The organism is Enterococcus sp. BSD2780061688st2 D3, assembly GCF_005844145.1.
Taxonomy (GTDB): domain Bacteria; phylum Bacillota; class Bacilli; order Lactobacillales; family Enterococcaceae; genus Enterococcus_B; species Enterococcus_B durans.
In genome coordinates this window covers 1-57,671 of sequence record NZ_SPHN01000002.1, presented here as the reverse complement: position 1 = coordinate 57,671, position 57,671 = coordinate 1, and the positions used below count along the sequence as shown (strand labels likewise).

Here is a 57,671-nt window from a genome sequence, read left to right as displayed (position 1 = left end):
TTGCAATCGCCTTTATCTTTCAACTTTTTTATTAGGAAAGGAACATGATGATGTGGAATCTATTTATTCAATTCTTATTTAGCTTTTTAGCTACTGCAGCTTTTGCAATCATCACCAATGTTCCTAGACGAGCATTGATCTACTGTGGTCTATCCGGTGCATTCGGTTGGATGATCTATTGGACTTGTGTTGATTTTGGCGGTAGCCCCGCTTTTGGTTCATTACTGGGTTCCCTTGGCGTGGCTTTCATCAGTAACATTTTCTCTAAACGCTTAAAAATGCCTGTAACTATCTTTAATATCCCCGGCATGGTTCCATTAGTTCCGGGTGGATTAGCCTATCAGGCAGTCAGAAATCTCGTGACAAGTTCCTACCAAGAGGCAGCGAACTATGCTGTCCAAGCCATTATGATTGCTGGTGCGATCGCATTAGGACTAGTTCTATCAGAAGTCTTCAACCATAACATCCGCAATTTCAAAGTCAAGAGAGAATCAATACTGTTAAAAAGAAAAAAACGAATCAAATAATCAACAATATGGGAAATGAAATACGCTCTTTCTTCAATATAAAAAGAGGTCGAGACAAATCTAAAATCAGTTTTGCTACAGACTCTCGAATAAACGACTTTTGTCTCGACCTCATTTCCACTCTATCGCCTATTCTATAGTTTTTCCCAAAAATTCTTTTGGTAGTATCGAATAAGCCAAAGCACACCAGGGATGAGTATAGCAAAAGCAATCCCATTAACGATCCAGAAAGGAAACATGAGTGTAGTAATTCCATAGATAACTAGGATGATCACACTACCAATCATCGTCCCCATCAACATCGCTACCAATCCTAAGTTCCCTGCTCCACGGGTAAAGAGTTGATTGATGTTCGTCCAATTTAATAGAAGCAATCGATAGTCTCGGGCAAAGTAACGCAGTGATAAGATGTAAGTGCCAATTAAGGTACCTAGTAAGAAACTAAGTAAAAAAAGAAGCGGTAAGCGGAAAATCAAGCCAGCTATTATCGCAATTCCTCCTGATAGGCAACTCTGTAATAACCAACCAAAACGAAATTTTTCTTTTAAATAGCGCTTCATGGAGAGTGGCAATGAACGGATGAACAAATAATTTTCTTGGTCTAAAGAAATCAGATTACTGACAAAGGATGTTTGATTGACCGTCAAGGAAGCTAAGACGATTCCAGTGAAAAAAACTACCCCGATCAAACGAATATCAAGTGTACTTAAATTTATCCCATCCCCCACAGCAAAGGCAATAATAAAAATAATCGGCGTTATTAACGAGGATGAAATAACCTGTAAGATCAGGCTAGGCTCTTCGACTAACTGCATATTGTAGTTAAACAATAATTGTCGTAAGGTCTGATTTTTTTTGTGTTTACGCTTCGCTTTTACCTCAGTTGTTGACGCAGTTAGCTGATCAGTTAGTTTTGGTACGATCAATGAGCGAATGGCAAATAACAACACGAGAACTGTTACCAAAATGATACCAAGATTGAGTAGCCCATTTGTAGAAAACGGCTGATTCATCACATGATAAAAAGGTAAAAGAAATACAAGCGGTTGTCGATCAGCCAAGCCTACACTAATATCAACCGTCTGATGATTCATCCACATGATTCCGACTACTGCAATGACCATCGATCCACCAAGTAAAAGACTAGTCACTGCTTTTTTATGTTTTTTGAACAATGATGTTTGCGCAAGTCCAAAGACGAGTAAACTAGCGATACAAAAAAGCAAGATAAGAAATAGCGCAAATAATAAGAATGCGAAGAAAATCGTCACTAGGAAAAAGTGTTGTGCCCGCCAACCAGTTAATAGGAATAACACAAGTAACGGGAAAACAAAGGGAGCGATAGTCATCGCTACTACTAGGATCTTCGATAGGAATAGTTGACTCTGTCTAAACGGCAAAGGTAGAAATGCTTGAAGATCGGTTCCTTCAAAAAAAATGTTATAGATAACAGAAATACTTTGTGATAATCCCAATAAGCTAAACAGCGCCACATAGTAAGTAAAAAAACCTGGCATGCGATTAAAATCAACGGCAAACATGGTAACACTATAAATCAATAAAAATGCTAAGCCAGAAAGCACAAACTGTAACATCAAATAGCGTGAAAGACTTTTTCCTTTCTTTCCTTTTTCTCGAGCCTTATTAGTCATTTGCGGATTTACGTATAAAAGATTGACACGGATCAGTTCGATCAGTTGTTTATTCATATGTCTCACCTGCGGATTGTCTCCCCGCCATTTTCAAATAGATCGTCTCTAATGTATCCGCTGGCGATTCATTCAATAAATCTTGTACTTTTCCATGATAGATCAGCTCTCCTTTTTTCAAGATAGCAATCTTATCACACAATTGTTGCGCAGTATCTAGTACATGAGTTGAAAAAATCACGGTCTTTCCTTTTGCCGCATGCGCTTTCATCATTTCTTTCAGATCATAAGCCGCCTGGGGATCAAGTCCTTGCAGTGGTTCATCCAACACCCAGATATCTGGATCAGGCAATAAGGTTCCAATCAGGATCGTTTTTTGCCTCATTCCATGAGAAAAACTTGCGATCGTCTCTTCCTGATTTCTCCCCAGATCAAAAAGTGTAGTCAACTCAGCTAAACGTTTTTCTTTTTGTGCCGGTTCTATTTCATAAGCTGCAGCAATCAGATCCCAATACTCTCCAGCCGTCAATTGCAAAAATATGTCTGGCGAATCCGGTACATAGCCAATCTTCTTTTTTATTTCTAAACGATTTGTCGACAAATCTTTGCCATCGACCACTATTGAACCAGAAGAAGGTTCGATAATACTTACTAGACTTTTGATCGTAGTTGATTTTCCTGCACCATTATGACCTAGAAATCCAAATATTTCCCCTTGCTCAATCGTTAACGTTAACTCTTTCAAAGCTACTTTTTCCCCATAGTTCTTTGTCAAATTCCAAAATTCAATCATCTTACACCTCTTTTTTCATTTGTGATTTTTTTCTATTGTACGCTTTCATTTTGAATACGTAAATATGTAAAATGCAGAGAAGAATGAAATACAACAAAAAAACATGCTGATTTTATCCCACTTATCGAAAGTGAAATCATGATCAACATGTCGCGCATATAACGATCAGATAGTTCTAGTGAACAGGCGCTCATCATCTGTATTCGGTCGGTTACTGATATTGCCTCCAGTGACTGCTTTGATCAGTTCCCCCAATATGGGTTATGAAATCCGAACATATAATAAAGGAAAAGATACATATAAAAACAACTGCCTATGACTAAAAAAATACGGGCAAGTAGCTTGTTTAGTTTAGGAAGGCAAGTACCTAACCAAAAGAAATACAATCCTAAAATATAAGTATAACTAATATTTTCTAGTGTCTCTTCGGTCGATCGATTGACATAGTAACTTAGAAAGATCAAGAAAAGCGTAAAGAGTAAGAGAAATGAAAAAGCTTTCGAAAATTTGATTTTCTTCATGGATAATTTCCTCTTTCATTATTTTTCAGACATACGTTGATGCTCTATCGGAAGACGAAAAAAATCAAATCACAAACAGTTGTTTAAAGTGACCTTTTCTAGCGCTTCTTTTCCCCAATGATAGAAAAATTTTTTATTGATTTTGTCTATACGGTACGATACTAACATATATGTAATCGATATCAATCAGTAAAAAGTGCAACTCTCACTTTTACTTAGATCAGCGAAAAAATGATCCATACAAAAAAACTTGTGATGAAAAGAATGTAGGACAAATCTAAAAATCAGGTTTGCTACAGATACTCGAAATAAACGGCATCCAAAAGTCAGGTTTTTCGGAAATGTCAAAAAAAAACGAGCAATACCAAAAGCGTATTGTTCGTTTTTCTCTCCAATTCCTCAAACCAAAACGACTTTTGTCTCGACCTCTTTTCGTCACAAAGTCTTCTTTACACTTTCATTAAAATGATCGGTAGACATATTGATTTTTTGGGGCAGCGACTTTGGTTGCTTTGCTTACTTCAACCGAAGGGATTTCTCGCTTGAAAGGTTCATAATAATCGGATTGGATCGTTCCTTCGACTTTGTACCACTCATCGTTTTTGATCGATGTCCCATCGGGCATGTGTGTGAGCAGTCCAAAAACTCCTGAATCGGCGACACAGTGAATGATGCCGAAACGAAATAAAAAGCTGTCTTCCTGTTCCCCGTTTGGCGTTTGATACACAAAGCCTTCATAGGATATTTTTTTACCGATGAATTCGCTTGGATAATTATAAATCAATTCCATGATTTCTAAGTAATTCTCATCAGTGATGGTGATTTTTTCTTTGTTACCATATTTTGCTTTCAACTGATTCATCTGATCCAAGTAATCTGATTTATTGAAATAAATGCTGGTATCTGGTTTCAAATATTGTGTCTGCATTTCTGGATCGCCAACTGATTCTTTGCTTACTGGAAAATTGAACCCTTTTGCTTCAACAATCGTCGTATCCAAACTAACTGTTGGAAAAAGCGTGCCGACAATGATAGGCAAAGCCAGTAAAACATAAGCAATCCCACGTTGCCAAGGAGTCGATAGACCATGGTCATGTTCTTCATGATGATGCTCGTCATGGTGATGCTCGCTATGATCCCTTTTGGCTGAATCACTTTTGACCCAAACGTATAATTGGACAAGCGCAAGTAATGCTGACAAAATCATCGAAAGGATCGCTAAGTAACGATAATGGACATTGATGTACTGATCTAACTTACCTGATACTTGCAGGTACATCATCAATTCAAAATAACCGGATAGTATCAAAAATCGTAACATGTTTTCCCTCCTAGATGAATAATGTAAAGCCAATCACACTGATGGCGATCAAAGCAATCAGTGAGACAATGAAACGCCCATTGAAGTAACGCTTCATCATCAACAGGTTTTTGATGTCAACCATTGGACCAAATACTAAAAATGCCACAACTGGTGCGGTCCCAAATAGACTTAGTAAGGATGAACCAATGAAGGCATCCGCTTCTGAACAGAGGGACATTGTAAAAGCAAGTATCAGCATAATGACGATCGCCAAGATTTTTGTCGATCCAAGGGTCAACATCACTCTCGTTGGTAAATAGGTTTGCATACCAGCAGCAATCAGCCCACCGATAATCAAATACCGGCCTGTGTCAAAAAACTCATCAATGCTATGAGTCAAAACGTGTCCTGCTTGCTGTCCGAATCGTTTCACTTTATTTGTCTTTATTCCAGCGATTCCATGATGATGGTGCGTGGATGTTTCAATTTTTTGGCTTATCTTCTCTTTTAATACAGATTCCTTTTGGAAATAGGCTAACCAAATACCTATGATGAGTGCCACAACAAAACTACCAAGCATCCGCCAACCTGCCATTACCCATGAGTTACCGAAAGCGATAAAAGTAGAAAAAATCACGATCGGATTGATGATCGGCGCAGTAAGCATAAATGCGAAAGCAGTATGTACAGGAACGCCTTTTTTTACAAATTGATGAACGATGGGAACGATACCACACTCACAGGAAGGAAAGAAAAATCCTAAGATCGAGCCAGTTAAAATCGATAAAAAACGATTTTTAGGTAGCCAGCGCTTCACTCTTTCTGGTGTTAAAAAAACTTGGAGGGCCCCAGAGATGAGACAACCCAATAATACAAATGGTAGTGCTTCGATCACGATCGATAAAAAGATCGTACTCATCTGCAAAACCGAATTTGGTAAAAAAGAAAACATGATTTCTCCCCTTACTTTAAGCTACATTTGCCAAAATAATATACGCTTTCCACTAAAAAAAAACAAGAGAAGTTGTTATAATTTACACAACTCTTATTTTTTTGTTTTTATCTAAAAAGCAATTCAATTGACATATTCCGTAATTCTGTTTAAATAAGAACAGTATTTTCTTCGTAGCTTTCTTGTTACTGGTTAATTTAATAACTTGCTGATTGCTACCAGAAAGGAATGATCCTATGAAAAAAACAACTGATCTATCTGAAGTCCAAGCCGCACTCACTCAAGCAGAAACTGTCGCTGTTTACTTATCGATGCCAAATTGCAGTGTTTGTCATGCTGTAAAGCCTCGCTTTGAAGAATTATTGTCCCACTACGCATTTCCAAGTTTTCACTTGGATGCTGTAGAAACACCAGAAGTGGCTAGTACGTTCCAAGTATTGACTGCTCCAGTTATTTTGGTTTTTCATGAGCAAAAGGAGATCGAACGTCAAGCACGCTTCATAGATTTTCATCGTTTGACACGCCTGTTTGAACAATTGGATACGGCGAGTCAACTGAGTTATGAGGACCTATTTAAGTAACTATCAGAATAAGAGCGTTCCAGAGTTAGCTGCAACTCTTGGAACGCTCTTTTTAGGCTATATACTTTTTGAGGCTGGGACAGAAGTGTTTAACTCCGAGAAATAAGAAGAAATTCACGAAAATTGCTTTTCAAATTTTTGTGAATTTCGGCTTATTTCCGAAGGAGTTGCTTCTGCTCCCACCGTTTATTCGTTTTTAAAGTATGAGACAAAAGTGTTTCTTACTTTTGTCCCACGCTCATCTGGCAATCAGCCATCATTTATTGAAGAGATCATTACGATTTCCAGTTTATTCCTCGTCTAATTCATGGAATTGGCGATAGACTTCTTGCTTTTTTAATCCATTTTGTACGGCTACGGCTTTGATTGCTTCATTGTTTTTTTTGCCTTCTGCAATCAATTGTTCCACTTGCTCTTTCAATGAACCGACAATCTCAATTGTTTCTTCCTGAATCCCTGTACTTCCTTCTACGAGAAGACAACATTCCCCTTTGATTGGTTGGTCCTCGATATAGGAAAGCAATTCTTCGATAGTTCCCCGCAAATATTCTTCATGGATTTTCGTCAATTCGCGACATAATACGACCTGACGATTTCCTAAAACAGTTAACATGTTTTTTAAAGTCCCACTGATTCGATAAGGAGATTCATAAAAAATCAGTGTTGCCGTATGATTCTTTAACTTTTCCAATGTATTTTCTTGCTCTTTCTTCTTTCTTCCTAAAAATCCATAAAATAGGAATGGTTGTGGCAGTAGACCAGAAGCAATCAGCGCTGTCATGCCGGCCGTTGCGCCTGGTAAGGAAACAACAGGAATACCTTCTTCGATACAAGCAACTACCAATTCGTGCCCTGGATCGCTGATCGAAGGCATGCCAGCATCACTGACTTGAGCAATCGACTGACCGTTTTTCAATACTTCCAGAAATTGAGGAATACGCTCTTTATAGTTGTGTTCATGCAAACTTTTTTGAGGCGTGTGGATTTCAAAATGATTCAATAATTTTTGCGTATTTCGTGTATCTTCACTTGCAATCAATGCAACTTCTTGCAACATCCGAACACTTCGATAAGTCATATCTTCCAAATTTCCTATTGGCGTAGGTACTAAGTAAAGTGTTCCTGTTGTGTGATTTCCTTTAAAACTTTTTTGGTTGAACATTTTTTTATCTCCTATAAAAAAACTGGAGCAGGATTTTCTACTCCAGTCTATTATTTACTTTGATCAGCGTCCGCTCTCACGGTAGATGACTTCTAAACAAAAGGCACAAGGTTCATCATTTTCTCTTCTTGAACCATAAAGATCATAACAGACATGGAAGCCTTCTTCATAAATCTTTTCTAAATTCATACGTGATTTTGAAAGTTCTTGTTTCACATTTTCTGCTGGTGCTTGTGCTGCTTGGTTCAATTCGCGCAAATGTTCTCTTAGACGCTGATTTTCCATCTCTAGCGTTGTATTTTTTTCAACGATTTCATGTAAGGCTTGTTTCATCTCGACCAATTCAGTCAAAGTATTTCTAAGCTCTGATTCTAATTGATTCAAACCGTCATATAATGATCGTTTATCCATTCATCTCACCTACTTTGATGAAACTTTTTAATTCGTCCCATTCATATTCAACAGGATTTTCCCTTCCAACTAATCGTATGCTTACAAGACGATTAAGAAGGTTCAATCCAACGACTTTCCCTTTACCATCAGGCGTATCTACTACGTTTCCAAAGTCAGGGAGTTCTTTTTTTGTTCGTTCATATTCTTCGCTCTCATACTGCAGACAACACATCAAACGTCCGCATAATCCAGAGATTTTTGTTGGGTTCAATGACAACCCCTGATCTTTTGCCATCTTGATCGAAACAGGAACAAAATCTCCTAAAAATGAGGCACAGCACAACGGACGACCACAGGGACCAATCCCACCGATCAATTTCGATTCATCTCGCACACCGATTTGCTGAAGTTCGATTCGCGTGCGAAATACCCCAGCTAGATCTTTGACTAACTCACGAAAATCAATACGTCCGTCTGCTGTAAATGAAAAAATCAGTTTGCTGCGATCCAATGTATATTCTACACGTACGATCTTCATCGCAAGTTGATGTTTTTCTATTTTATCTTTGGCGATTTTGAACGCACGTTTCGCATCTTCTCTATTTTTGTTATCTTTCTTCAGCTCGTTTTCTGTTGCTTTATGCAAAATGGGACTAACTTTATCTGGCAAGTCCTCTGGATCCATTTCTATTTTGGGAATGGCAACAGTTGCGATATGTAAGGTTTTCTGAGATTCAACCAAAACCTTTTCTTGATAATAATACGTTGAATCACCAGGTGAAAAATAATAGATATGACCTGCATCTCTATAACGGACACCTACTACTTCGACCATTTCCTTCCCCCTTGATCCTTCTTTTGCTACTTTTTAGTTGATCGTTCGTAGCACCAATTGTTCTGCTACTGCTTGAAAGCTGACATTGCTTCTCAGTTTTTGTTCTGCAAATAATATACGCTCGATCGTCTGATTGATTTTTTTTACTTGCATGATTTTGTCTTTCTCTAAGGCTTGCTTTAATGCCTCTTGATAATAAAATAGTAAGATCGATAAAGCCGTAAACTGCTGTGATTTTTCTTTAAATAACTTTATCAGCTTTTTTTGCACATAGATGAATGCTTGTGTATCATTGCTTTGCATGTACACAAACCACTGCTGAATCGAATCCTTAGCATCATTAAACCATTCATTCTGCGATATTTCAACTGCTTTTGTGAAACTGTTGGTTAAGAATGCCAAAAGTTTTGCTTTTTCCACAGGTATCCCTGCTTCTTGCAGTTTGTGGATCAATACCTCTTTAGACAATTCTTGAAAATGGAGGATTTGGCACCTTGATTGGATAGTTGGTAAGATTCTCCCGACTGAATCTGTTTCGAGGATCGCCAAAAATTCTCCTGGTGGTTCTTCTAGAAATTTCAATAAACTATTGGCCGCACTACTATTCATCTTTTCAGCTTCTTTGACAAGAAAAACTTTCTTGCGTGACTCATAACCACTTCGACTAAATTCTGTTTGCAACCGTCTGATTTGATCCACTTTGATGGTTTGACCTTCTGGTTCGATCGTTAACACATCAGGATGTTCCTGATTTTGGATTCGCTGGCAGTTATTACATGTGCCACAAGGAAGTCCGTTTTTCATCTCTGTACAAAAAAGATGTTGTGCTAACCAAATCCCCATCTCGTGTTTTCCCGTACCTTTTTCTCCTTCAAAAAGATAAGCATGAGCGAGTCGCCCATGCCCAAAGCTACGTTGAAGCTGTTGATACACGATAGGTTGCATTTGATCTAGAGTAAATTCTTGATCCATAGCTCCTCCTAAAATTGGTGAAATCCTTCAACTGGTAATACAAAGACAGTTGCTCCGCCTACTTCAACTTCTACTGGATAAGGAACGCCACCATCCATAGAAATGTCTAAAGTGACTGGGGTCGACACAAACTGTTTTCTGGATTCGCAAGTTTTTTTGATGATCTCTAACGCATCTTCCACACGGTCATCTTCGATCCCTACGATGAATGTACTATTTCCGGCTTTCAAAAAACCACCTGTTGAAGATAGTTTTGTTGCACGAATATTGGCATCGATCAGTTCATTTGATAAACGGTTGCTGTCTTTGTCTTGAATAATAGCTAAAATGATTTTCATATACAGTCACCTTCCTAATTTTCAAAAAATTGTGGATATTGTTCAATAATCGCTCTATAACTAGTCTGTAAAACATCTTCAAAACTCTTTCTTGCATCGATCTTATGGATGCGTTCAGGATTTTCCTCTGCCAACTTCAAATATGCATGACGCACACGTTGATGAAATTCAAGCCCTTCAGAATCTAAGCGATCGATCTGATTGTGACGATGTTCTTCAATGCGACGCAACCCAGTGTCTGAATCAACATCAAGATAAAGGGTAAAATCTGGTGTCGTACCTTCTGTAGCAAACTCATTCAGTCGAGCAATCTCAGAAATACCGATCCGTCTACCAGCCCCTTGATAGGCTAGTGAGCTGTCCACAAAGCGATCGCATAAGACGATATACCCTTTAGATAGCGCTGGTAGGACTTTTTCGACTAGATGTTGTCTTCTAGCTGCTGCGTAAAGCAATGCTTCTGTCCGCTCATCCATTCGATCGTTTTTTGGATCGAGAATCACTGAGCGGATCTCTTCCGCAATCGGGATACCTCCTGGCTCTCTTGTTTGAATGATCGTTGTTTTTGCTACTTTTTTCAAAAGAGGGAATAGTTCATTTAAAACACTTGTTTTACCTGCACCATCTGGCCCCTCGATCGTGATAAATAGTCCGTTCACATTTTTGCCCCCATCTCGTGTTCCTTCTCTATTGTAGCTGAAAAATTTAGTTTATAACAATTTATAACTCGCGTCTGCCCTCGACAGCTTTCAAAAGCGTTACTTCATCGGCATATTCAATATCTGAACCAACGGACAAGCCATGTGCTAGACGTGTCACTTTGATGCCCGCTGGTTTGATCAATCGGGAAAGATACATCGCCGTTGCCTCACCTTCTGTCGTAGCATTTGTCGCAATGATCACTTCTTGGACCTGTGCATCATGTAGTCGTTCAAGAAGCGAAGAAATATTGATATCTTCTGGTCCAGTTCCTTCCATTGGGGAAAGCACGCCATGTAGCACGTGGTAAAGACCATGATATTCACGCATTTTTTCTAGAGCCATGACATCCTTAGGCTCTTCTACCACCAAAATAACTCCTCGATCTCGTGAAGGGTCTTTACAGATCTCACATGGATCTTCTTCGGTGATGTTTCCACAAATACTACAAAAATGAAGATCACGTTTTACACTTAGCAAAGATTTGGCAAATTCGTTGACCACTTCATCCTTCATATCGATCGTATAAAAAGCTAATCTCGTTGCTGTTTTTTGGCCGATACCTGGAAGTCTCATATAACTGTCGATCAACTTTGCGATTGGTTCTGGATATTGCATCGTTCATTACCCCTTTAGGAAAAATTAGAAGGGTAGGCCCTTTGTGTATTTTCCCATTGTTTTTTCAGTTTCTACGTCGATTTTTGCAAGTGCATCATTCACTGCCATGATCACTAAATCTTGTAACATTTCTGTATCTTCCGGATCAACGACACCTTCGTTGATTTGTAGATCTTTCATGCGGCGGTTACCAGTAAAAACGACTTTGACTAAATCATTCGTAGCTGCTCCAGTAAATTCTGTTTCATTCAATTTGTCCTGTGCCTGTACCATTTCTTTTTGCATTTTTTGTACTTGTTTCATCATACCTTGCATGTTGCCCATTCCGCGCATCATAATATCATTCTCCTTTAGTTCATTTACTTGTTATTCATTCTATAATCACTTGTTAATCATCAACGATAGTCACAATGTCAGGTCCGAATATCTCTTCTGCTTTTGTAACGATCGTTTCTTCTTGCGGTTCATTTTGAGGAATCAATTCGATTTCTTGTGCTTCATCTTCTGGCGCAAATGAATCTTCTGTGCCACTGTCTTTCGCTTGGATCAAATAATCTTTACGGATCAGAGGCCAGCTTTCTCGGGTGATATAAACTGGCTCTGGTGCATAATCTTGGATCATCCGACTAAGGTTGTTATGGATCGAAAGCTTTAGTTCTTCATCATTCGCTGCTCGTTGACAGACGATCTCATAGTCAAAAGCAATCACTAAGCCATTGGGACTAGCAGCAACAGGTTCACTTGCTTTTAGCATCGCTCGTTGAGTCACAGATAGGCTCATTAGCAGATCGTCCCAGACTTCTTTGACATTATTCAAATGTTTTCTTGTTGCTTCTTTTAATACTTTATAAACACGTTCAGTTGGTACGCGATACGTACTTGCTTGCTTTTTCTGAACAGGTGCGTGCGTTTGCTTGGCAGGTGCTTGATTGGCACCTCCATTGGTCTTGATAGCACTGATTTCTTTTTTTAGTTCACTGATTTCTTTTTGCAACTGCTTCACAAGCTGATCATCTACTCCGCTTTCTTGGCTTGTACCATTGCTAGGAGCCTGTGCTAATTTGACTGTCGCTACTTCTAAATAGATCGTTGCACTGTTCGTAAAACGAATCTCATTTTGTGTGTCACTCAATATGCGGATCATTTGGAATAAGCGATCAGCTGTGACTTCTTTAGATAGTGCCACAAAAGGCTCTCTGATAGATGTCGTTTGTTCTGCTAAAAGGTTCGGTGCTTGTTGGAACATCAATAGATCCCGACAGTATTGTAAAAGATCCTCTAAGAAACGGCGAGATTCCTTCCCGGCTGCCAAAATATTGGTCAGCGCCTCTAATGCCTTAGGAACATCTTTATTCACACACGCGCTTAGATACTCATCCATCATCTCATTTGTCAGACTTCCGGTCACCTGCATCGCATCATCCAAAGTAACGGTCCCATCACTGAATGAGATTGCTTGATCCATGATACTCAAAGCATCACGCATCCCGCCTTCTGCAGCTCTTGCAATCACGCCCAGTGCTGGTTCTTCATACATGATATTTGATTGGTCTAAAATAAATTTCAGATGTTCAATGATATCTGCTGCGGTGATCCGCTTGAAATCAAATCGTTGTGTTCTTGAAATGATTGTTGCAGGAATCTTGTGCGGTTCAGTGGTTGCTAAAATAAAAATAACATTTTCTTTTGGCTCTTCTAATGTTTTAAGTAAGGCATTGAATGCTCCGGTAGAAAGCATATGGACTTCGTCTATGATATAGATTTTGTACGCTGCTTTAGTAGGTGCATAATTGGCTCGATCTCGGATAAAGCGGATTTCTTCTACCCCATTGTTGCTTGCTGCATCGATTTCAATGACATCTTCTTGCGTTCCTGCAGTGATCGATTGACACATTTCACATTGGTTGCAGGGTTCACCATCTTTACTATTTGGGCAGTTGATTGCTTTTGCAAAAATTTTAGCTGCACTCGTTTTACCAGTTCCCCGTGGTCCTGTAAACAGATAAGCATGAGAAGTTTTGTGGGAAACGATAGCATTCTTCAAGGTCTGGGTAACTGCTTTTTGTCCAACGATATCGTCAAAACGTTGGGAACGCCAGACGCGATAAAGTGCTTGATATGCCATGAGGATCCCCCTTTTTTTAAAAATTCACTATCTTTTATTATACGTGATTTTAGAAAAAAAAACTACTATAGTTCTCGTATAGTTTCTGCTTTTTTTATCGTTGCTCGTTCATTAACTACTTCCACATAAGAGTGCTTTTTCCCTATAAATTCTTTCGTTCGAAGTCTCATTCTACATCTTTCGACCGAGCGCTTTTCATTTCCCCTATGGTATAATGAAATCATCAATCTATTACAAAAACACTTTCATTAGGGAGGAATTTTTTATGGGTCTTATCAAAGCAGCAACAAGCATGATCGGCGGCGGATTAGCAGATCAGTGGGTCGAGGTCATTGAACCTGATGATATGAGCGACACCACCGTCATGACAAAGGGCGTAAAAGTACGAAAAGATGACAAACGTGGGTCAAACCGAAAAGGCACAGAAGATGTTCTGACAGATGGTTCAGTGGTCCATGTCTATCCAAATATGATGATGCTTCTCGTAGATGGTGGAAAAATCATCGATTATACTGCTGAAGAAGGCTACTATACGATCAAAAATGATTCTGCTCCCTCAATGTTCAATGGTTCATTGAAAAGCGCGATTGCAGAAACTTTCGACCGTTTCAAATTTGGCGGTGTCACACCTCAGAAACAACAGGTTTTCTATATCAATCTGCAAGAAATAAAAGGAATCAAGTTTGGGACAAGTTCACCACTCAATTACTTTGATAATTTTTATAACGCTGAATTGTTTTTACGTGCGCATGGTACGTATTCGATCCATATCACTGATCCGATCTTATTCTATACCAATGCTATCCCTAAAAACAAAACACAAGTGGATATCTCGGATATCAACGAACAGTATTTAGCAGAATTTTTAACCGCTTTACAATCTGCAATCAACCAAATGTCTGCAGATGGTCAACGTATCTCTTACGTTCCTTCTAAAAGTCTAGAATTAAGTAAATATATGGGAAATGTCTTAGATGACTCATGGAACGAACTACGTGGAATGGAAATCGTTTCTGTTGCGGTCGCAAGCATTTCTTATACAGATGACTCTGTCAAATTGATCAATATGAGAAACGAAGGCGCTATGTTAGGCGATCCTAGCGTCCGAGAAGGTTACGTCCAAGGATCAATCGCTCGTGGAATGGAAGCTGCTGGTAAAAATGATGCTGGTGCTATGACTGGTTTTATGGGCATGGGTATGGGCATGAATGCAAATGGCACGTACCTTTCACAAGCTGCACAAAATAATCAAGAACAGATCAACCAACAACAAGCAGAAAAACAAAATCAACAAGCAGCTCAAGGCAACGAAAACACTTGGACTTGTCCTGTCTGCAGCACAGAAAATACAGGTAAATTCTGCTCGAACTGTGGTACAGCAAAACCTGTCGCAAACGTCCAACCGAAATTACAAATGAAATGTAGTGAATGTCATGAAATCGTGGATCTTTCAAATGGTATCCCTAAGTTTTGTCCAAATTGCGGAAAACCATTCAAAGGTATCCCACTTGATTAAGTATTAGAAAGGTGTGGCGCGGATGGATGTTCTTACGCATAAATGTCCCAACTGTGGTGGTCCCTTAACATTTGACCCCAATGATCAAAAATTCCATTGTGATTACTGTCTAAATATCTATACGGAAGAAGAAGTTAGTCAATACGAACAAGAACAAAAAGAAGCTCGCGGTGCCCAAACGCAGCAAACTTCTGCTGAGGAAAACGGAGCCGATCAATTTACCTTTACTGCCGAAGAACAACTAGATCAGATGGACGATGCAGAGAAAAAAGCATTCGCAGAAGCTGGTGGACTATCTGATTCTGCAGATGATGCAACACCAAATGGAACGATGGAAAATGAGGATAATGAGGCAACAATGGAATTGTTTCTTTGTCCAAGCTGTGGTGCAGAAATCGTGACAGATGCAACAACTGCAGCAACTTATTGCTATTATTGTCATAATCCGGTCGTTTTGTCCGGACGACTGAGTGGTAAATTTTTACCGAATAAAGTTCTACCCTTTGCTGTAGAAAAAGAAGAAGCCATCACTAAATTCTTAGCGTGGACAAAGAAAAAATGGTTTGTTCCCAAAGCGTTTTTTAACAAAGACCAAATAGATAAATTAACAGGAGTCTACTTTCCTTATTGGGCAACTGATGCTACCGTAGATGGTTCTCTGCAAGCAAATGGAACTGTTATCCGTATCTGGCGTGTCGGTGATATCGAATATACGGAAACCAAACAGTTTGCTGTACACAGAGAAGGTTCTCTCTCTTTTAAAGAGTTGGTAAAAAATGCCTTATCAAAAAATACCCAACAAAAAATGGTAGAAACTGTTCAACCATTTCCTTTAGAGAAAGCCATCGACTTTAAAAGTCAGTATTTGGCTGGCTTCCAAGCTGAAAAACGTGATATTGACTATCAAGCAATCAAATCGCAAGTCCAATCTGAGCTTCAAGACTATTCAGAAAAACTGCTACGAGATACTGCAAGTGGCTATACGACACTAACGAACGTCCATGCCTCTGCGGATATCACAAGCGAGAAAAATGAGTATGTTCTTCTCCCCGTATGGCTAGTTACCTACCGTAGCAGCGATAGCAATAAAAAAGTCTACTACTATGCGATGAATGGACAAACAGGTAAAGTCAGTGGTGTTTTACCCATCAGTCACAAAAAACTTGGTCTGACAGCCTTTGGAATCTTTGCCGTCTTAGCAATCCTCTTTATGATTGGAGGGTACCTAATATGAGCAAAAAAATCCTCCTATTTTTCTTGACGGCTATCGGCTTGTTCTGGACCTCTTCTGTTCAAGCTGCCACACCGCCGATCAACGATGAAGCTGGCCTGTTCACTCAAGAACAGATCCAATCCTTGGAAAAACAGGTTCAGCCTCTAAATGAAAAAATCAAGGGGCAAGTCTTAATTGTGACGACAACTTCGAATTCCGAAGAGCCACGTGATTTTGCTGATGATTATCTAAGAAATGCAGTTGGCAACGACAATAACGGCTCCGTCTTATTACTAGATATGGGTCAACGTGAAATCTATATCTCTACTTCAGGGAATATGATCGACTATCTAGATGATAATCGAATTGATGCGATTCTTGACGACGTCTACGATCAAATGTCAAACGACGCATATTACGAAGCGGCGCAAGCTTATCTGACAAAGGCAAGTGAATATGTCGCAGATGGCGTACCAGGCGGTCATTATCGCGTGGATGAAGAAACAGGTAAAATCACTCGCTATAAAGTCCTAACACCTGTTGAAATAGTAATTTCGATTGTCCTTGCTTTGGTTTTAAGCTTAGTCTTCTACTTTGTGACAGTTTCAAGGTATCAGTTGAAATCTGGTACGTATAAATACCCGTTCCGTGAAAAATCAACAATAAAATTAACGGACAAAACGGATCGCTTAACGAACTCATTCGTCACTACCCGCCGTATCCCAAAAAGTCCCCCACCTGGCAGTGGCGGAGGCGGAAGCACCACCCATTCAAGTGGTGGCGGCACCTTTGGCGGAGGCGGTCGAAGCTTCTAACAGTGATCATCTTTTCAACGAAACTATTCTATCGTAGAATCATCACCACCCATTCGCACGGGTGGTTTTTTCTACGACTGAATACCTCTTTTACCGGTCTAATCCTGAAAGGTTGACTGAATCGGTCCTCTTTGGTGCTATATTTACTCACTGTTTCTCAAAGAATCTCTAAGCGCTTTTGCCGTTTTTTTTCCTGTGAATAGATCAAACTCTTCAAATGCTGTAAGCTGATCTACTACCTAATCTTTTCTTAATTGATTACGAATCATACAAAAAATCTGAGTCAGAATTTTGTTCATTCTGTCCCAGATTTCATTTTATACAAGTCTTCAACCCTTATTGACAAAGAGCCCAAAAAAGACAGCATAATCAGCAACGGATAGGTGATTACGCTGTTGTTTCTATTTTATTTACTTACTTTTTGAAATACTGTTCTAACTTTCATCAATAACTCCTCAACCAAACTATCATGTGCTTTTTCCAAAAAAATACACTCTCTGGCTTCATAATCAATTGTCGTTAGTTGATCTAATAATACTTTTCCTGTCGTCTTCATTTCATATTGTGAATTAATATTTACATATAACGGATAGTTTCTAGTTGTACTAGAAATTGGAGCAACTGTAACAACGTTACTATAATCTGCAATAATATCATGACTTAAAACAATATAAGGTCTTTTTCCTGTTTGTTCATGTCCAGATCGAGGTGCTGTATTCAATAATAGAATATCGCCTTGTCTAGGGTTTCTCACCATTTTTCATTACCTACTGCTTCACCTAAATTTTGAATCGTCACATGGTTTCTTTCGTCAGTGTAATTTTCAAATAACTGTTCAATTGTTAATTCATTTTCTAAATTAGCCGCTTCGATGATTAGCCGCTTTTGACCGTTTACTTCTTCTTGTGTTATCTTCACTTTGTCTTCTGTATGAATTCCAAGATATTCCATAATATACTTTGGCAATCTAAGACCATTACTATTTCCCCATTTTTTTATAGGTAACATTTCCATATTAGACACCTCTTCCTGTATATACATAGTATAACACATACGAGAAAGAACGTATATACATAATTATCCTTTTCTATTAAATTTGGTTAACATTTTATGAATTCTTGAACCAATAGAAACCTTACTTTCAATTGATTCAAGTGAAATAACAAAAAAATCTGAGACAGAAGGTTAAGTACTTCTATCCCAGATTTGATTTTACAAAACTCATCAGTCCTTATTGACAAAGAGCTACAAAAATCACTTTTCAAATTTTTGTGAATCCCGGCTTATTTTTCAGAGGAGTTGCTTTCTCTTACTTCACGAAGCGTAAGACGTCCATCAAAAACTTATTCTGTTCTTTCTAAAAAATAATATTGTCTTCTAATAAGTCCATGTTTGTAATGATGATTCGGTGGTCTTTTACTTTGATAATCCCGCTTTTTTTCAGCTGCTTTAAAATACGGCTAACGCTGCTTGCTGTTGAGATTCCGCAAAACTTTGCGATTTCCTCATTTGTAATGATAAAATCAATCACCAAGCCCTCCTCAGTTCGAACGCCAAATAGGTCATACAATTCATATAATTGTGTACAAACCGCCCCTAACTTTCCATTCAATAACATTTGTTGCATTTTTTTCATTGAATAGAGTAAGCGATAACGATAATACTCTTTGACGTAATGTTGCATCTTAGGATCATCGTTGATCTGCTCCCAAAACTTTACACGATTGATTCGATAAAATTCTGCATATTCTGATTCTACTCGAATATTATAAGGAGAATCAATAAACTGAGAATATTCATCTTTGATCAGTGAGACGATTTCAAGATCTTTTATGTATCTCAGATTGAATTCTCTTCCGTCATTTGAAATGACACTCGCCTTCACCGTTCCTTCTTTCAATATATAAGTGTAGCAATCTTCCACACCTTCAAACGTCAGATACTTATGATATCTTTTTCGTACAATTGGAAAATTATTTCTTTCCAAATATTCCTTCAGCACTCTACTGTCCAATGATGCTCCCCCATCCAAACTTTCATATAAAAAAGATAATACAAGATTTCTGTACTTTTTAAAGTTCAAAAGTATTTTACTAATGATATTAACATTTGTTAAGTACTATTTTATACTACGAACGCGATTTTTTTCTTTTTTTTGTTTCGGTATACTGCGAATGTAAAACTTTTTAAGAATAGAGGGAAAAAAATGAACTATTGGATGAAAACAATCATTAATCGACTTGAGACAGCTTATCAGACAAGGTTTGATATGAAAGCATCATTAGTCTTCTTAAATGATGCGTATCAAAACTCTATTGAGTTGGTCAAAGCCGTGGATGAACAACCATCAAACGAGTTAGAAGAATTTCTTGATTTATTTATGACAACTCGTGATTTATTTATTCGTCAATTGGTAGATCGTTATCCATCAAACTATCATGACGTCGAAGTACAAATTGAAAAATTAAAAGCATATTCAGATTAAGGGGACCTTACAGAGCACATGGAAAAGAAATTATTCAATAAATATTTTATCGGAATCACACTTATCAACTTCATTGTCTATTTGATCTACTATTTACTTATGGTCATCATCGCAGTCATTGCGCAAGATGATCTACATGCTACCATGAGCCAGGCAGGTTTTGCATCTGGGATCTATATCATTGGTACACTGTTGGCCCGCTTATTTATGGGAAAACAATTGGAACTTTTCGGTCGTAAGTTCACATTACGTGGTGGTGCGATCTTTTATTTCCTTTCAACTTTAGCTTATCTTTACACACCTTCAATCGGTGTCTTGTATCTTGTTCGTTTTTTAAATGGTTTTGGTTATGGAACAGTTTCAACTGCAACAAATGCGATCGTAACTGCCTATATTCCTGAAGCTAAAAAAGGTGAAGGAATCAACTATTACGGTTTAAGTACAAGTTTAGCCGCTGCGATTGGACCATTTTTAGGAATGATCTTACTTAACCTAACAGATTTCCACTTTATCATTTGGTTCTCTATTGTACTTGTTTTCCTTGTAACGATTGCATGTATGTTTTTCCCAGTGAAAAATATCGTATTATCTGATGAACAAAGAACTTCACTACGTTCTTGGAACATCAACGGCTTTATCGAAAAGAAAGCTTTATTCATTACGGGTATCGCATTCTTGATGGGTCTTTCTTATTCAAGTGTTTTATCTTTCTTGTCTTCTTATACTAAAGTCATTCATTTGGTTTCCGCTGGTTCATTTTTCTTCGTAGTATATGCTTTAGTCATTACCTTTACTCGTCCTTTAACTGGACGAATCTTTGATGCAAAAGGCGAACAATACGTTATGTATCCTAGCTACCTATTTTTAACAGCTGGCTTGTTCTTATTAAGTGTAACAACGAATAGCGTTACTTTACTACTTTCTGGTGCACTAGTTGGTCTAGGCTATGGAACATTCATGTCAAACGGTCAGGCAGTTTGCTTGAAGATCGTGAAGGAACACCGAATCAGTATTGCTCTTTCAACCTACTTTATCGGATTAGATCTAGGTCTTGGTGTTGGCCCTTATTTGATGGGTGTATTGAAATCACTCACTTCATTTAGAGGATTATATGTTGTTTCAGGTATTATCCCATTGATTTGTACTGTTCTTTATTTAGGATATAATCATAAAAAGAATCATCAAGTAAAACTTGAAATGAATTAAATTCAGTATTTGATAAAAAATGATCGTTGCATCACGCAACGATTTCACAAATAAGCCAGATGTCCCACAAAAATATCTTTCATATTTTTGCGATCATCTGGCTATTTTTCTTATAAACTGGAGGTTATCATTCTTCTTATCCTCAATTTACCGCTCGAAAATTAAATACTTCCAATCATCCATGCCAGAAATCAAGTTCCACCCTTGTTTACCATATTCGTTCAGTTTAACAATATATCTATCTAACTTGACATGAACATCAAATGATGGATCTACACTTAAATTTACAGTCATATATTCCTATCCTTACATTCCCAATCTCCTTTCAATTTCAAATTTACCAACGCTTCATATTCTTTTCAAACTTATTAACATATGCAGACTTTAATTCATCAGATGAGATATCATAACATAATAAAATATCATTGTAATACATCAATATATCTGCTAATTCTTCAATCAAATCTTTTCTCAAATCCTCATCTTGACTAGCTTCTAATCCGCTATGTTTTTTTACAATATCAATTACTTCGCCAATTTCTCCAACCATCCAAAGCAATTTATTTTGCCCTACTTCAGCAGAAATACCTTCCCATTTGTCTTTGTATTTTTCTTGTAGTATTTTTTGCATCTCTTTCATTTCATTAATCGTAAATTCACTCATATAAATATCTCCCTACAAATTTCGATTTGTCCTTACCTATACTATATCATGCTGTTATAAGCATTGTCTTTTCTTTTCTGCTTTTGAAACGCTACTTATCAGCCTATATATTTTGTAAATGGTGCTATTCAGCATTGCTTACGCAACAAGCCCTTGATAAACCATAGACTAATAGGGTGTAACATAATCAAGCAGAAAAAACAGTCTACTATTTCATAGCATTGAAAGAGATACTCTTTTTCAAGTGTCATTCTTTTATAACTTTGTATAACTTCCTGATAACTATTATACAAAAATCATGCGATTCTTTTGACTCTATACAGATTGTTACCTTTTCTTTATTTCGTTAAACCATATGCTTCAAACTCATAGAGGCGAACTGCCGAGTCGGCTCCTTGCGTTGGTTGATTAACTGTTAATCGAATGAATCGCGCAGAAGCTGCTGCAAATGTATTGATTGTATTGCTAGCGCTGTTGCTTGCCGTACGAGAAACTTCATGGAAATTTGTTCCGTCTTCACTCAGCTCAAGGGTATACGCTCTCGTGTTCATACTTGGACTTTCTCCACCAGCTGCGGCATGTGCCATCCGTATTTCACTTACTGTTTTTAATGATCCTAGATCAACTGTCAGCACATGAGGCGCACTACCTGTTGCACACCATTTTGTTCCTAGATCTCCATCTACAGCGAACTTTGGTGCTTCCGCTTCATTTACATAAGAAGAAGCTTCTGCTTTAGCATCTTTAGAGAGTAAGGCCAAACCATTTTGTGCTTCATTGGTAACAGTTACGATCCCTTTCATTCTATTAGTGGTTTCACCTGCCTCATTGATTGCAGTCAACTGAACATCATAAACTCCTTCTTTAGAATAAGTTACCACAGGATTTTGGTCTTGACTTGATTCGATCGATGCCCCTTCAAATGACCATTGGACACTTTGAGTATTTGCCGAAGAAGTATTTGTAAACTCGATCTCTTCACCTGGTGCTACTATCGTTTTAGATACAGAAAAAGAAGCCTTAGGTGGTTGCATCTGTGGCCATTCAAATGTGACGATCTGTGATGGCTGTCCTTGTTTGCCATAAAGGTCGACAGGTACGATTTCGATTCCCGTTATTGATTCGCCTTGACGTTCAAGACCATCAATAAAATGCGTTTGTGCAGATGTTGCTCCGATAAATGAACGCTCGCCATTTTCCAGCACACGGTAGATTTCATAGCGTGCATTTTGTTCTGGATGCGTACTTTCCCACATCAAGCGGATGCCTGCATGTATCCGTTCTTCATCAAATTTGATATCTTCGATTACTGGATTTTCAATGTTCGATGAGGATACTTTCCCTTGTGGTGCCGCAACGATTTGTCCAAAATTCAATGCATATTCGTCATTGTCAGCGAAAGAGGATAGCTCATAAGAGATAGAAGTCACTACTTTATCGGTTGCTTTATTCAAGTGATAAGCAACCGTTGTCCAATCATTTGTCACTTTTTTATTTCCTTTAAATGTTTCACTTGTCCCATCCTCAAACTCAAGTACAAGATCCAAGTTTGTACGGTCCGTTGCTTTTGCAATAGTCGTAAATGTCATATTTTTTTCGATTTTAGCCTTTGTTTGATACAACTTGATCTTATTTGATTCTTTTGCAGCTATCTTTCCAACTAATGCAATTGAACTTCCACCATTGTAAGCGGCCGTATAATCAATACTTCCTGACAGCTCACTACCACCTCCCTGCTCAATGATCCAGCGATACGTTGGCATGATATCTTGCAGACTGCGGTTATTCCATTCTGTTGTTGAAATTGGGGTCCCATTCAAATAATAGCTATAGCCATTTCCAACATTGAAATTCGTTACAAAAGGCCATTGTGTGATTGCTGTTTGCTCGACTGCAAAAGTAGAGATTCCTGGCCACTCAGTCCCTTTTGGTAAGACACTCTTAGTCGGATCATGTTGGTTATTTACCCAGAAATTTTCTTCTTTTTGTTGGTATTCATTTGGATCACTAGCAGAAGAATAGGTCCAGCTTGGAACATATAAGCCTAGCGAGGTATAGGGTGTTCCTTGATTGTCAGCAAAAAGATTCCATCTTACCGGTGTATCATATCCTCTTTCTTGAACATCGATGCCGGCAAACAAATCATATGGATCAATCCCTAATGTTTCAGCTTTTTCTTTTGATTTACGTAATAAATCTTGACTGGCTAGTCGGTCGGTATTCCACCAGAAATTAAGAAACATGCTGTCTGCTACAGGATTCAAATCGGCATCTACTAGATAATCTTGATTTTTCTCTGTTAGTGCATTCTGCCAATCCATCTTCCCCTCATTTGTCATCGAGTCATACCACATGACATCCAATTCATTACTCGTTTTTTCTTTAAATTCAACGATCAGTTCTTTCATCAGATCTGCATGGGTTTTCGTTAAGCCTATCTCCGTTTCTTGGTTGATGAACCATCCATCAAACCCATACTTTTGAGCAACTTCGATCATTTTATCAACAATTGGAAAATGGCCTGTCGCATCCTTTTTTAAAAATGTATCGAGCCATTCGATTTTTCCGCCATGTGCTCCTTGAGGGAAGAAGATCGTTCCAAGTACGGGCACACCATTTTTGTGCGCTGCATCTGTCACATCTGGACTTGGTGGAACGATTATTCCTTCACCAGCCGAACCGCCCCAGTAAACTAACTGATCAATATATTGCCAATTTGAAAAAACATTCGCATCAAATGTGTTCGAACCTCGTGGCGCATTACCGCTTGTACTACTATTCATGATAGATAAAGCAACCACTTTCATCTGTTCATTTTGCGTTTTGTTTGCTTTAATCAATTGAGATTTTTCTACTCTTTTTGCTAACGGTTCCGTACTGACGTTATATTTAGCATCTGCATCTTTGGCAAATGACCACTCTAACAATTCATCTGGGAACCAGTAAGATGATTCTGGCTGATTCTCCATTGAAGTGGCCACTGCACCTTGTGTTTCAGGTTGTTCTTCAGCAATGACAGGCATAGTTCCAAAAAATAATCCTATGATTCCAAATCCAACTAGTGTTCCTACTTTAAAAGTCTTCGCTAGCTTTTTCATTCAGTCCTCCTATGATATGATGCAACCTTTATTTTAAATAAAAATATCCCCGCTCGATCCTCCTTCCTATACAATAATTGTTACAACTAAAATGATAGCGCTTACCAAAAGGCGTGTACATGAACATATTATAGATTTATCAGCACAAATCATAGATTATGATACGGAGTTCTAGGCATCAATAAAAACAACGAATATGATGCTCTTCCATTTTCGCAAATTGATCATTCGTTAGTTCTTTACTTGTCACTAAATAATCAATCTCATGGCACGCAATCGCTTGATGCATGAATCGTTGCCCTACTTTCTCTTGTGTTGCCAATACCATCAAATGGTTTGCCTGCTTTCGGAACGCTTTTTTTAATAGGGCTTCTCCTTCATGTGTTTCGGTCACTCCTTGAGTAAAATCGAAGCCACGGCAACTAATAATAGCTAAATCTGCAGAATATGTCAGTACGTCGTTGTAAGCTTTTGAGCCATTGATCGTCGCTCGTTTTTGAACGATCGTTCCACCTACGATTGATACTTTCGCTGATGTAAATTCGCTTAGCATCGCTGCTGTGATCACGCCGTTTGTAATGATCTGCAATCCTTCATATCTCCCTAGATTTCGAATCAGGTGCAAACTAGTCGTACTAGAATCTAAAAACAAGACCATATCATCTTTGATCAAGGATGAGGCAATGTCTGCGATCTTTCTTTTTTCTGTTTCTTCATCTAATTGATTGATTTTCATCAAATATGGCACATCGATTTTTTGATTATCTACTAACATTGCACCACCACGAACTCGGCGAATCAAGCCACTTTTTTCTAAGGATACAAGATCACGCTTGATTGTCGCCTCACTGTAATTAACTAAATCGATCAGATCAGTGATTCTTACAAACTGATTGCTTTTTAAATGATTCACGATTTTTTGTTGACGATCTTCTACTTCACTTAGCATTTTCGTCTCCTCCTATTCTTTGCATCTACTTTAACACCAAAAAGAGTGTGGGACAAAAGTAAGAAACACTTTTGTCTCATTCTTTAAAAACGAATAAACGGTGGGAGCAGAAGCAACTCCTTCGGAAATAAGCCGAAATTCATAAAAATTTGAAAAGCAATTTTTGTTAATTTCTTCTTATTTCTCGGAGTTAAACACTTCTGTCCCAACCTCTTTTGGATCATGACTTTTTAATATAGTTCTGCTTTACCAATCGTATTCAGTACACCCATTTTATGCTTCACTACCTCTTGAACCTTTTTATTTGCGTAAGGATAGACAGCATTTGGTTCATACATTTCTGGATTGTCGCTCAATATTTCTCGTAGTGCATCAAAGAACACACTCTTGAGATCTGAACTGAGATTAACTTTTGCCACTCCATATTTGACTGATTCACTGACTTCCGCATCTGGATTACCTGAACCACCATGCAAGACAAATGGTTTATCGATTTGCTGATTCAACTCTTTCAATAATTCGATGTTCAATTTTGGCGTTTTGTCTTTAGGATATAATCCATGCGCTGTGCCGATAGCAATGGCTAATGAATCGATATTCGTTTCTTCGACAAAATGTTTTGCTTGTTCAGGATCTGTATAGATGATGTTCGCCGCACCACCTTCTGCAGAGCCGTTATTACCAATCGTTCCAATTTCTGCTTCTACTGACACGCCCACTGCATGAGCTAATGCAACGACTTCTTTGGTAATCGCTAAATTGTCTTCAAAAGATTGTAAAGATGCATCGATCATCACCGAAGTATAACCATTTCGTATCGCCCGCAAAACATCTTTCACTGTACCACCATGATCCAAATGAATCACTACAGGAACCTTACTATTATGGGCATACGCTCTAACGGAAGCAACGAATTCATCATTGAGATAAGCAATTTCATCAGGATGGATCTCTAAAATAACTGGAGCATTTAGTCTTTCAGATTCTTCTATGATTGCTTTCAACATATCATAACTACAGATATTGAAAGCCGGAACGGCAAATTGATTTTCCTTTGCAACTTTTAGTAACTCTTTCATTGTATATAACATTATGCTTCCACCTCATTTGTTAGTTTTTCTTCTTTTACTTTTTCTGTAACTGTCTTTTCTTCCACCGATTTTTTTAGCAATCCTAATGAAAGTGCTGTAACCACTGTTCCAGAGGCAATCGCGACTAGATACATTGGTAAATCATTCAATACATTAGGGATCAGCATGACCCAAATACCGCCATGAGGGGCCATCGAAGTTACTCCAGCTGCCATCGAAATCCCTGCAGCAGTAGCAGACCCGATGATCAAACTAGGAATAACGCGAATGGGGTCAGATACCGCAAAAGGAATCGCTCCTTCTGTAATATAGGAAGCTCCTAGTATCCAGCATGATTGTCCAGAAGTTTGTTCTTCCTTCGTAAATTTTTTCTTGAACAAAATCGTCGCTAACGCGATACCTAAAGGCGGCGTCATCCCTGCAGCCATACAAGCTGCAATCGGTGCATTCACACCTGCCGACATCAAACCGATGGAAAATGTAGAGATCGACTTATTGATAGGTCCACCCATGTCAGCCGCCATCATGACCCCAATAATCAGACCAAACATCAACCCTGATGTATTTCCTAAACTATTCAACCAGTTCGTCAATGTATCCAATAACCAAGAAATCGGCTGTTCGACAATGAAAACCATGGCTAGGCCAACAATAAGAATCGATACAAGCGGTACTACGATCAATTGATAGATCGAAAGAAGTTCTTTTTTGATCGTTACTTTATTTGCTAGAAAATCAGTCAGATACCCCGCTAATAATCCACCGATCATTCCGCCAAGAAATCCAGAACCTCCAGTTGAAGCAAGTAGGCCAGCAACAATTCCTGGAGCAAATCCAGCTTTTCCAGCAATCGAAGTGGCGATACCTGCTCCTAAAGCCGGCACCATCATGGCAAACGCTGTATCGCCACCAATACGTGACAGCGCACCTGCTAATGCATTATAATTTTCTGATTGCGGATCTGAAGCTGTAATACCGAAAGCAAAGCTCAACGCAATGATAATGCCTCCAGCAATTACAAATGGCAGCATATAATTCACGCCACTCATAAAATGATTATAGAGAGTTGGCTTTTGATTTTTTGTTGCTTTTTGTTTCGTTGCTCCTGAAACTTCACTTACTCCAATTCCTTCTAATGCCTCTTTGATCACCAGTTCCGGTTCTTTGATCGCCCGACTCGTGGATACTCGTTTTACTTTTTTACCTGTAAACCGTTCCATATCGATCTCTTTATCAATCGCTAAAATAATTGCTTGTGCCTCTGCAATGTCACTTTCCGTCAATGTATTTTCAGTTTTGATTCCTTGTGTTTCAAACTTTGCTTCAAGATTCATTTTCTTAGCAGTAATCTCTAGTTTTTCCGCTGACATATACGTGTGGGCAATTCCAGTAGGACAAGCTGTCACACCAATTATTTTCATCGTTTTTCTCCCCCATCTGCTTTTTTACTAGCATACTTCTGATACCTGATAACAATAGTTCGTCTTTTGGATAGTCGCTTTACTCAGTTAAACACGTGAGGATTTCTGCCGCAGTAACCGCCTCTTTTAATTGTTGTCTAAATACTGGATCGATCAATTTTCGTGACAAGGAACTCAAAATTTCTAAATGCTCATCTGCTGACTTTTTAGGTACGGCGATTGCAAACACACATTCAATCGGCTGTTCATCCATTCCAACATAGTCGGTGATCCTTCCGCTATGGATAAAGCAGAGTGTCGGCTCCAGCACATACTTACTTTTTGCATGAGGGATACCAAATCCATCCTCTATCCCCGTTGAGGTCTCATTTTCTCTTTTTAGAAAATCCTTGATGATCTTTTTAGAGTTCTTGACTCTGCCACTTGCTTCCAACCTTCTACCTAAGCAATCAAACAATGAACTTTTTGAACGAATCGTCTCATCGAAAATAATCAATTCTTCTGTAATCAATTGTTCAATATTCATTTTCATCACCTCTCTATTCGCTTTGTTATCGCTTTCTTTTTTTACTGTGGCAAGTATAGCATCGCTAGCTGAACCGTTCAATACTTTGACCGAATAACGAAAACAATGCAAATTTACTAAAAATAAATCATAAAAATGAACGATTTAGCTCACTTTTTTCACTAATTCATGACACAAGCTAGAGGAATTATGTTCAACTTTGTCCTTTTCTATTTACGCCATGATGTAAAAGTGATTATTCACATCCCATCTTTTCCTGCAACCTTATCAAACTAATTAACATTGACATAAAGTAAAAAGGTAAACCCATAAATCATAAGATACGAATTGAAACCCGTAAAAAAATCCAATAGATGGCTTATTTGGACACAAAAAACGAGCATGGGACAAAAGTAGGAAACACTTTTATCCCATGCTTTAAAAACGAATAAACGGTGGGAGCAGAAGCAACTCCTTCTTAAAATAAGCCGAAATTCACAAAAATTTGAAAAACAATTTTCGTGAATTTCTTCTTATTTCTCGGAGTTAAACACTTCTGTCCCAACCTCGAAAAAGTATGAATTTTTGAGGTTGTTTCTGTTTTGACAGCTTTTATTTAGTACTCAGCTAAATTTTTTCCCATACCCCCCATTGTTGGACCGTTTCTGGGTTGACGTTTTGATTCCACCATTTTGCACGGTATGTTTGACCGTTAAGTGTGACGATCTGTCCAGCAAGATAGATAGCGGAAGTATTCCACTCTCCATTTTTTTCAGATGCTTCTGGGGTAACCAATGACCATGGTCCCCATTGTCCTGATTCACTTGGTCGATCATTTAACGTCCAATGATTGGCTACATATTCTTTGCCTTCAAACATCACTTTTTCTCCACCTAAGTAAATCTTATTAGGGTCCCATTGTGGAATCGTTTCTGTGCTTTCTTCTTTCGTTACAAACGACTTACTTACTGCATCTGATTCGTTACCTGAAGTGTCTACCGCTCTTACAGTAACTTTGTATTCTTCTCCAGCTTGTAAACCAGTAATCGAATAATTTAGGCTAGTTACTGTTTTTTCAGTCGTCAAACCTTTTCCAGTAACATTTACGATGTAGTGAGAAACAGCTACATTATCCGTTGAAGCTTTCCAAGAAACAGTTGCGCTTTTTTCTGTAATGTTTAGAATCGATAGATTACTTGCCGCTGTAGGTTTTTGATTATCAACAGGCATTTTTTCTGTTTGTACCGTTAATTCATTGCTTAACGCAGAAGTATTTCCTGCAGCATCAATTGCTTGCACACGATACGCGTATTCTTTTTCTGCTTCTACAGTCGTGTCCGTGAAGCTAGTTGTTTTTGTCGTACCGATTTTGTTTCCATCACGGAAAATCAAGTATTCTTTCACAGCTACATTGTCTGTTGCTGCCTCCCAATTCAGTGCTACTGAGTGATGCGTTACTTTACTTGCAGTTAGATTTTTTGGCGTTGTTGGTGCTTCTGTATCTGGCTCAATATCACTTTCACCAAATGTTTGCGCAACTTTCGTAAATTCGAATCGATTCTTGACTTGGCCAACACCGTTATCGATTTTTGCATCTCGATTGATCGACCAGAATGAAACCATTCCGATGTTCTTCTCAACCGCGTGATCGACAACTTGTTTCATCATTTCTGTCGTAAAGTATGGATGTCCGGTATTTTCAAAACCAACAGATGGTGTTGTTCCTAATTTTGCATAGGCTTGTTCTGTGGTTAAATCAATCCCTGCATATTTTTTGAAGTAATCTTTCACTTGCTTCATTGTATTATCCACAGCATCAATTGATCCTTTTGCATAATCTGGTACACTAGCACCATAACACATCGTCATGATATTTATATTTTCTAGATCAACACCTTCTTCAAGGTATGCTTTCAATACATCAAGCCCCGTTTGGATCAAACCTGTTGGCATTACCGGTAATGTAAGTGTCACCTTCACACCAGTAAGTTCTTGGACTTTCTTTATCGCTTTTGCATTTGCTTTGTTGTGCTGATAATCCATTGCTCCTGCTTCTACATCTAGATCAATTCGAGTCAATCCGTAACCTTCTATCAATTCCTGATACGCATTCGTCAGGATCGTGACATCTTGTGTCAACTCCCAGAAAGCGCCAGAATTTAGTCCACCAAATGAAAGAGCTACATCTCCACCCTCTTCACGTAGTTCACGAATTGCTTTTTTGATTCCTTCATATTGCCACTGGTCATTGGTTAGTTCGTTAAGGCCGTTGAATCCACCCCACGACCAATTTAGTCGACCATTCACTACACCGGTTGCTTGCATAAAGCCAAGATTGAAGAATTTAGTTTCCGATTGCTTTGCAATTTCAGCTAAATTAGGTGCACCGTTATTGCTGAATTCCCTATCAGAAACATAAGCTGTCATGTCGACGAATGGTGCCATAACTTGTGCTGGCCATTGGATTCCTTGTCCAACACCAAAATCAACTGTAGCCTTTTGTTTGACGGTTATCGTTCTTTCTTGACGAGTCGTATTGCTGTCACTATCTGTCACAGAATAAGCTAAGGTGTATACTCCTGCTTTCGTTGTATCAACACTACCAGTTACCTTGATCTGTTTTGTCAGATCGCCATCTTCTTTATCTGTCGCAGTTACTCCTGCTAGTGGGTCAAAGTTTTCGCCTACTGTGATCGTTTGATTGTTCACTCCGAAGAATTGTGGTTTTTCATTACTGATTTCTTTCTTTTCAACCGTGATCACACGTTTCGCAATCGTCTCTTTTCCATCAGAATCGGTCACTGAATAGGTAAGTGGATAATTCCCTTCTTTAGCTGTGTCCACCTTACCTGTTACCTTGATCTGACTTGTCAAATCACCATCTTCTTTATCCGTCGCAGTCACTCCTGCTAATGGATCAAAGCTTTCGCCTACTGTGATGGTTTGATTGTTTACTCCGAAGAATTGTGGTTTTTCATTACTGATTTCTTTCTTTTCAACCGTGATCACACGTTTCGCAATCGTCTCTTTTCCATCAGAATCGGTCACTGAATAGGTAAGTGGATAATTCCCTTCTTTAGCTGTGTCCACCTTACCTGTTACCTTGATCTGACTTGTCAGATCGCCATCTTCTTTATCTGTCGCAGTCACTCCTGCTAACGGATCAAAGCTTTCGCCTACTGTGATGGTTTGATTTCCCACACCAGAAATCACTGGCGCTTGATTACTTTCTGCTTCCCCGATGATTGTTTGAGAGGATAGTTGTGTTTTATCATCATAATATTGCTCTAAGACAACCGACTCGATCTGGTCTGGCGAGACCTCTTGACTGTCATTACGCACCAGTTTGAATGTGTATGTATTTCCGGGAGTCAAAAAACGGCCATCGTAAACAGCAGATAAGTCGACGATCGACTTGTCTCCGTCAACAGTTACAGCACCTGCCTTGTAATCTCCACGTGCTAAAGTTGCACCATCTTTCAGAGTGAAAATCAGCTTAGGACGTTTTACTGTACTATAAAATTTATCCGCTGGTTGTAACGCGTTTCCAGCATAATTTTCTAAAACTTCATTGTTTTTAAGTGTGAGTTCAAAGCCTTTTTTCCCAGAATCTGTTGATCCTAATCGAATAGCCATATCCACGTCTAACCGTAAATCATAGTCCTGTTTTTGTACTGGTAATGCTTCTTTTCCAAATAGACCTTCTTTAATGGCTTTAGTTAATTCATCACGGACTGCACTATTATTTGTCGCTTTATCTTGTGATGCCATCCATGAGATCATTCCGCCTAATTGATGTTTTTTAACGTATTCTGCTTTCGCAGTTACTGAGCGGACGTTATCGAATGTATAAAAATCTTTTGTAGATTCACTATACATGAATGGTGCTTGTGCCTCTTCATCCCAATACTCTTTTAAGTCAGGCATCTGTGCTTTTAGCTTGTCGATACTGCGATAAGACCACACACCACTCATTCTCCCACCATCACCAATAGCCGCTGGCGCTTCATTGTTTGCTCCTTTTGAAGCTGTTCCGTCCGCATCTTTATTTGTCGCACTAGCAGGTTGAAAAAGTCCTGGTCGTGAAGCATCTCCGCCTTTTTCGACAGTATCCCACCCTCTAGTATAAAATGCTGCACCAATGACGATTTTTTTGGGATCAATATTTTTACCAAGTAAATAATCAACGACAGCATCAATAGAATAGCTTGTTGGATCATTTGGATTTGTATACAATGCTGTTTGGTGTCCTGCTTTTTCGTCCCAAGCACCATGTAGATCATAGGTCATCACGTTTCCGAAATCAATGATATCGAATAAGCGTTTAACATCCATGTGTTCTTCTAGTTTTTCTTTCGCTCCATGAATGGCTGTTGACAATTCATAGGTCTTACCAATCTCAGCTCCTTGTTTGTCCAGAGCGTTACGGAGATCCTGCATCAGTGTTAGATAATTTTCACGGTCTTGGGGTCCTGCGTTAGGTGTTCCCTCATCGTTTTTATTATCGACTAAATCTGGTTGACGAACACTATTCGGGTATTCCCAATCCACATCGATAAAATCCATATCTGTATATTTTAGAAATTGCATCACATTTTTTACATATTTTGCTCGTTTAATTGGGTCTGCTGCTACTTTTGAAAAGTCGCCAGATTTCGACCACCCGCCTAAACTAATACCCGTTTTGATATTCGGATTTTTTTCACGGAGAGCTGCTAACGCTGGAATGATTCCACCAAGTTGGCTTCCCCATTCATGGCCAGAGCCAACACCTGAAGCAAATGCAGCATCTTGATCCGGTAAAAGCAAATCACCATTGCTGTCCATGTCAACAAAAGCAAAATTGATGTGGGTATACTGATCAGCTGGCATATCTTTTGGAAAATAATTCCCTTGTCCACCATAAATCGACCAGTCACCATAGTACATGACATTTCGATAGGTTGGTTGAGTTTTTTCTTGTGAGTTTGTTTGAATATTTGTTTCCGTTGTTTCATTCGCGTAGGCATCTGCTACTGACGCTACTAGCGACATTGGAATAGCAGACATAACAGTTAGTGCTGCAGAAGATAACGACATTGCCTGTTTGATTTTTTTCTTCATTGCTTTTCCTCCTTTGTATATCTGTGATGAGAATACTGTTATACCTTTGATCAAGGTATAACTTTACTATAGCAATAAATAACTGATACGAAGTTTCACTTTTTTCCATTACCAAGAAGTTCTTGCTTTTTCATTTGAGGTATTCAATATTCGCTCCAATAAACGAAAAAAGGAGGGACAAAAAATCTTGTCTCCTTCCTTCTTTATAGATATCTATTGACTTAGGACTTTGCATTTCTCATCATTTTTTCTTTTTAGTAATTCATGGGACTTGCAACGCTCTATCCTTTTATCTTCCATGCTGCTGAATGAGCAGGATCTTCCCCTTTATTCCACCACTTTGCTTGATAAGTGACATCATTGTAGGTGACCGTATCACCTGCTACATAAACAGTCGCTTTATTCCAATTCTTTTCGACAGTATTTGTTCCTCCAATAGGTTCCCAGGCTTGTGAAGTATCTGGTGTTTCCCCTTTTACCCACCATTTTGCGCGATAAGTTACCCCGTTATATATGACAATATCGCCTTGTACATATGCTTTTTCTTTACTCCATTGCTGATTAGATCCGGGATCATTTATTGCTTCCCATACGTCAGAAACACCAGGGACCGCTCCTTTATTCCACCATTTTGCTCGATAGGTGATCCCTTTATACGTTACGATATCTCCTGCCACATAAACTGACTCCTTAGCCCAAGTGTCAGAAGAACTATTTTCTTCTTTGGTGACTACTGTTAAACTCTGGCTTTTGTCTGACTCATTGTTTTTTGCATCATACGCACTGATTTGATAAGTATAAGTAGTGTTGCTATTTAAATGAAGATCTGAAAAATTGGTTTGTCCTGTTTTTGCAATCCATTGACCATTTCGATAAATGTTATACCCTATTACACCAACATTATCTGAAGCAGGATTCCATCTCAACTGAACAGAATCAGAAGTAACTGTTGCTACTATATTCGTTGGAATCGTAGGAGCTTGGGTATCTTCTTCGATATTGCCAATTTCTCCAGTCATCTCATCGCGATACTCCCAAATTTTCTTCGTTAGTTTTGGTAATGCCGCTAATTCTTTTTTACTCTCATTCGTTACTTCAATACCCCATTGCTCAAAAAATGGAGTTAGATTTTTTCCACTGATCTTTGAAGCAGAAACTACAAAATACTGGCGTTTTGCTTGTTCAGACGAAAGAGACTTTTGTTCTTCTCTATAGCGTTTATGTAAACTAGGATAGAAGTCTTCTCCAAAAGCAAGTTCTAATTGCCAAAACATTCCTAATCGCATCCAAACATCTTGCTGATCAAACTCTTTTTTCGTTTGATTCAGATAGTTAAACATTTCTCTGTAAGTATTGCCCTCTTCTAGTCGACTACGTTGCCCAAACGCTTTTTGTGCCCGTAAAGAATAGATGTTGACCGTCACTTCGACCATATCATGCCAATCCATACGTTCCATTTGATAGGTATGACCAATTTCATGCCACATGCCCCATTGATTTAATTTTTCAGGTTCTAATAAGGCGTCCATTGTTTCCGTATGATAAGCGGTGTGTTGATAAAAAGCATACATAAATGCATCCGCTTCTTTTGTTTCCCGCATATGTTGAACCAAACCAGTTGGCCTACGATGTAGCGAAGAACTTCCGTCCAACCCTGCAGTTTGGTCATGAAGCCTCACCACTTTTTCCTGTGTTTCTAAAATTTTCGTTGGATCTTTAACTAGATGAATAGATTCATTTGAACCAGTAATCAATACTGTGTCACCCACTAGCTCGTACCCTGGTGCATCGGGATAATTACTTACTAATTCTTGCCACTCCTGATTTGTTGTTTCGCCTAGAATAAATCGCGGAACAGTAATCCCACCCCTGATTTCTACATGAATACTTCCTTGTGCTGTTTGTTCGGTTTCATTTTGAATATGAATGATTCCTTCCATACTCCCAGCAATGATATTCTTGCCCTTTTTTAGTGTCTTACCAGAGTTTGCACCTTCGTTATAATCATTCAAAGCAATACCTGAGATCGTATAAGAAGGCATTTTTCGCTGATCCGTCTGCTCATCCACATAAATTTCAATGACTTCGTGTGCTCGTTTGTAGATACCCGTTGATTGATTCGTACTTGGACCAAACCAATTATCTAAAATTCTTGCACGATAATTTTCGACATGTTCACTTTGCTTGATTTCCAAATACTTGGCAATATTTTGATTTGATTTTGTTGTACTTGATACGAACTCTCTTTCATTTCCTTTGACTTCCACACTTAACCTGTTTGAAAAAAGAATGATCCCTAACATTGAACAGCAAAAAAGAAGCTTTTTTTTATTTTTCATAGTTTCTCCCCATTATTTTTATTTGTGTACAAAATAACGGTATCATAAATAAAAAAAAGATTTATCCATCTTTTTCTTTGAATAGAAATTAATAAAAAAATACAAGAAAATTAGCTTTTTTCTTTTCAGTTCAACATTTCACTGGATAAAAAACAAAATCACTTTCTTTTTAAAATAACTGAAATACAAATGACGTTTTTCAATCTGTTAGATAAAATGCTATTCTTTTGTGTTCAGTAACTTGTTTCAAGAGATTTTACTTATAAAATAATCCAAATAGGAAAGAACTCAATCAATTTTTAACCACCAAAAAATCAGCATTTTTGGTGGTATTTTTGCACTAATAGTTTTAACCATAAAAAGAAAACCAGTCTAGATTATCCAAACAGATGTATATCTCTATAATTGTTCAAGGGCCGTAGCTAGATCGTCTAATTTGGCGGCAAATGCATGTTTTGCAACTGGTTTTAATAGTTTTATCGGCAAACTACTATTTGCTTTTTCTGGAAAAAGCAATGTTTCTGCTATTTCTAAATGACCATTCTCTTCTATCAATTCAAATACAACCTGATAATTTAGATGATTTCCTTTACTATAATAGATAACTTGGTCACCATTCCTTTCAACTGTCATCACTTCATTATCGTTTAATGACTGATGTGACCGACTAATCTTCAATCCATTTTGCTGTTCTGCAATCCAAGCAATATCTGAGTCCCATTTTAAAATATTGTTGGGATTTTCTAGGAATGCCAATGCCTTTTCTTTGTTTTGTAAAATCATTACGATATTTTTAAATAGTGGTTTATTCATATAAACTACCTCCTCTATTTGATAGATATAGAATATATGAACATGGCTATTAATAATAATTAGTATCCTAATAATCAAGATATATCTTTAAAAACTTTTTCGCTGAACAGTTGTTCAAATAGTTTGCTATGCTGAATACTGTCCCGTTGCTTATTCTCTTCCCCTGTTTTCTCTGCTATCTTAGCTGCTAGAAAAAATAAATTTCCGAGCATAAAATGAGAATCATGAGTCGTAATAAATGCAATTCCCTTCTCAATTGCATTATAGGAATTTACCAACATATTTAAATTTAAGTAAGCATAGGCCTGAAGATAGAACAAAATATTCAGATTTTTTTCGTATTCTACAGTATCGATATTTCTCATTGCTGCCCGTATGTTGTTTATTGTACTTTCTTTTTTGCCCAATTGTGAATACACAACAGCCTCTCCCATCAAAGACAGCAGACTTATCGTGTTATCTTGCGATTCTGCCAAGGCTAGTTTGAAACTTCTAAGGCTTTCTTGTTTATCCCCTTCAATATGGAATTGGCTACAAGCTAAGTAATAGTAGTAAGCTTGCATTTGTTGGACTGTATCAATTGATTGAAGTACTGTCTCTTGGTTCAAAAATTTATTGAGCGCGATATAGTTATGATTGTTACATAGTTCCTCGCACTTTTCACTAAATTTTTCGATAGGGCTTATTGCATAATGATCATGAAGGATTAATCGATCGATATTTAAATCAAGTCGCTCACATAGTTTTACTATTATTTGGGCATTTGGAACATATTTACCAGATTCAATAAACGAAAGCATGGACTGAGAGCAGATTCCTACTGCAAGATCATATTGAGAAAAATTTTTTTCTTTACGTCTTCTTTTTATTTCTTTACCAAATACTTGTCTTTCCATTTTTAATGCTCTCCTTCCAAATACATCATGCCATCTGATATATATTTATAAATGTCCTGTTCTCTCATACTGCCAAAATAAAAAAACACCGATCCACCATAAAAATAGCCACCTGCTTAATTATTGCTATTGGTGACAAAGTATATGATTATAGAAGGATATAATATTTTTTAATTTTTCAAAGCAACTTCCTAACCCCATAAAGAAAAAATATAAACCATCTTTGATTTCTATGGTCTGCCGTACCTTATTGAATCGTAATAAAACTAGCTTATTTTCTTTTTTATTATACCACCACATAAAATTTCGCAGATATTTTTTTTCAGCGTACTTTGTTTCATCTAAGCAAACAGATAATAAAAGAAAACTACTATGCCAATTAAAAACAACGATAACTACCGATAGAGAAGAGCAAACAGCCCATATTAGAATTATTTCTGTTATCTTTAAAAAATTTATCGTCAGCCACAAACAGTTAGAAACTGAAAATTTGGGAGCTCCAGTGTTATGTATAACCCGTCATGCGTATCTTCTCGCTAAAGCACTTCTTCAAGCAAAAAGAAAATTCTTTACTACTTTTTCTTTTATGTTTAAAGATATATCTTGGAGTGTGGGACAAAAGTAAAAAACACTTTTCGTTGATTTCTTCTTATTTCTCGGAGTTAAACACTTCTGTCCCAGCCTCAACAAAAATTTAGAAACATTTGAGAATTGATAACTAATTATTTGAAAGATACTCTTTATACTTAAATTATCAAAGGGAGATACCTTTTAGAAAATTTCAGGAGGGAAAAAAATGGAAACAATTCTAACATTAGAACAAGTTTCTAAAACCTATGGGCATCAAAAAGCATTAGATCACGTTTCTTTGAAAATACCCAAAGGATCAGTTTATGGGTTGATTGGGCGAAACGGTGCCGGGAAAACCACTTTACTAAAAACCATTACTCGATTGATTCCACCTACGAGTGGTACTGTGTCGCTATTTGGCTCTAATACAAATCAAGAATGGACCAAGGCGCTCCATCGCTGTGGCTCCGTGATTGAAACGCCAGTAGCCTATGATCAATTGACGGCTAAAGAAAACTTGTCTTATTATTGCAAACTACGGGGGATTCTCAATAGTCAGCAGGTCATCAAAGATACATTAGAACTAGTTGATTTAACTGATACAGGAAAAAAGAAATTCAAAGATTTTTCCTTAGGTATGAAACAAAAACTAGGTATTGCCATCGCAATCTTATCTAAGCCAGATTTTTTGATTTTAGATGAACCAATCAACGGTCTTGATCCCATTGCTATCGCTTCTTTTCGCCATTTGATCAAGCGACTGAACGAAGAATACGGCATGACTATCATTATCTCTAGTCATATTTTAACTGAACTCTACCAAGTAGCCACTTGCTTTGGGTTCATTAATAATGGTGTTTTCATCAAGGAAATAGCGAAGGTGGACTTTGACCAACTTAGTGAAGATTATATTGTCTTAAAAACACCTGACTCCTCACAGGCCAGCACTCTTCTAAGGGATCAGTTTGCATTTAAAATCAAAGTAGTCAGTCAAAATGAACTTCACATCTTTGAACAATCACACCAGATAAATGAAATCACTCGTTTATTGGTGGCAAAAGAAATCATGATTGAGGGAATTTATTACCAAAAACAAGACTTAGAAAATTATTTCACCCATTTGATTGGTGACAAGGAGGAACATCCTCATGATTAATGCGATTCGAGCTGATTTCTATCGGTTGCTTCACACAAAAGGTTTTTTCATTACTCAAATTGCTTTGATTTTAATCATCATCGTCTCCGTTTTCACTCAAGCACTAGGCTCTTCCGGAGTCATGACTGAACAATTGAAACATTTACAAAGCGGTGCTCTCGATCTAAAGTGGGACAGCTACCAAACAGTCATTGCTATGAGCACAATGGCCGCTTATCTCATCTACTTTTCTTTACCGCTGTTTGTGATGATTTTAGGCTATGATCTAACTAAAAAGACTTATAAGAATCAATTAGCAATCGGGATTTCTCGTTGGTATTTCTTTATATCCAAGTATCTGATTTTCTTATTAATTTCCGCTTGCCAATTTATATTTTATTACGGCTTTACCTTCCTAGCAGCAGGCATTCGTTACGGATTTGGTACTCCACCAGAAAATTTCTGGGGCTATCTTCTCCGCATGATGGGGATTCAATTTATTACTTTTCAAGCTATTTTTGCGATTGCCTTATTACTCTTGACCCTGACATTTTCGAACGTATCAGCGGTCATCGGTGTAATCGTCACTTCCATGGTTCTTGGTATCATTTCAGCTGTTCTGCCTAAAGTTGAATGGCTAAAATACTTTGACTTCCAGACAAATATCAATATCGCCTGGTTAAAAGATATGCCTGAGCATTATTGGCTAAAAGCAATCATAGCCGCATTAGCCTTTACGATTATCCTTGGTTGTCTAGCCTATCAAGGCATACGAAAACGTGATCTATAAATAAAGAGATCGAGACAAAAGTCGTTTAGGTGTGAGAAATTGGAGCGAAAAAAGAATGGGACAAAAGTGTTTCTTACTTTTGTCCCACGCTTTTTTTAATTTCCGAAAAACCTGACTGTTGGACGCCGTTTATTTGAGAGAGGCTGGGACAGAAGTGTTTAACTCCGAGAAATAAGAAGAAATGAACGAAAATTGCTTTTCAAATTTTTGTGAATTTCGGCTTATTTCCGAAGGAGTTGCTTCTGCTCCCGCCGTTTATTCGGGAGTCTGTGGCAAACCTGATTTTTAGTTTTGCACCACATTCTTTTTCGTATTTTCCACCTGTACTAAAGGCCAGGATAACATCACTTGAAAATCCTCTTTTTCTGCTGATAGTTCCAGATACCCTTGACTTAAAGTCACCAATTCTTGAACAATAAATAGACCTAATCCAGAAGAATCCTCGCTATCTGCTAAATTCTCAGAATAAAATCGAGTAGTCAAGCGAGCTAAGTTTATGATTGGCTGTTGCGTTTTGTTTCGCAAAATCAGCTGCATAAATTTCCCTTCACGATGCAAACGGATCGTCAGATCATCTTGCCCATGTTTCAATGTATTACTAAAAAGATTTTGCAAGATACGTTCTAATAATTCCAGATCATTTTCGATCCACAAATCTTCTTCAATCTCCAAAGTTACCTTGAATTGATACTGTGTGAGTGAATCATAATATGTGAGCAGTTGCTCCTTGAAAAATTGACTGAAATTAAGCGCTACCAAGTCTGGTTTTACATTATTTTCCAATAGATCTTGATATTCCAACAATACTTCCAAGCGATTGGCCACAGTTTTTAAGTTCTTTTCGATCTTATCTAGCGTTTGAGTAGCATCTGCTGCCAAGTTTGTGTGTTTTAATTGATAAAGATAGCCATTCGCTATAGTCAGAGGTGTACGAATGTCGTGGGTGATGTTATGGATGGCTAAATCTAATGTAGCTTTTTCCTGTTGACTTGTTATTTGCAGCATCTGCAATTCAGAAAAAAGATCATTGATTTCCTGAATCATCTGATTCAAAGCACGACTATACGTTTTTGTTGTTAATACAACATTGGAATGATTCTTCCGTTTTTCTTGTATTTCTTGTGCACTCTTTTTGATTCCCAGTACTTGTCGCACATATAAACTACCAACTAGCAGACATAAAAAAGTGATAAAAACTGTATAATAGATCATTCTGAAGCTCCTTTTAGTCGAACCCCTAGTCCCCAAATCGTTTCGATATACTCTTGACTCTCGTCTAGTTGCGCAATCTTTTTTCGTAAATTACTTAAATGTGTGTTCAACGTATTGTCACCGGTCAAATAAATTTCGTGCCAAACATTTTCATATAACTGTTCCTTCGTAAAAATTTGCTCAGGATGTTCCATCAACGTCTTTAAAATTGCAAATTCTTTTTTTCCTAGACGAATTTCTTGATGTCCCTTTTTCAAAGTAAAATCTCGACTATCTAAAATCAGCTCACGAAATTTCCAACTGGTGATCTCTTGTTGGTTTTGTCCTGATCCATTACGCAACTGCACTGTAACACGAGCGAGTACTTCATCTAAATCAAAAGGCTTCGTGATATAATCATTCGCTCCATCTAGTAATACTTGACTAACCTTTTTCTTATCACCTAAAGCAGTTAGCATAATAACAGGTACATCACTACTCTTTCTTATTTCTCGTAACACTTCTTCGCCATTTTTTCCTGGTAACATAATATCCAGTAGTACTAAATCAAAGGATTCTTTTTGAAAGTAAAGTACTGCTTCTGTACCAGAAAAAGCTGGCTGCACTTCATAATATGCTTGTAAATGCTGACACAGTATTTCATTGATTTCATCCGTGTCTTCTACAACTAAAATCTTTTCCACACTTTTCACCTCATCTTTCAAAAATAGTCCCCTTACTTTCAAAAACAATCGTCACATCTAGCTGGTTGTTTCCCCAGTCAAATTTCAAATGACGCTTCCTGAACTGCGCTCATCCTAACGTGTCCAGCTCACTCTTGACACTATTAAAACAAAGCCAGCCTACTGATTTCTCAGTAAAATGGGCTCGCTACTTAATCGTTATTGGCACGAAATCGTTGCATCGAACATGGGGATTGATTGGTTTTAACTTCTGAGCGATTCCTTACTTCCGTAATGGAAAATAGACGCTATCTTTTTTAGTTCGTCTATCAGCTTGTAATAAATTCAGAGACCCCAGTGCTCTCTTGTCTTTTTCATCATACCACTCACATAAAAGTTCGTATATGCTTTTTTACTAGAGGACTTAGCTTCCTGTATATAAAGCTGGGGCTATAGTAGGTGGTTTTCTTTACGAACTAAATTAGAGAATTAAAAACAAAAAAAATAAAAGAACAGAAAGAGTTTTTTGGGCTCTATAATTTGGTTCTATAATATTTGGTGTTGTTACTCTTAGGAGTAGGAACGCCAATTATTTTTTTTATAACAAAAAGACATCTGGTTGTCCTATAATTAAATCGCCAAACCTAATCATAGGAGGAAAACCAAATGTCCATTAATAAGAATATCAAAATTAAAGAAAAAAGCATAGACAAAATGATCAAACAACTACTAAATATTAAAGATTCGAATCTCCCTTTTTCTAAAGATGCCGTGAGTAAACAAAAGGTCAAAGGCCGGATGTGCACTGTTTTTACTGGCGTTTTAACCTATCATCCGCCTCGTTGTGAACATTGTGGGTTTGATTCTGTGATTAGTCACTCGTTTAAAGAAAGCTGGATTCAGCTGCTTCCTTATCAAGAAGTACCTTCTTACTTATGCCTTTTCAAACAACGATTCTATTGTAAAGAATGCCACCATACTTTTTCAGCGAAAACCTATTATGTAGCGGAAAATTGTTACATTTCTCAAGCATTGAAATTTGCGATTGCCGTTGATTTAAAAAAGAAACTATTCATGAAAGAGATTGCGCAACGGTACTTCGTCTCTTCAAAAACCTAGAAAAGGAATAATGACAGTACCTTTAGGCTTAATTCTAATTCGATTCTCAATTTTTCTCATTATCGTTTCAGCCATAAAAAACACCTCGTAAATAAATTATATATCAATCAAAACGAAATCGCTACAAATACTATGATATAGCCTTATAATCATATTTTAAAATAAACGTTCTCTTTATTATTTTTTTAATATTAATTATCGACATATGCATATACTTCACTACCGTAAACTTTCGCAATAAAACACAGACCAAAGTAGTATCACTATTATAGAACACAAAAAAACAGACCCCACCGTAGTGAAGTCTGCTAAACCTTGATTGCTCAATGTTTTTATTATTCCGCAGCGTTTGCGTCTTTGAGACCGTATTTTTTGTTGAAACGGTCCACACGTCCGTCTGCTTGTGTGAATTTTTGACGTCCAGTATAGAATGGATGTGAGTCAGAAGTTACTTCGACACGGATGACTGGGTATGTATTACCGTCTTCCCATTCAACTGTTTCTTGTGAAGATTTTGTTGATCCTGACAAGAATTTGAAACCAGTTGTTGAATCCATGAACACTACTGGATGGTAATCTGGATGGATGTTTTCTTTCATGCTTTTTTCGCTCCTTTGCCCTGACCCATTTGCTGAATCAGAGTTGATTTGTCGATATACAACAGTAACATCTTAACATGTTTCTTATAAGGTTGCAATTATCTTTTTAGATTTCTTGTTTGATTTTTTTTACTGAAAGATACATCTTGAAATTCTTTGAAGAATTGCTGATTATTCTTAGTTTTTCGTAAAAAACGAATCAATTGTTCTGTGTATTCTAAAGAATCACCTGTCATATTTTTTCGAAGTTTCCAGATTTCTTCTAGTTGTTCGCTTGGCATCAATAGTTCTTCTTTACGAGTACCAGATTTCTTGATGTCGATAGCTGGGAAGATCCGGCGTTCCGACAAGTCACGAGAAAGTTGCAATTCTAAGTTACCTGTTCCTTTGAATTCTTCATAGATGACATCGTCCATACGACTACCGGTATCTACTAATGCGGTTGCTAGAATCGTCAGGCTGCCACCTTCTTCGATGTTTCTAGCTGCGCCAAAGAATTTCTTTGGTTTGTATAAAGCTGCTGGATCGATCCCACCGCTTAGTGTACGGCCACTAGGAGGTACGACTAAATTGTAGGCACGAGCCAAACGTGTGATGCTATCCATCAAGATGACCACATCGCGCTTGTCTTCTACTAGACGCATCGCACGTTCTAAGACTAATTCAGAAACTCTTGTATGATTTTGTGGTTGCAAGTCAAATGTGGAAGAGACAACATCTCCTTTGACACTGCGTTCTAAATCCGTCACTTCTTCTGGTCGTTCATCGATCAATAGAACGATCAATTCGACTTCTGGATGGTTTTCTGTAATCCCATTAGCAATTTCTTTTAAGACGGATGTTTTTCCAGCTTTTGGAGGAGCTACGATCAGTCCACGTTGACCGAACCCTACTGGAGAAAATATATCGATCATTCTAGTAGAAAGGCGTTGTGGCGTTGTTTCTAATCGAAGTTGTTCTTGTGGATAAAGAGGTGTCAGCGCTGGAAAATGAGGCCGTTCTTTTGCTTCTTCCGGATCTTTTCCATTAACGCTTTCAACGTGCATCAATCCATAATAACGTTCAGATTCTTTTGGCGGACGTGCTTTACCAGCAACTTTATCCCCATTTCGCAAGCTGAATCGTCTGATCTGTGAGGCAGAGATATAGATATCTTCTACACTCGGTCCATAATTGATGGGACGCAAGAAGCCATACCCATCTTGACCGACGATATCTAATATCCCTTCCATGTAATAAAATCCTTGCTCTTCTGCTTGTGCACGAATGACTGCTAAGGATAACTCCTTTTTGTTCATCTTACTATAATAAGGAATTTTAAATTCTTTTGCGTAATTATATACTTCTTTCAGCGTCTTATTTTCGAGCTCTGCCATCGTTAAATAATCACTCATTCAGCTTCCACTTCCTCCACCATTTGAATTTCAGCACCTAATGCTGTCAATTTTTCAATTATATGATCATATCCCCGTAAAATATACTCTACGTTATAAATCGTTGTTGTTCCTTCAGCAAGTAAACCTGCAATGACTAAACATGCACCTGCTCGAAGGTCAGAAGCAACTACTTCAGCACCGTGCAATTTATTTGGTCCATTTGTGATGATCAAATTTCCTTCAACGGAGATATCAGCGCCCATCCGAGCTAATTCCGGTACATGATTTACTCGTTTTGCGTAAATGGTATCTGTGATTTCAGATGTCCCTTTTGTCATTAATAAGAGTGGCGTAAGTGGTTGTTGCAGATCCGTAGCAAACCCAGGATAAGGATAGGTCATGATGTTGGCTGCTTTCAAGTTTTTCGATGGAAAGACTTCGATCTCATCTTCACTGATCGTCATATTCACACCGATTTCCTGAAGTTTTGCAATAAAACTTTCTAAATGTTCATAGATGACGTTTTTGACTTTGATCCCGTTGCCGACCGCTGCTGCTAGGGCAAGATAGGTGCCTGCTTCGATCCGATCAGGAATCATAAAATGACGACACCCATGAAGTTGTTCCACTCCTTCGATCCGAATCACGTCGGTACCTGCACCGCGGACTTTTGCGCCCATATTATTCAGTAGAGTTGCGACATCGATGATTTCTGGTTCACGTGCAGCATTTTCGATCACTGTTTGACCTTTTGCTTTAACTGCTGCAAGCATCACGTTGATCGTAGCTCCGACTGATACAACATCCATAAAGATGCGATTGCCTTTTAATGACTGTTTATCTGTTCGTAAATACATCGCACCATGCTCATTACTAACTGAGGCACCTAAAGCTTCAAATCCTTTTACATGTAGATCGATTGGTCGAGGACCTAAATAGCAGCCACCAGGAAGACCTACGACTGCTTCCCCAAACTTTCCGAGCAATGTACCCATAAAATAGTAAGAAGCGCGTAAACTATTGATTTTCCCACTTGGCATGGGTACTGAAACGATTTCTCGGGGATCGATTTCTAAAACATTTTGTGAAAAATGGACTTTTGCGCCCATGATCTCTAAAATCTCGATTAACGAATGAACATCTTGAATATCAGGTACACCTTCTAGAATAACTGGAGAATCTGCTAAAATAGCTGCTGGAATCAACGCAACTGCGCTATTTTTTGCACCACTGATCGTTACTTCACCAGTAAGCGGGCGATTTCCATTGATTATGATTTTTTTCATTGATTTCCACCTTGTAATTGTTCAAATTTATTGCATATGCTTGTATTTTATCATAGATGAAAAAAAGAAACGAGTTTCGTTGATTTGATTTAATAAAAGTGTGTGAATTTATGAGTGTGGGACAAAAGTAAGAAACACTTTTGTCTCATTCTTTAAAACGAATAAACGGCGGGAGCAGAAGCAACTCCTTCTTAAATAAGCCGAAATCCACAAAAATTTGAAAAACAATTTTCGTTGATTTCTTTTTATTTCTCGGAGTTAAACACTTCTGTACCAGCCTCTCCTAGTTACTCATTTGATTCATTCTCCAAAACAAAAAACCGCAAAACGGGAAACCCCATTTTGCGGTATTCTTAATTTTTTTGAAATTAAGCTTTGTTAGCTGAACCGAACCAGTCGATATGAGCTTCTGCATCTTTGATGATTGCAGCTTTACCTGGTGCTAATAATTTACGAGGGTCAAATCCTTTACCTTCGCGGTCTTTACCAGCTTCGATATATTCACGAGTAGCAGCAGCAAATGATAATTGGAATTCAGTGTTAACATTTACTTTTGAGATACCCATTGAGATAGCTTTTTCGATTTGGTCTTGAGGAATACCTGATCCGCCATGTAATACTAAAGGCATATCTGGACCTACAGCATCAGCAATTGCTTGTAAATGATCAAATGCTAATCCTTTCCAGTTTTCAGGATATTGTCCGTGGATGTTACCGATACCGCATGCTAAGTAATCGATACCTGTAGCAACCATTTGTTTACATTCTTCGATATCTGCTAATTCGCCGTTACCGATGATTCCATCTTCTTCGCCGCCGATTGAACCAACTTCACATTCTACAGAGATTCCTTTTGCATGTGCTTTTTCAACAACGTCTTTAGCTAATTTCAAGTTTTCTTCAAATGGTAGATGAGAACCGTCGAACATAACTGAAGTATAGCCTAATTCGATACATTCTAAAGCAGCTTCGTAGTCACCGTGGTCTAAGTGGATTGCAACTGGAACAGTGATGTTCATTGTTTCAACTAAATCAGTGATCAAATCTTTACAGATTTTGTAACCACCCATGTATTTAGCTGCACCCATTGAAGTTTGGATAAGTACTGGTGCTTGTTTAGCTTCAGCTGCTTCAAGGATTGCTTGAGTCCATTCTAAGTTGTTTGTGTTGAATCCGCCGACAGCGTAACCGCCTTTACGAGCAGCTTTTAAAAATTCAGCTCCTGATACTACTGGCATAATAAATTCCTCCTAATTTTTGTAAAACTAAATTTGTTAAGACTATTCTTAACCAACGAACCTATTTTACCAAACATTTCGGTAGTTTTCTACTAAAATCACCGAAAATGAAAATTTTCAAGAAGTTTTTTGTAAAAAATAAGACTTCTACTCGTTATAAATGTGAAAAACTGGTTTATCCATCCACTCTTTTAAGGCAATCAATAACAAAATATAAAAAGGGCGGAACAGAAGTATTTTACTTCGATAAATAAACAAAAATTCACGAAATTTACTTTTTAAGATTTTTATGAATTTCGGCTTATTTGTGAAGAAGTTGCTTCTGATCCCACCGCTTGTTCATATGTAGAACGAATGTAGGACAAATCTAAAAAACAGTTTTGCTGCAGACTTTAATTTCGAATTGATGGTGTCCGAAAATCAGGTTTTTCGGAAATCAAAAGAAAACGAACAATACAAAAAACGTATTGTTCGTTTTGTTCTCCAATTTCTCAAACCTAAACGACTTTTGTCTTGACCTCGTTCATTACGCTTTCTAAAAAGCTTTTTTATTTTCCTTCACGTTCAGATAACGCAGCGCCAACAAATGCTTTGATCAGTTTTTGTGGACGGTTTGGACGAGAAATCAATTCTGGATGGAATTGGCAACCCACAAAGAATTTTTTATCTGTCAATTCTACGATTTCAACCAAACGATTGTCTGGTGATACCCCTGAGAATACCAAGCCGTTTTCTTCGAATAATTGACGATATTTATTGTTGAATTCATAACGATGACGGTGACGTTCTTGAACAACATCTTCTCCATCATAGGCTGTCGCTGTTGTCGTTCCTTTTTTGATCTTGCATGGGTAAAGGCCTAAACGTAGTGTTCCACCAAGGTTTTCGATATTTTCTTGGTCTGCCATCAAGTCGATGATGTTATTAGCTGTATCCGGATTTGTTTCAGCAGAGGCTGCATCTTCTAACCCAACTACATTACGAGCGAATTCCACACATGCCATTTGCATTCCTAAGCAGATACCTAAAAATGGCACATCATTTTCACGGGCATAGCGGATAGCTTCGATCTTACCTTCAAGACCGCGATCACCAAATCCGCCAGGAACTAGGATTCCATCAGCATCTTTCAAACGTTCCTCTACATTTTCTCTTGTTAGATCTTGTGATTTGATCCATTCCAATTCGATATCAGCATCAAACGCAAAACCAGAATGTTTCAATGCTTCCACTACAGAAATGTAGGCATCTGGAAGTTCAACGTATTTTCCTACTAACGCAATACGCACTTTTTTCTTCAGATTCAATACTTTTTCTTCTAATTCTTTCCATTCAGTCATATCTGCTTCTGGTGTGTCTAATTTCAAGTGTTCGCAAACGATACGATCCATGCCTTGTTTTTGTAAAAGCAATGGGATCGAATAAAGTGTATCTACATCTGGAGATTCAATGACTGCTTCTGGTTCGACATCACAAAATTGTGCCAATTTATTTTTCACGTTTTGTGAAACTGGTTGTTCTGTACGCACAACTAAGATATTTGGTTGGATACCTAGACCACGAAGTTCTTTTACACTGTGTTGTGTAGGTTTTGTCTTCATTTCACCGGCAGCTTTTAAGTAAGGAATAAGGGTTGTATGGACGTACATCACGTTGTCCGCACCGACATCTGCTTTCATTTGACGTAGTGCTTCTAAGAATGGTAGAGATTCGATATCGCCAACGGTCCCACCTACTTCAGTGATAATGACATCTGAATCCGTCATTTTTGCTGCGCGCATGATTTTTTCTTTGATCTCATTCGTGATATGTGGAATAACCTGTACTGTTGCTCCAAGGTATTCCCCTTTACGCTCTTTACGAAGTACTTCAGAATAAATTTTTCCTGTGGTAACATTGGAGTATTTGTTCAAATTGATATCGATAAAACGTTCGTAGTGACCCAAGTCCAAGTCAGTTTCTGCTCCATCATCTGTTACGAATACTTCCCCATGTTGATATGGGCTCATTGTCCCTGGGTCCACGTTGATGTATGGATCAAATTTCTGGATAGTTACCTTTAAGCCACGATTTTTCAACAAACGACCTAATGAAGCCGCAACGATTCCTTTACCAATCGATGAAACTACGCCGCCCGTTACAAAAATGTATTTTGTCATAAGTTCAAAAACTCCTTCTTGTTTTATCTGCAGGAAAAGTCTCAGAAAATAAACAAAGCTCCCTATTCTAACTAGAATAGGGAGCCAAAATTTCTGCAAACTTCTGACCCTTTAAAAGGGTGCCCAAGGTGTATAATACATTCAGAATTATTGAAAGTCAAGTACTCATTTCCATTCAATACGTTTTCATTTTGATTTTATTTTTTCTAACGATTGCTATGAGGCCACTTCTGCAAATCCACTTTTCAAGAGATGACCTCAAAAAACGAGTAAAATAGCAAAGAAAGAAGCGTCAGTTTTACCTTACGCTTCTTTCTTTCCTGTTTTTAGTACAATTCTAGATATTGTTCTCTTTCCCATTCTGAAACGGTTTGTCTGAATGCAGCCCATTCTAAACGTTTGGCTTCTACAAAGTTTGCGAAGATGTGTTGGCCTAATGCGTCGATCATTACTTCGTCTTTACGTAATTCTTTGATAGCATTGTGGATAGTTGATGGTAAATCTAAAATATGTGCTTCTGCACGTTCGTCTTCATCCATTACATAGATATTGCGGTCAACTGCAGCTGGAGGAGTGATTTCATTGCGGATACCATCTAAACCAGCTTGAAGTAAAACAGCCATTGCTAAGTAAGGATTAGCAGAAGGATCTACTGAACGCAATTCTAAACGAGTAGACAAGCCACGTGATTCTGGAACACGGACTAGTGGTGAACGGTTGCGTCCACTCCAAGCAACATATACAGGTGCTTCATAGCCAGGAACTAAACGTTTGTATGAGTTCACTGTTGGGTTACATACAGCTGTATATGCGCGAGCGTGTTTCAATAAGCCACCTAAGAAATGGTATGCTGTTTGGCTAAGCTCTAAATCGCCGTCTTTATCGTAGAAAGCATTGCCTTCTTCATTGAATAAAGACATGTTGCAGTGCATACCTGAACCATTGATACCGAATAGTGGCTTAGGCATAAAGGTTGCATGTAATCCGTGTTTGCGAGCGATTGTTTTTACGACTAATTTGAATGTTTGGATATTGTCACAGGCGTCTACAACATCAGCATATTTAAAGTCGATTTCATGTTGTCCAGGAGCAACTTCATGGTGAGAAGCTTCTACTTCAAATCCTAAGCTTTCTAGTTCCAATACGATATCACGACGGCAGTTTTCACCTAAATCTGTAGGAGCGAAATCGAAATAACCACCTTTATCGTTTAAAGTAGTTGTAATGTCCCCATCTTCGTCTAATTTGAATAAGAAGAATTCTGGTTCTGGTCCTAAGTTGAAAGAGGTAAATCCAAGGTTACGCATATCTTTTAGTGAACGTTTCAAGTTTCCACGTGGGTCCCCTGCAAATGGTGTGCCGTCTGGATTATAGATATCACAGATCAAACGAGCAACTTTTCCATGATCGCTTTCCCAAGGGAAGATCATCCAAGTTGAAAGATCAGGATACAAATACATATCACTTTCTTCGATACGTACAAATCCTTCAATAGAAGAACCATCAAACATCATTTTGTTTTCTATAACTTTGTCAATTTGGCTAACTGGTACTTCTACGTTTTTGATTGTTCCTAAAATATCAGTGAACATCAATCTTAAAAAGCGAACATTCTCCTCTTCGATGATTCGTTTAATTTCCTCGCCTGTTATCTGTTTCTTTACCATGATATCCCTCTTCCTTTTTTGTCTATTTCATTCAGTCAAAAAATTGTCTCTGCATTCCTTGTGACTGATAATGCCCTGTTTTGCTTAATCCGCCCTGCGCCAAGATCTCATCACGAAAAATTTGGCGAACGTCATGGTCAGTCAGTGGCTTCTTACTTTTTTCTTCCTGTTTTTTCGCTTGAGCCATTTCATACACTCGCTTGATCCCAGCCATATTCAGCCCATCAGAAAGATAATCTTTGATTTCTAACAATATATCAATGTCATTCAATGAATACATACGGCGATTTCCTTCGCTTCTTTCAGGATGAACAAAATCTTGTTCTTCGTAGTAGCGAATTTGTCGCGCGGATAAATCAGTTAATTTCATCACTGTACCAATTGGAAATACTGACATTGATCGGCGCAATTCCTTTTCTCCCATCAGACGTCCCCTTTCGTTTCATAAGTTGTGTAAAGTATACCAATCACTAAAAAGCTTGTCAACCGCATATGTTACATTTTCTAACATGGAACTTCGATTTTTTTATAAAAAAACACAGATATCTTTTTTTCGATATCTGTGTCCTTATTGATATAATAAATAGAAATAAATAAATAACTTTAATTTATTCCATTTTTAGCCATTTTGATGTTTTTTTAGCAAAACCTCTTACTTCGTAGCTATTTTGCGCTTCAATAAAGTGTTCACTCAATACAAGCGTTTGTCGACGTAACGCACTCAATTTCTGACCCTCGTCACTTGCAACAAGTAGTGTGTAAGGTTCTAGCAATTCCATCAGCTGGCGTTTGATCCCAGCAATCAATTGGTCCTTGCCTTCCACACTTTGAGCAGAGATCAATACATTCGGGAATAGTGTCGGCGTAAAGAGAGCGGGGTCGATCTGATCCGCTTTATTATATACCGTCAATACAGGCATTTCGTTCATTTTTAATTCTTCCATCAACTGTAATACAGTTTGTTCTTGTAACGTTCGATCTGGCGAACTTGCATCTACCACGTGTAACAATAGATCCATGTTTTGACTTTCTTCTAGTGTCGAATGAAAAGCATCGATCAGCTGCGTAGGCAAATCCTGAATGAATCCAACTGTATCTGTCACAGTGATTTCAAACCCTTCAGCGAACCGCCATTTTTTAGTTAATGGGTCCAGCGTCGCAAACAATTGGTCTTTAGAATACGTATCTGCTTGTGTGAGAAGATTTAATATCGTTGATTTCCCAGCATTTGTATAGCCGATCAAACCAATCTGAAAAACCTCACTCGTCTGACGTTTTTGTCTGCTCCTTTCCCGATGTGCTTCTACTGCCTTCAATTCACGCTTGACTCCTAGAATTTTGTTGCGGATGTGACGGCGATCTGTTTCCAGTTTTGTTTCCCCTGGTCCTCTTGTTCCAATTCCGCCCCCAAGTCTTGACATCGACTTTCCTTGACCAGCTAAACGTGGCAAAAGATATTCTAATTGTGCCAGCTCGACCTGCAGCTTCCCTTCTTTCGAGCGTGCCCGCATCGCAAAAATATCTAGGATCAATTGTACCCGATCAATGACAGGAAGACCGACTGCTTCACCTACTAATTGACTTTGTCTAGGAGTCATTTCATGATTGAAGATGATGAGGTCTGCTTCGTAAGTATCTGCTTGTTGGATCAATTCTTGCAACTTCCCTTTTCCAATGATCGTTTGCCGATCTACTTGTGGTCTTTTTTGTGTCAATGTGAATACCACTTTCCCAGAAGCTGTCATGGTCAGCTTACTTAACTCAGTCATTGATTCTTCAAAATAGCGTTGATTTTCTTCTGTTTCAACGCCCACGATGATGACTTTTTCCTGTCCATTTTCCATCTATTTTTCCTCCAGCCACTTTTTGATCACTCGCTCGATCTCTTCTTGTTGCTTTGGCTGTTCTAACAAGTCAAACCATTGCGCTTTTAGCCGATTACGAAACCAAGTCAATTGTCGTTTTGCGTAACGTCTTGAGTTCTGTTTGATTTGCTCAACAGCCTCTTCCAAGGTTATTTCTCCTTTAAAATAGGGGTACAATTCTTTGTAGCCGATCCCCTGGCTTGCCTGTATCTCACCCAAGCTGTAAACAAAGCGTGCTTCGTCAACCAACCCCGCTGCGATCATTTGGTCCACTCGCTGATCAATTCGTTGATACAGAAGTTTCCTGTCTGTATCTAGCCCGATCATACAATATTCATATAAGCATTGCGGTTTTTCTTTTGGTGTCATGATACTATAACCAGTTACTTCAAACACTTCTAAAGCACGGATGACTTTTCTTTGATTGTTCCAATGGATCTTTTCAGCTGCCAATGGATCTTTTTCTTTTAAATACTCCCATAACTGTTTTTTCCCGATTTTTCCAGCCAACTCTTCATATTTTTTTCGAACATCAGACACCACTTCTTCTTTTGCTCCCAGCTGGTAATCATAAAGCAACGATTGAATATAGAGTCCTGTCCCGCCAGCAATGATCGGTAGATGCCCTCTCTCAGTTATTTCAGTAATCAGCTGTCTACCAGCCTTTTGGAAGTCTGCTACAGAATAATTATCTGTTGGTTCGATCACATCGATCAAATGATGGGGAATCCCACTCATCTCTGAAGTACTGATTTTTGCAGTTCCAATATCAAGTTTTTTATAGATTTGCAGAGAGTCTCCACTAATGATCTCTCCATTGAATTTTTTTGCCAACTCCACACTAAGGGCGGTTTTCCCGACTGCTGTGGGTCCGACGATCACAAGTACTTTTTCCATCGTTATCCTACTTTTTCATTGATTGTTTTAGTCTTATTGCTCTTTCAGGAAAATCCGTGATGATTGCATCCATCGGCTGATTGAAACATTGGATCATTTGTGCTTCTTCATTGATCGTCCAACATCTGATTGCCTTAGGAAAGGCTTGGACTTCTTCCAGATTGGAAAAGTACCAATCAACTTTGGGATGGATTCCTTCTAAATAAGTTGTATTTTTGGCTAAGGTCACTTTTTTCTGCGAGCTACTTAATAATAGGTCCAGCTGTACATCGGTTTCTAAAAGAGATAACCGCTTTAAAGAATCTATATTGAAACTGCAATACGCATGTTGGAAAGGCCAAACACTATTGGTCAATAGCTTGGAGACTTTTTCTTCAATGCCTGCATATTCATATTTATCTGTTTTGATTTCGATCATCACTGTTCCACGATAGTTCTTTTGCAAGAGTAGATCCAACACTTCTTTTAACGTCGGAATCTTAGCTGCTGGAAACTTGTCATTGAACCACAGACCCGCATTCAACTTTTTGATTTCTTCTAGTGTCTTTTCTCGAACAAGTCCTTTGCCATTGGTTGTTCGATCCACCTCTTCGTCATGGATCACGACCAACTCGCCATCTTCTGTCAAATGGACATCCAACTCAATGCCATCTGCGTTTACCCGAACAGCTTCAGCAAATGCTGGCAATGTATTTTCTGGATGCGTCCCACTACTACCTCGATGGGCAAAAATCTGTACCATATCACTTCACTCCGATCCACTTTATTGTAACACAGGAAAAAGTAGTGACAACTGTGATTTATCCTATCCATATGTGAAGAAACACCAATTGATATAGTAACTATCAACTCACATCACGTGTAGCAAACCAAATAAAGCAAATGTGGAACAACTCTAAAAATCAGCTTTGCTACAGACTCTCGAATAAACGGTGCCAAAAGTCAGGTTCAAAAAAAAACGAACGTGGGACAAAAGTAAGAAACACTTTTGTCCCATTCTTTAAAAACGAATAAACGGTGGGAGCAGAAGCAACTCCTTCGGAAATAAGCCGAAATCCACAAAAATTTGAAAAGCAATTTCCGTGAATTTCTTCTTATTTCTCGGAGTTAAACACTTCTGTCCCAACCTCGTTTTTCTCTTCAATTTCTCAAACCTTAACGACTTTTGTCTCGGCCTCAGCTTTATCTCATTATTTGTTTCGCCACTTTCATGAGAATAGCATTCCACAGAGTACTAACTCCATACATCATCTTTTGAGAAAAAGCCGATTGGTTGTCTTGTGACATTCTTTAATTGTGCCTTTTTTTCAATGATCATTTCATTTAAGTTATCGGTGAAATTTTCCAAAATGACCCGTCCACCTTTATACGCATATCCTCCGATTTTCATTGTTTCATCTGGAGAAAGAATGACTTTTCGATGGGCGATATTTTTAAACAACTCGTCCAAGATATAGTTCGGTAGGTAAAAATTATTTTGAGCGGAGAAAGACTGTAAATAAGCAAAATCATCGATCGTGATATAGCAATCATCGAATGCATCAAAACTAACATATTCATCTAATAAGGTCGCTCTTTTTTGCAATATCTCATTGATTTTTTTATTTAATTGATTCAACGTTTCTATTTCTTTGACTTTCAACTCTAATTCACGTCGTCGTTGTTCTTTATTTTCAAGATGGCGCATTTGGACAGCCATTCCTATATATACGATGATGGCACCTAATAAGACGCCAATAAAGCCTACGATACCAACTACCAATTCGTATTCCTCCTTGTTTTGCATTTCAATTTTTATCATAACATAAATTCATATGATAGACCTATTTCGCCAAAGTTTTTTATTTGACCTTTATTGACCAAAAATGTATACTACATTCTAGGTATTAGAAATCAATTTATGTTACACTATTTCTAAAGAAATCAAGGAGGAACCTTATTATGAATTTAATCCCTACAGTTATCGAACAATCCTCTCGTGGCGAAAGAGCCTACGATATTTATTCTCGTCTATTAAAAGACCGGATCATCATGCTGAGTGGACAAGTAACAGATGATTTAGCAAATTCAATCATCGCTCAATTACTTTTCCTAGATGCGCAAGATTCTGAAAAAGACATCTATCTATACATCAACTCACCTGGTGGATCTGTTACAGCTGGTATGGCGATCTACGATACGATGAACTTCGTGAAAGCAGATGTCCAAACAATCGTTATGGGTATGGCTGCTTCTATGGGTAGCTTCTTACTTACAGCTGGGAAAAAAGGCAAACGTTTTGCTTTACCAAACGCTGAAATCATGATCCATCAACCTCTTGGCGGAGCACAAGGACAAGCAACAGAAATCGAGATTGCAGCGCGTCACATTTTACAAACTCGTGAACGCTTAAATAAAATCTTGGCTGAACGTACTGGTCAACCACTTGAAGTAATCGAAAAAGATACAGATCGTGACAACTACATGACTGCTGAACAAGCAAAAGCATACGGTTTGATCGATGAAGTAATGGAAAACAGTGCTTCTTTAAATTAATCGGAGAGTGCTGAATAAGTTCCGTGCCTAAAAAATTCGTACAACAAACGAGCCGAATAATGAAAACTATCTAGGTAGTTTTTCCGTTATTCGGCTCGTTTTGTTTATCCTATCCAGAAGAAAAACATTTTTTATCCGTTAGACAAGGCAGTCAAAAGTAGACTCCCAAAAAATCTTCATGCTATTGTATCTGATTGAACTCGCCTTTCAGGTATTTTTCTCCTAGATCGACATAATGCTGGATATTTTGCCTATTCTTTTCGATCTCTTCTTCCGTAAGCGGGCGTATCACTTTGGCTGGTCGGCCAAAAGCCAATACATTGGGTGGGATGACTTTTCCTTCCGTTACTAGCGATCCAGCGCCGATCAAGCTATTTTCTCCAATCACTGCATGATTCAAAATCGTGGAACCCATGCCGATCAGTGCCCCTTTTTCAATCGTACAGCCATGCAGCAAACATTGGTGCCCAATAGTCACATTTTCAGCGACTTCGACAGGTGCATCATGATCCACATGAATGATCGTGCCATCTTGAATATTAGTGTTTGACCCAATCTTGATCGTGTTACTGTCACCACGTACAACTGCTTGATACCAAACAGTTACTCCTTCCCCAAGTCCAACCTCACCGACAACAGTGGCGTTTGGGGCAATAAATCGTTCTTTCATCCATGCTCCCCCTTCTTTTGTTGTTCATTATAACAGAATCGTGATGACTGCAACAAAAAGAAGATGAGAAAAAGGAAAATTCACCTTTCACTCATCTTCTAAATCAAACAGTAGAAATAGTAGCCTCTTTGAAAAGAAATCGAGATTCTCAAAAATTTGTAAAGAGGTTGGGACAGAAGTGTTTAACTCCGAGAAATAAGAAGAAATTAACGAAAATTGCTTTTCAAATTTTTGTGAATTTCGGCTTATTTAAGAAGGAGTTGCTTCTGCTCCCACCGTTTATTCGTTTTTAAAGAGTGGGACAAAAGT

Annotated in this window: 52 protein-coding genes and 2 pseudogenes (1 of these 54 running past the window's edge); 14 read left to right on the top strand and 40 right to left on the bottom strand. The window is 38.1% G+C overall.

Annotated features, from left to right (window positions below; all coding sequences use genetic code 11):
* Both FGQ66_RS02495 and FGQ66_RS02490 read left to right on the top strand, forming a co-directional pair.
* Nucleotides 1-35, top strand: partial view of a threonine/serine exporter family protein gene (locus tag FGQ66_RS02495; RefSeq protein ID WP_005878300.1) — the 3' portion only. The gene continues 718 nt to the left of window position 1, outside the view; only the last 35 of its 753 coding nucleotides appear in the window; the start codon falls outside the window, past its left edge; its stop codon occupies nt 33-35.
* Between the two features lie 15 nt (nt 36-50).
* Nucleotides 51-527, top strand: a complete 477-nt coding sequence (locus FGQ66_RS02490; protein ID WP_081134867.1) for a threonine/serine exporter family protein — start codon at nt 51-53, stop codon at nt 525-527.
* Between the two features lie 134 nt (nt 528-661).
* Here the strand turns inward: FGQ66_RS02490 and FGQ66_RS02485 are convergent, their stop codons facing one another.
* The 4 genes from FGQ66_RS02485 to FGQ66_RS02465 form a co-directional block, all read right to left on the bottom strand.
* The gene (locus FGQ66_RS02485) at nt 662-2,236 is read right to left on the bottom strand and encodes an ABC transporter (protein ID WP_138301595.1); all 1,575 of its coding nucleotides are present in this window, start codon (nt 2,234-2,236) and stop codon (nt 662-664) included.
* Nucleotides 2,229-2,969: an ABC transporter ATP-binding protein gene (locus FGQ66_RS02480; RefSeq protein ID WP_138301594.1), complete on the bottom strand. Its 741-nt coding sequence runs from the start codon at nt 2,967-2,969 to the stop codon at nt 2,229-2,231. Before FGQ66_RS02480 ends, FGQ66_RS02485 begins: the two co-directional genes overlap by 8 nt.
* A 981-nt stretch (nt 2,970-3,950) precedes the next feature.
* On the bottom strand, nt 3,951-4,811 hold the full coding sequence (locus tag FGQ66_RS02470) for a TIGR03943 family putative permease subunit (protein ID WP_138301591.1): 861 nt from the start codon (nt 4,809-4,811) through the stop codon (nt 3,951-3,953).
* Between the two features lie 10 nt (nt 4,812-4,821).
* The gene (locus FGQ66_RS02465; protein WP_138301590.1) at nt 4,822-5,745 is read right to left on the bottom strand and encodes a permease; all 924 of its coding nucleotides are present in this window, start codon (nt 5,743-5,745) and stop codon (nt 4,822-4,824) included.
* Nucleotides 5,746-5,981: 236 nt separating this feature from the next.
* On the opposite strand from FGQ66_RS02465, the gene FGQ66_RS02460 reads away from it, so the two are divergent.
* Nucleotides 5,982-6,326 carry a thioredoxin family protein gene (locus FGQ66_RS02460; RefSeq protein WP_138301588.1) on the top strand — a complete coding sequence of 115 codons (345 nt, stop codon included), beginning with the start codon at nt 5,982-5,984 and terminating at the stop codon, nt 6,324-6,326.
* Nucleotides 6,327-6,615: 289 nt separating this feature from the next.
* Here FGQ66_RS02460 and rsmI read toward each other — a convergent pair whose 3' ends face one another.
* From rsmI to dnaX, 9 genes are all read right to left on the bottom strand, one after another.
* Nucleotides 6,616-7,488, bottom strand: coding sequence for a 16S rRNA (cytidine(1402)-2'-O)-methyltransferase (gene rsmI / locus FGQ66_RS02455; protein ID WP_138301587.1), 873 nt, complete (start codon nt 7,486-7,488; stop codon nt 6,616-6,618).
* Between the two features lie 63 nt (nt 7,489-7,551).
* On the bottom strand, nt 7,552-7,899 hold the full coding sequence (locus FGQ66_RS02450; protein WP_005878284.1) for a DNA replication initiation control protein YabA: 348 nt from the start codon (nt 7,897-7,899) through the stop codon (nt 7,552-7,554).
* Complete coding sequence (locus tag FGQ66_RS02445; protein WP_138301586.1) at nt 7,892-8,716, bottom strand: PSP1 domain-containing protein; 825 nt, start codon at nt 8,714-8,716, stop codon at nt 7,892-7,894. Before FGQ66_RS02445 ends, FGQ66_RS02450 begins: the two co-directional genes overlap by 8 nt.
* A gap of 33 nt (nt 8,717-8,749) precedes the next feature.
* Complete coding sequence (gene holB / locus FGQ66_RS02440; protein ID WP_113846124.1) at nt 8,750-9,688, bottom strand: DNA polymerase III subunit delta'; 939 nt, start codon at nt 9,686-9,688, stop codon at nt 8,750-8,752.
* An 8-nt stretch (nt 9,689-9,696) separates the two neighbouring features.
* Nucleotides 9,697-10,026: a cyclic di-AMP receptor DarA gene (darA, locus tag FGQ66_RS02435; RefSeq protein WP_005878277.1), complete on the bottom strand. Its 330-nt coding sequence runs from the start codon at nt 10,024-10,026 to the stop codon at nt 9,697-9,699.
* Between the two features lie 14 nt (nt 10,027-10,040).
* Entirely contained in the window at nt 10,041-10,685 is a 645-nt protein-coding gene (gene tmk, locus FGQ66_RS02430; protein ID WP_005878275.1) for a dTMP kinase, read from the bottom strand.
* Nucleotides 10,686-10,746: 61 nt separating this feature from the next.
* Complete coding sequence (gene recR, locus FGQ66_RS02425; RefSeq protein ID WP_005878273.1) at nt 10,747-11,343, bottom strand: recombination mediator RecR; 597 nt, start codon at nt 11,341-11,343, stop codon at nt 10,747-10,749.
* A 24-nt stretch (nt 11,344-11,367) separates the two neighbouring features.
* Entirely contained in the window at nt 11,368-11,679 is a 312-nt protein-coding gene (locus tag FGQ66_RS02420; protein WP_016177351.1) for a YbaB/EbfC family nucleoid-associated protein, read from the bottom strand.
* A gap of 52 nt (nt 11,680-11,731) precedes the next feature.
* Complete coding sequence (gene dnaX / locus FGQ66_RS02415) at nt 11,732-13,468, bottom strand: DNA polymerase III subunit gamma/tau (RefSeq protein ID WP_138301584.1); 1,737 nt, start codon at nt 13,466-13,468, stop codon at nt 11,732-11,734.
* A gap of 265 nt (nt 13,469-13,733) precedes the next feature.
* Here dnaX and FGQ66_RS02410 point away from each other — a divergent pair, with 265 nt between their 5' ends.
* The 3 genes from FGQ66_RS02410 to FGQ66_RS02400 are packed head-to-tail and all read left to right on the top strand — an operon-like array spanning nt 13,734 to nt 17,012.
* Nucleotides 13,734-14,984 carry an SPFH domain-containing protein gene (locus tag FGQ66_RS02410; RefSeq protein WP_005878267.1) on the top strand — a complete coding sequence of 417 codons (1,251 nt, stop codon included), beginning with the start codon at nt 13,734-13,736 and terminating at the stop codon, nt 14,982-14,984.
* 22 nt (nt 14,985-15,006) lie between these two features.
* Entirely contained in the window at nt 15,007-16,218 is a 1,212-nt protein-coding gene (locus tag FGQ66_RS02405; RefSeq protein WP_005878265.1) for a TFIIB-type zinc ribbon-containing protein, read from the top strand.
* Nucleotides 16,215-17,012: a TPM domain-containing protein gene (locus FGQ66_RS02400; RefSeq protein WP_005878263.1), complete on the top strand. Its 798-nt coding sequence runs from the start codon at nt 16,215-16,217 to the stop codon at nt 17,010-17,012. The genes FGQ66_RS02405 and FGQ66_RS02400 overlap by 4 nt, the downstream gene beginning before the upstream one ends.
* A 406-nt stretch (nt 17,013-17,418) precedes the next feature.
* On the opposite strand, the gene FGQ66_RS02395 is transcribed toward FGQ66_RS02400, so the two are convergent.
* The 3 genes from FGQ66_RS02395 to FGQ66_RS02385 all read right to left on the bottom strand — a co-directional run bounded on the left by FGQ66_RS02395 (nt 17,419) and on the right by FGQ66_RS02385 (nt 19,026).
* Nucleotides 17,419-17,769 (bottom strand): type II toxin-antitoxin system PemK/MazF family toxin, encoded by a 351-nt coding sequence (locus tag FGQ66_RS02395; RefSeq protein WP_081134843.1) that lies wholly within the window; start codon nt 17,767-17,769, stop codon nt 17,419-17,421.
* The gene (locus FGQ66_RS02390; RefSeq protein WP_081134844.1) at nt 17,763-18,026 is read right to left on the bottom strand and encodes an AbrB/MazE/SpoVT family DNA-binding domain-containing protein; all 264 of its coding nucleotides are present in this window, start codon (nt 18,024-18,026) and stop codon (nt 17,763-17,765) included. The genes FGQ66_RS02395 and FGQ66_RS02390 overlap by 7 nt, the downstream gene beginning before the upstream one ends.
* 343 nt (nt 18,027-18,369) lie before the next feature.
* Nucleotides 18,370-19,026, bottom strand: coding sequence for a Crp/Fnr family transcriptional regulator (locus FGQ66_RS02385; RefSeq protein ID WP_005878251.1), 657 nt, complete (start codon nt 19,024-19,026; stop codon nt 18,370-18,372).
* Nucleotides 19,027-19,218: 192 nt separating this feature from the next.
* On the opposite strand from FGQ66_RS02385, the gene FGQ66_RS02380 reads away from it, so the two are divergent.
* A complete protein-coding gene (locus FGQ66_RS02380; protein WP_005878249.1) occupies nt 19,219-19,497 on the top strand; it encodes a hypothetical protein in 279 nt (92 codons plus the stop codon).
* Between the two features lie 18 nt (nt 19,498-19,515).
* Nucleotides 19,516-20,703, top strand: coding sequence for an MFS transporter (locus FGQ66_RS02375; protein WP_081134847.1), 1,188 nt, complete (start codon nt 19,516-19,518; stop codon nt 20,701-20,703).
* A gap of 337 nt (nt 20,704-21,040) precedes the next feature.
* On the opposite strand, the gene FGQ66_RS02370 is transcribed toward FGQ66_RS02375, so the two are convergent.
* The 10 genes from FGQ66_RS02370 to FGQ66_RS02315 all read right to left on the bottom strand — a co-directional run bounded on the left by FGQ66_RS02370 (nt 21,041) and on the right by FGQ66_RS02315 (nt 37,582).
* On the bottom strand, nt 21,041-21,367 hold the full coding sequence (locus tag FGQ66_RS02370) for a MazG nucleotide pyrophosphohydrolase domain-containing protein (RefSeq protein ID WP_138301583.1): 327 nt from the start codon (nt 21,365-21,367) through the stop codon (nt 21,041-21,043).
* Nucleotides 21,368-21,705: 338 nt separating this feature from the next.
* Nucleotides 21,706-24,465, bottom strand: a complete 2,760-nt coding sequence (locus FGQ66_RS02365) for an endo-beta-N-acetylglucosaminidase (protein WP_138301582.1) — start codon at nt 24,463-24,465, stop codon at nt 21,706-21,708.
* 178 nt (nt 24,466-24,643) lie between these two features.
* Nucleotides 24,644-25,414, bottom strand: a complete 771-nt coding sequence (locus FGQ66_RS02360; RefSeq protein ID WP_115234600.1) for a DeoR/GlpR family DNA-binding transcription regulator — start codon at nt 25,412-25,414, stop codon at nt 24,644-24,646.
* Nucleotides 25,415-25,644: 230 nt separating this feature from the next.
* Entirely contained in the window at nt 25,645-26,505 is an 861-nt protein-coding gene (locus tag FGQ66_RS02355) for a ketose-bisphosphate aldolase (RefSeq protein ID WP_138301580.1), read from the bottom strand.
* Nucleotides 26,505-27,926, bottom strand: coding sequence for a PTS fructose transporter subunit IIC (locus FGQ66_RS02350; RefSeq protein WP_138301579.1), 1,422 nt, complete (start codon nt 27,924-27,926; stop codon nt 26,505-26,507). Before FGQ66_RS02350 ends, FGQ66_RS02355 begins: the two co-directional genes overlap by 1 nt.
* Before the next feature lie 79 nt (nt 27,927-28,005).
* The gene (locus tag FGQ66_RS02345) at nt 28,006-28,452 is read right to left on the bottom strand and encodes a PTS sugar transporter subunit IIA (protein WP_005878238.1); all 447 of its coding nucleotides are present in this window, start codon (nt 28,450-28,452) and stop codon (nt 28,006-28,008) included.
* A 606-nt stretch (nt 28,453-29,058) separates the two neighbouring features.
* Nucleotides 29,059-33,534 carry a glycosyl hydrolase family 18 protein gene (locus FGQ66_RS15075; RefSeq protein ID WP_171024551.1) on the bottom strand — a complete coding sequence of 1,492 codons (4,476 nt, stop codon included), beginning with the start codon at nt 33,532-33,534 and terminating at the stop codon, nt 29,059-29,061.
* 281 nt (nt 33,535-33,815) lie between these two features.
* Entirely contained in the window at nt 33,816-35,873 is a 2,058-nt protein-coding gene (locus FGQ66_RS02325; RefSeq protein ID WP_113846137.1) for a M60 family metallopeptidase, read from the bottom strand.
* A 399-nt stretch (nt 35,874-36,272) separates the two neighbouring features.
* Nucleotides 36,273-36,686, bottom strand: a complete 414-nt coding sequence (locus FGQ66_RS02320; RefSeq protein WP_138301577.1) for a hypothetical protein — start codon at nt 36,684-36,686, stop codon at nt 36,273-36,275.
* Nucleotides 36,687-36,760: 74 nt separating this feature from the next.
* Complete coding sequence (locus FGQ66_RS02315; protein WP_138301576.1) at nt 36,761-37,582, bottom strand: helix-turn-helix domain-containing protein; 822 nt, start codon at nt 37,580-37,582, stop codon at nt 36,761-36,763.
* Nucleotides 37,583-37,805: 223 nt separating this feature from the next.
* On the opposite strand from FGQ66_RS02315, the gene FGQ66_RS15070 reads away from it, so the two are divergent.
* The 4 genes and pseudogenes from FGQ66_RS15070 to FGQ66_RS15635 form a co-directional block, all read left to right on the top strand.
* Complete coding sequence (locus FGQ66_RS15070; RefSeq protein WP_171024550.1) at nt 37,806-38,207, top strand: hypothetical protein; 402 nt, start codon at nt 37,806-37,808, stop codon at nt 38,205-38,207.
* 171 nt (nt 38,208-38,378) lie between these two features.
* Nucleotides 38,379-39,308 (top strand): ABC transporter ATP-binding protein, encoded by a 930-nt coding sequence (locus tag FGQ66_RS02310; protein WP_138301574.1) that lies wholly within the window; start codon nt 38,379-38,381, stop codon nt 39,306-39,308.
* Complete coding sequence (locus FGQ66_RS02305) at nt 39,301-40,077, top strand: DUF2705 family protein (protein ID WP_138301573.1); 777 nt, start codon at nt 39,301-39,303, stop codon at nt 40,075-40,077. The genes FGQ66_RS02310 and FGQ66_RS02305 overlap by 8 nt, the downstream gene beginning before the upstream one ends.
* A 143-nt stretch (nt 40,078-40,220) precedes the next feature.
* Nucleotides 40,221-40,340: pseudogene (locus FGQ66_RS15635) on the top strand (DUF3788 family protein); the annotation flags it as partial.
* 22 nt (nt 40,341-40,362) lie between these two features.
* Here the strand turns inward: FGQ66_RS15635 and FGQ66_RS02295 are convergent.
* Nucleotides 40,363-41,289, bottom strand: a complete 927-nt coding sequence (locus tag FGQ66_RS02295; RefSeq protein ID WP_053109245.1) for a sensor histidine kinase — start codon at nt 41,287-41,289, stop codon at nt 40,363-40,365.
* On the bottom strand, nt 41,286-41,972 hold the full coding sequence (locus tag FGQ66_RS02290) for a response regulator transcription factor (RefSeq protein ID WP_138301571.1): 687 nt from the start codon (nt 41,970-41,972) through the stop codon (nt 41,286-41,288). Before FGQ66_RS02290 ends, FGQ66_RS02295 begins: the two co-directional genes overlap by 4 nt.
* A 645-nt stretch (nt 41,973-42,617) precedes the next feature.
* On the opposite strand from FGQ66_RS02290, the pseudogene FGQ66_RS02285 reads away from it, so the two are divergent.
* Nucleotides 42,618-43,067, top strand: a pseudogene (locus FGQ66_RS02285) (transposase family protein); the annotation flags it as partial.
* 338 nt (nt 43,068-43,405) lie between these two features.
* On the opposite strand, the gene FGQ66_RS02280 reads toward FGQ66_RS02285, so the two are convergent.
* The 11 genes from FGQ66_RS02280 to FGQ66_RS02225 form a co-directional block, all read right to left on the bottom strand.
* Entirely contained in the window at nt 43,406-43,669 is a 264-nt protein-coding gene (locus FGQ66_RS02280; RefSeq protein WP_005875735.1) for a type B 50S ribosomal protein L31, read from the bottom strand.
* Nucleotides 43,670-43,767: 98 nt separating this feature from the next.
* Nucleotides 43,768-45,063 carry a transcription termination factor Rho gene (rho, locus tag FGQ66_RS02275; protein WP_005875733.1) on the bottom strand — a complete coding sequence of 432 codons (1,296 nt, stop codon included), beginning with the start codon at nt 45,061-45,063 and terminating at the stop codon, nt 43,768-43,770.
* A complete protein-coding gene (gene murA, locus FGQ66_RS02270) occupies nt 45,060-46,331 on the bottom strand; it encodes a UDP-N-acetylglucosamine 1-carboxyvinyltransferase (protein WP_005875731.1) in 1,272 nt (423 codons plus the stop codon). The genes rho and murA overlap by 4 nt, the downstream gene beginning before the upstream one ends.
* A gap of 368 nt (nt 46,332-46,699) precedes the next feature.
* The gene (locus tag FGQ66_RS02265; protein WP_005875729.1) at nt 46,700-47,569 is read right to left on the bottom strand and encodes a class II fructose-bisphosphate aldolase; all 870 of its coding nucleotides are present in this window, start codon (nt 47,567-47,569) and stop codon (nt 46,700-46,702) included.
* 548 nt (nt 47,570-48,117) lie between these two features.
* Nucleotides 48,118-49,728, bottom strand: coding sequence for a CTP synthase (gene pyrG / locus FGQ66_RS02260; RefSeq protein WP_081135294.1), 1,611 nt, complete (start codon nt 49,726-49,728; stop codon nt 48,118-48,120).
* Between the two features lie 326 nt (nt 49,729-50,054).
* Nucleotides 50,055-51,395, bottom strand: a complete 1,341-nt coding sequence (gene glnA, locus FGQ66_RS02255) for a type I glutamate--ammonia ligase (protein ID WP_005875725.1) — start codon at nt 51,393-51,395, stop codon at nt 50,055-50,057.
* Between the two features lie 31 nt (nt 51,396-51,426).
* The gene (locus FGQ66_RS02250) at nt 51,427-51,819 is read right to left on the bottom strand and encodes a MerR family transcriptional regulator (protein ID WP_005875723.1); all 393 of its coding nucleotides are present in this window, start codon (nt 51,817-51,819) and stop codon (nt 51,427-51,429) included.
* A gap of 184 nt (nt 51,820-52,003) precedes the next feature.
* Nucleotides 52,004-53,239 carry a GTPase HflX gene (hflX, locus tag FGQ66_RS02245; protein ID WP_138301569.1) on the bottom strand — a complete coding sequence of 412 codons (1,236 nt, stop codon included), beginning with the start codon at nt 53,237-53,239 and terminating at the stop codon, nt 52,004-52,006.
* Entirely contained in the window at nt 53,240-54,157 is a 918-nt protein-coding gene (gene miaA / locus FGQ66_RS02240; RefSeq protein WP_081135303.1) for a tRNA (adenosine(37)-N6)-dimethylallyltransferase MiaA, read from the bottom strand.
* 7 nt (nt 54,158-54,164) lie between these two features.
* Nucleotides 54,165-54,899, bottom strand: a complete 735-nt coding sequence (locus FGQ66_RS02235) for a glycerophosphodiester phosphodiesterase (RefSeq protein WP_005875717.1) — start codon at nt 54,897-54,899, stop codon at nt 54,165-54,167.
* Nucleotides 54,900-55,391: 492 nt separating this feature from the next.
* Entirely contained in the window at nt 55,392-55,919 is a 528-nt protein-coding gene (locus tag FGQ66_RS02225; RefSeq protein ID WP_005875715.1) for a PilN family protein, read from the bottom strand.
* Between the two features lie 179 nt (nt 55,920-56,098).
* Between FGQ66_RS02225 and clpP the strand changes: the two genes are divergently transcribed.
* Nucleotides 56,099-56,692, top strand: coding sequence for an ATP-dependent Clp endopeptidase proteolytic subunit ClpP (gene clpP / locus FGQ66_RS02220; RefSeq protein ID WP_005875713.1), 594 nt, complete (start codon nt 56,099-56,101; stop codon nt 56,690-56,692).
* Nucleotides 56,693-56,873: 181 nt separating this feature from the next.
* On the opposite strand, the gene FGQ66_RS02215 is transcribed toward clpP, so the two are convergent.
* Entirely contained in the window at nt 56,874-57,362 is a 489-nt protein-coding gene (locus FGQ66_RS02215) for a gamma carbonic anhydrase family protein (RefSeq protein WP_138301567.1), read from the bottom strand.
* Nucleotides 57,363-57,671 lie beyond the last annotated feature (309 nt).

Coding starts and splice junctions, on each gene's coding strand:
- FGQ66_RS02490 (WP_081134867.1), top strand. CDS start 51: ATGTGGAATCTATTTATTCAATTCTTATTTAGCTTTTTAGCTACTGCA.
- FGQ66_RS02485 (WP_138301595.1), bottom strand. CDS start 2,236: ATGAATAAACAACTGATCGAACTGATCCGTGTCAATCTTTTATACGTA.
- FGQ66_RS02480 (WP_138301594.1), bottom strand. CDS start 2,969: ATGATTGAATTTTGGAATTTGACAAAGAACTATGGGGAAAAAGTAGCT.
- FGQ66_RS02470 (WP_138301591.1), bottom strand. CDS start 4,811: ATGTTACGATTTTTGATACTATCCGGTTATTTTGAATTGATGATGTAC.
- FGQ66_RS02465 (WP_138301590.1), bottom strand. CDS start 5,745: ATGTTTTCTTTTTTACCAAATTCGGTTTTGCAGATGAGTACGATCTTT.
- FGQ66_RS02460 (WP_138301588.1), top strand. CDS start 5,982: ATGAAAAAAACAACTGATCTATCTGAAGTCCAAGCCGCACTCACTCAA.
- rsmI (WP_138301587.1), bottom strand. CDS start 7,488: ATGTTCAACCAAAAAAGTTTTAAAGGAAATCACACAACAGGAACACTT.
- FGQ66_RS02450 (WP_005878284.1), bottom strand. CDS start 7,899: ATGGATAAACGATCATTATATGACGGTTTGAATCAATTAGAATCAGAG.
- FGQ66_RS02445 (WP_138301586.1), bottom strand. CDS start 8,716: ATGGTCGAAGTAGTAGGTGTCCGTTATAGAGATGCAGGTCATATCTAT.
- holB (WP_113846124.1), bottom strand. CDS start 9,688: ATGGATCAAGAATTTACTCTAGATCAAATGCAACCTATCGTGTATCAA.
- darA (WP_005878277.1), bottom strand. CDS start 10,026: ATGAAAATCATTTTAGCTATTATTCAAGACAAAGACAGCAACCGTTTA.
- recR (WP_005878273.1), bottom strand. CDS start 11,343: ATGCAATATCCAGAACCAATCGCAAAGTTGATCGACAGTTATATGAGA.
- FGQ66_RS02420 (WP_016177351.1), bottom strand. CDS start 11,679: ATGATGCGCGGAATGGGCAACATGCAAGGTATGATGAAACAAGTACAA.
- dnaX (WP_138301584.1), bottom strand. CDS start 13,468: ATGGCATATCAAGCACTTTATCGCGTCTGGCGTTCCCAACGTTTTGAC.
- FGQ66_RS02410 (WP_005878267.1), top strand. CDS start 13,734: ATGGGTCTTATCAAAGCAGCAACAAGCATGATCGGCGGCGGATTAGCA.
- FGQ66_RS02405 (WP_005878265.1), top strand. CDS start 15,007: ATGGATGTTCTTACGCATAAATGTCCCAACTGTGGTGGTCCCTTAACA.
- FGQ66_RS02400 (WP_005878263.1), top strand. CDS start 16,215: ATGAGCAAAAAAATCCTCCTATTTTTCTTGACGGCTATCGGCTTGTTC.
- FGQ66_RS02395 (WP_081134843.1), bottom strand. CDS start 17,769: ATGGTGAGAAACCCTAGACAAGGCGATATTCTATTATTGAATACAGCA.
- FGQ66_RS02390 (WP_081134844.1), bottom strand. CDS start 18,026: ATGGAAATGTTACCTATAAAAAAATGGGGAAATAGTAATGGTCTTAGA.
- FGQ66_RS02380 (WP_005878249.1), top strand. CDS start 19,219: ATGAACTATTGGATGAAAACAATCATTAATCGACTTGAGACAGCTTAT.
- FGQ66_RS02375 (WP_081134847.1), top strand. CDS start 19,516: ATGGAAAAGAAATTATTCAATAAATATTTTATCGGAATCACACTTATC.
- FGQ66_RS02370 (WP_138301583.1), bottom strand. CDS start 21,367: ATGAGTGAATTTACGATTAATGAAATGAAAGAGATGCAAAAAATACTA.
- FGQ66_RS02365 (WP_138301582.1), bottom strand. CDS start 24,465: ATGAAAAAGCTAGCGAAGACTTTTAAAGTAGGAACACTAGTTGGATTT.
- FGQ66_RS02360 (WP_115234600.1), bottom strand. CDS start 25,414: ATGCTAAGTGAAGTAGAAGATCGTCAACAAAAAATCGTGAATCATTTA.
- FGQ66_RS02355 (WP_138301580.1), bottom strand. CDS start 26,505: ATGTTATATACAATGAAAGAGTTACTAAAAGTTGCAAAGGAAAATCAA.
- FGQ66_RS02350 (WP_138301579.1), bottom strand. CDS start 27,926: ATGAAAATAATTGGTGTGACAGCTTGTCCTACTGGAATTGCCCACACG.
- FGQ66_RS02345 (WP_005878238.1), bottom strand. CDS start 28,452: ATGAATATTGAACAATTGATTACAGAAGAATTGATTATTTTCGATGAG.
- FGQ66_RS15075 (WP_171024551.1), bottom strand. CDS start 33,534: ATGAAGAAAAAAATCAAACAGGCAATGTCGTTATCTTCTGCAGCACTA.
- FGQ66_RS02325 (WP_113846137.1), bottom strand. CDS start 35,873: ATGAAAAATAAAAAAAAGCTTCTTTTTTGCTGTTCAATGTTAGGGATC.
- FGQ66_RS02320 (WP_138301577.1), bottom strand. CDS start 36,686: ATGAATAAACCACTATTTAAAAATATCGTAATGATTTTACAAAACAAA.
- FGQ66_RS02315 (WP_138301576.1), bottom strand. CDS start 37,582: ATGGAAAGACAAGTATTTGGTAAAGAAATAAAAAGAAGACGTAAAGAA.
- FGQ66_RS02310 (WP_138301574.1), top strand. CDS start 38,379: ATGGAAACAATTCTAACATTAGAACAAGTTTCTAAAACCTATGGGCAT.
- FGQ66_RS02305 (WP_138301573.1), top strand. CDS start 39,301: ATGATTAATGCGATTCGAGCTGATTTCTATCGGTTGCTTCACACAAAA.
- FGQ66_RS02295 (WP_053109245.1), bottom strand. CDS start 41,289: ATGATCTATTATACAGTTTTTATCACTTTTTTATGTCTGCTAGTTGGT.
- FGQ66_RS02280 (WP_005875735.1), bottom strand. CDS start 43,669: ATGAAAGAAAACATCCATCCAGATTACCATCCAGTAGTGTTCATGGAT.
- rho (WP_005875733.1), bottom strand. CDS start 45,063: ATGAGTGATTATTTAACGATGGCAGAGCTCGAAAATAAGACGCTGAAA.
- murA (WP_005875731.1), bottom strand. CDS start 46,331: ATGAAAAAAATCATAATCAATGGAAATCGCCCGCTTACTGGTGAAGTA.
- FGQ66_RS02265 (WP_005875729.1), bottom strand. CDS start 47,569: ATGCCAGTAGTATCAGGAGCTGAATTTTTAAAAGCTGCTCGTAAAGGC.
- pyrG (WP_081135294.1), bottom strand. CDS start 49,728: ATGACAAAATACATTTTTGTAACGGGCGGCGTAGTTTCATCGATTGGT.
- glnA (WP_005875725.1), bottom strand. CDS start 51,395: ATGGTAAAGAAACAGATAACAGGCGAGGAAATTAAACGAATCATCGAA.
- FGQ66_RS02250 (WP_005875723.1), bottom strand. CDS start 51,819: ATGGGAGAAAAGGAATTGCGCCGATCAATGTCAGTATTTCCAATTGGT.
- hflX (WP_138301569.1), bottom strand. CDS start 53,239: ATGGAAAATGGACAGGAAAAAGTCATCATCGTGGGCGTTGAAACAGAA.
- miaA (WP_081135303.1), bottom strand. CDS start 54,157: ATGGAAAAAGTACTTGTGATCGTCGGACCCACAGCAGTCGGGAAAACC.
- FGQ66_RS02235 (WP_005875717.1), bottom strand. CDS start 54,899: ATGGTACAGATTTTTGCCCATCGAGGTAGTAGTGGGACGCATCCAGAA.
- clpP (WP_005875713.1), top strand. CDS start 56,099: ATGAATTTAATCCCTACAGTTATCGAACAATCCTCTCGTGGCGAAAGA.
- FGQ66_RS02215 (WP_138301567.1), bottom strand. CDS start 57,362: ATGAAAGAACGATTTATTGCCCCAAACGCCACTGTTGTCGGTGAGGTT.